This window comes from Exiguobacterium sp. s133 (assembly GCF_018618595.1).
Classification (GTDB): Bacteria; Bacillota; Bacilli; order Exiguobacteriales; family Exiguobacteriaceae; genus Exiguobacterium_A; species Exiguobacterium_A oxidotolerans.
In genome coordinates this window covers 1-57,671 of sequence record NZ_JACSMK010000001.1, presented here as the reverse complement: position 1 = coordinate 57,671, position 57,671 = coordinate 1, and the positions used below count along the sequence as shown (strand labels likewise).

Annotated in this window: 53 protein-coding genes and 1 tRNA gene (1 of these 54 running past the window's edge); 38 read left to right on the top strand and 16 right to left on the bottom strand. The window is 43.7% G+C overall.

All coding sequences use genetic code 11. From position 1 onward, the window contains the following. Together gpsB and KNP96_RS00265 are read left to right on the top strand one after the other, a co-directional pair. Nucleotides 1–90 carry the 3' portion of a cell division regulator GpsB gene (gpsB, locus tag KNP96_RS00270; RefSeq protein ID WP_088837303.1) on the top strand. 219 nt of this gene lie to the left of the window's left edge, so the window shows 90 of its 309 coding nt (coding positions 220–309); the start codon falls outside the window, past its left edge; the stop codon is at nucleotides 88–90. Nucleotides 91–224: 134 nt separating this feature from the next. Further along, on the top strand, nucleotides 225–782 hold the full coding sequence (locus KNP96_RS00265; protein WP_214768559.1) for a nuclease-related domain-containing protein: 558 nt from the start codon (nucleotides 225–227) through the stop codon (nucleotides 780–782). Between the two features lie 35 nt (nucleotides 783–817). Here KNP96_RS00265 and KNP96_RS00260 read toward each other — a convergent pair whose 3' ends face one another. Next, the gene (locus KNP96_RS00260) at nucleotides 818–1,138 is read right to left on the bottom strand and encodes a hypothetical protein (protein ID WP_088837301.1); all 321 of its coding nucleotides are present in this window, start codon (nucleotides 1,136–1,138) and stop codon (nucleotides 818–820) included. 32 nt (nucleotides 1,139–1,170) lie between these two features. Next, on the bottom strand, nucleotides 1,171–2,745 hold the full coding sequence (locus tag KNP96_RS00255; RefSeq protein WP_088837300.1) for an FAD-dependent monooxygenase: 1,575 nt from the start codon (nucleotides 2,743–2,745) through the stop codon (nucleotides 1,171–1,173). Between the two features lie 90 nt (nucleotides 2,746–2,835). Here KNP96_RS00255 and yvfG point away from each other — a divergent pair, with 90 nt between their 5' ends. The 11 genes from yvfG to KNP96_RS00200 all read left to right on the top strand — a co-directional run bounded on the left by yvfG (nucleotide 2,836) and on the right by KNP96_RS00200 (nucleotide 12,977). Continuing rightward, nucleotides 2,836–3,057 (top strand): protein YvfG, encoded by a 222-nt coding sequence (gene yvfG / locus KNP96_RS00250; protein ID WP_029330575.1) that lies wholly within the window; start codon nucleotides 2,836–2,838, stop codon nucleotides 3,055–3,057. Continuing rightward, a complete protein-coding gene (locus tag KNP96_RS00245) occupies nucleotides 3,054–3,665 on the top strand; it encodes an NUDIX hydrolase (protein WP_214768558.1) in 612 nt (203 codons plus the stop codon). The genes yvfG and KNP96_RS00245 overlap by 4 nt, the downstream gene beginning before the upstream one ends. Nucleotides 3,666–3,725: 60 nt before the next feature. Continuing rightward, nucleotides 3,726–3,935 (top strand): hypothetical protein, encoded by a 210-nt coding sequence (locus KNP96_RS00240; RefSeq protein ID WP_029330566.1) that lies wholly within the window; start codon nucleotides 3,726–3,728, stop codon nucleotides 3,933–3,935. Between the two features lie 562 nt (nucleotides 3,936–4,497). Then, nucleotides 4,498–5,226 carry a 3D domain-containing protein gene (locus KNP96_RS00235; RefSeq protein WP_088837298.1) on the top strand — a complete coding sequence of 243 codons (729 nt, stop codon included), beginning with the start codon at nucleotides 4,498–4,500 and terminating at the stop codon, nucleotides 5,224–5,226. 143 nt (nucleotides 5,227–5,369) lie between these two features. Beyond that, nucleotides 5,370–6,098, top strand: a complete 729-nt coding sequence (locus KNP96_RS00230) for an ABC transporter ATP-binding protein (RefSeq protein WP_088837297.1) — start codon at nucleotides 5,370–5,372, stop codon at nucleotides 6,096–6,098. Further along, entirely contained in the window at nucleotides 6,098–7,615 is a 1,518-nt protein-coding gene (locus KNP96_RS00225; RefSeq protein WP_029330560.1) for an ABC transporter permease/substrate-binding protein, read from the top strand. The genes KNP96_RS00230 and KNP96_RS00225 overlap by 1 nt, the downstream gene beginning before the upstream one ends. Then, complete coding sequence (locus tag KNP96_RS00220) at nucleotides 7,612–8,502, top strand: diacylglycerol/lipid kinase family protein (RefSeq protein ID WP_214765096.1); 891 nt, start codon at nucleotides 7,612–7,614, stop codon at nucleotides 8,500–8,502. Before KNP96_RS00225 ends, KNP96_RS00220 begins: the two co-directional genes overlap by 4 nt. Nucleotides 8,503–8,706: 204 nt before the next feature. Continuing rightward, the gene (locus KNP96_RS00215; protein WP_088837295.1) at nucleotides 8,707–10,053 is read left to right on the top strand and encodes a sodium-dependent transporter; all 1,347 of its coding nucleotides are present in this window, start codon (nucleotides 8,707–8,709) and stop codon (nucleotides 10,051–10,053) included. Between the two features lie 342 nt (nucleotides 10,054–10,395). Beyond that, nucleotides 10,396–11,142: a 5-bromo-4-chloroindolyl phosphate hydrolysis family protein gene (locus tag KNP96_RS00210; RefSeq protein ID WP_088837294.1), complete on the top strand. Its 747-nt coding sequence runs from the start codon at nucleotides 10,396–10,398 to the stop codon at nucleotides 11,140–11,142. Beyond that, entirely contained in the window at nucleotides 11,129–12,355 is a 1,227-nt protein-coding gene (locus KNP96_RS00205) for a toxic anion resistance protein (RefSeq protein WP_051667285.1), read from the top strand. Before KNP96_RS00210 ends, KNP96_RS00205 begins: the two co-directional genes overlap by 14 nt. A gap of 46 nt (nucleotides 12,356–12,401) precedes the next feature. After that, on the top strand, nucleotides 12,402–12,977 hold the full coding sequence (locus tag KNP96_RS00200; protein WP_214768557.1) for a deoxycytidylate deaminase: 576 nt from the start codon (nucleotides 12,402–12,404) through the stop codon (nucleotides 12,975–12,977). A 250-nt stretch (nucleotides 12,978–13,227) separates the two neighbouring features. On the opposite strand, the gene KNP96_RS00195 is transcribed toward KNP96_RS00200, so the two are convergent. Then, a complete protein-coding gene (locus KNP96_RS00195) occupies nucleotides 13,228–13,713 on the bottom strand; it encodes a hypothetical protein (protein WP_088837292.1) in 486 nt (161 codons plus the stop codon). Nucleotides 13,714–13,857: 144 nt separating this feature from the next. Here KNP96_RS00195 and KNP96_RS00190 point away from each other — a divergent pair, with 144 nt between their 5' ends. From KNP96_RS00190 to KNP96_RS00180, 3 genes are read left to right on the top strand one after another with little or no spacing between them, the layout of a single operon-like run. Beyond that, nucleotides 13,858–15,048, top strand: coding sequence for an HD domain-containing protein (locus KNP96_RS00190; RefSeq protein ID WP_214765095.1), 1,191 nt, complete (start codon nucleotides 13,858–13,860; stop codon nucleotides 15,046–15,048). 12 nt (nucleotides 15,049–15,060) lie between these two features. Next, entirely contained in the window at nucleotides 15,061–16,020 is a 960-nt protein-coding gene (locus KNP96_RS00185) for a CobW family GTP-binding protein (RefSeq protein ID WP_214768555.1), read from the top strand. After that, the gene (locus KNP96_RS00180) at nucleotides 16,013–16,408 is read left to right on the top strand and encodes a ribonuclease HI family protein (protein ID WP_029330538.1); all 396 of its coding nucleotides are present in this window, start codon (nucleotides 16,013–16,015) and stop codon (nucleotides 16,406–16,408) included. The genes KNP96_RS00185 and KNP96_RS00180 overlap by 8 nt, the downstream gene beginning before the upstream one ends. A 57-nt stretch (nucleotides 16,409–16,465) precedes the next feature. Here KNP96_RS00180 and KNP96_RS00175 read toward each other — a convergent pair whose 3' ends face one another. Beyond that, on the bottom strand, nucleotides 16,466–17,758 hold the full coding sequence (locus KNP96_RS00175; protein ID WP_214765092.1) for a hemolysin family protein: 1,293 nt from the start codon (nucleotides 17,756–17,758) through the stop codon (nucleotides 16,466–16,468). A 119-nt stretch (nucleotides 17,759–17,877) separates the two neighbouring features. Between KNP96_RS00175 and fumC the strand changes: the two genes are divergently transcribed. The 3 genes from fumC to KNP96_RS00160 all read left to right on the top strand — a co-directional run bounded on the left by fumC (nucleotide 17,878) and on the right by KNP96_RS00160 (nucleotide 21,392). Beyond that, nucleotides 17,878–19,272 (top strand): class II fumarate hydratase, encoded by a 1,395-nt coding sequence (gene fumC, locus KNP96_RS00170; RefSeq protein ID WP_088837288.1) that lies wholly within the window; start codon nucleotides 17,878–17,880, stop codon nucleotides 19,270–19,272. An 83-nt stretch (nucleotides 19,273–19,355) separates the two neighbouring features. Then, nucleotides 19,356–20,876: a GGDEF domain-containing protein gene (locus KNP96_RS00165; protein WP_088837287.1), complete on the top strand. Its 1,521-nt coding sequence runs from the start codon at nucleotides 19,356–19,358 to the stop codon at nucleotides 20,874–20,876. A 297-nt stretch (nucleotides 20,877–21,173) separates the two neighbouring features. Beyond that, entirely contained in the window at nucleotides 21,174–21,392 is a 219-nt protein-coding gene (locus KNP96_RS00160; RefSeq protein WP_088837286.1) for a hypothetical protein, read from the top strand. 68 nt (nucleotides 21,393–21,460) lie between these two features. On the opposite strand, the gene KNP96_RS00155 is transcribed toward KNP96_RS00160, so the two are convergent. Beyond that, nucleotides 21,461–22,324, bottom strand: coding sequence for an AraC family transcriptional regulator (locus tag KNP96_RS00155; protein WP_214765090.1), 864 nt, complete (start codon nucleotides 22,322–22,324; stop codon nucleotides 21,461–21,463). A 270-nt stretch (nucleotides 22,325–22,594) separates the two neighbouring features. Between KNP96_RS00155 and KNP96_RS00150 the strand changes: the two genes are divergently transcribed. Beyond that, entirely contained in the window at nucleotides 22,595–23,794 is a 1,200-nt protein-coding gene (locus tag KNP96_RS00150; RefSeq protein WP_088837284.1) for an MFS transporter, read from the top strand. A gap of 21 nt (nucleotides 23,795–23,815) precedes the next feature. Then, nucleotides 23,816–26,092: an alpha-galactosidase gene (locus tag KNP96_RS00145; RefSeq protein ID WP_214768554.1), complete on the top strand. Its 2,277-nt coding sequence runs from the start codon at nucleotides 23,816–23,818 to the stop codon at nucleotides 26,090–26,092. A gap of 170 nt (nucleotides 26,093–26,262) precedes the next feature. On the opposite strand, the gene KNP96_RS00140 is transcribed toward KNP96_RS00145, so the two are convergent. From KNP96_RS00140 to KNP96_RS00130, 3 genes are read right to left on the bottom strand one after another with little or no spacing between them, the layout of a single operon-like run. After that, the gene (locus tag KNP96_RS00140) at nucleotides 26,263–26,739 is read right to left on the bottom strand and encodes a dihydrofolate reductase (protein WP_088837282.1); all 477 of its coding nucleotides are present in this window, start codon (nucleotides 26,737–26,739) and stop codon (nucleotides 26,263–26,265) included. Then, nucleotides 26,736–27,530 carry a thymidylate synthase gene (locus KNP96_RS00135; RefSeq protein ID WP_088837281.1) on the bottom strand — a complete coding sequence of 265 codons (795 nt, stop codon included), beginning with the start codon at nucleotides 27,528–27,530 and terminating at the stop codon, nucleotides 26,736–26,738. The genes KNP96_RS00140 and KNP96_RS00135 overlap by 4 nt, the downstream gene beginning before the upstream one ends. Before the next feature lie 47 nt (nucleotides 27,531–27,577). Continuing rightward, nucleotides 27,578–28,192 (bottom strand): hypothetical protein, encoded by a 615-nt coding sequence (locus tag KNP96_RS00130; protein WP_088837280.1) that lies wholly within the window; start codon nucleotides 28,190–28,192, stop codon nucleotides 27,578–27,580. A 217-nt stretch (nucleotides 28,193–28,409) separates the two neighbouring features. Between KNP96_RS00130 and KNP96_RS00125 the strand changes: the two genes are divergently transcribed. After that, nucleotides 28,410–30,077: a glycoside hydrolase family 13 protein gene (locus tag KNP96_RS00125; RefSeq protein ID WP_214768553.1), complete on the top strand. Its 1,668-nt coding sequence runs from the start codon at nucleotides 28,410–28,412 to the stop codon at nucleotides 30,075–30,077. A 45-nt stretch (nucleotides 30,078–30,122) separates the two neighbouring features. On the opposite strand, the gene KNP96_RS00120 is transcribed toward KNP96_RS00125, so the two are convergent. From KNP96_RS00120 to KNP96_RS00110, 3 genes are all read right to left on the bottom strand, one after another. Then, a complete protein-coding gene (locus KNP96_RS00120) occupies nucleotides 30,123–30,479 on the bottom strand; it encodes a PilZ domain-containing protein (protein ID WP_088837278.1) in 357 nt (118 codons plus the stop codon). An 89-nt stretch (nucleotides 30,480–30,568) separates the two neighbouring features. Then, complete coding sequence (locus KNP96_RS00115) at nucleotides 30,569–31,267, bottom strand: queuosine precursor transporter (RefSeq protein WP_088837277.1); 699 nt, start codon at nucleotides 31,265–31,267, stop codon at nucleotides 30,569–30,571. Between the two features lie 92 nt (nucleotides 31,268–31,359). Next, a complete protein-coding gene (locus KNP96_RS00110; protein ID WP_088837276.1) occupies nucleotides 31,360–31,842 on the bottom strand; it encodes a GNAT family N-acetyltransferase in 483 nt (160 codons plus the stop codon). A 212-nt stretch (nucleotides 31,843–32,054) separates the two neighbouring features. Between KNP96_RS00110 and KNP96_RS00105 the strand changes: the two genes are divergently transcribed. The 3 genes from KNP96_RS00105 (at nucleotide 32,055) to KNP96_RS00095 (ending at nucleotide 34,571) form a co-directional block, all read left to right on the top strand. Next, on the top strand, nucleotides 32,055–32,369 hold the full coding sequence (locus KNP96_RS00105) for a hypothetical protein (RefSeq protein WP_029330516.1): 315 nt from the start codon (nucleotides 32,055–32,057) through the stop codon (nucleotides 32,367–32,369). Nucleotides 32,370–32,512: 143 nt separating this feature from the next. Then, complete coding sequence (tnpB, locus tag KNP96_RS00100) at nucleotides 32,513–33,685, top strand: IS200/IS605 family element RNA-guided endonuclease TnpB (RefSeq protein WP_214768552.1); 1,173 nt, start codon at nucleotides 32,513–32,515, stop codon at nucleotides 33,683–33,685. 88 nt (nucleotides 33,686–33,773) lie between these two features. Further along, on the top strand, nucleotides 33,774–34,571 hold the full coding sequence (locus tag KNP96_RS00095) for a class I SAM-dependent methyltransferase (RefSeq protein WP_353048307.1): 798 nt from the start codon (nucleotides 33,774–33,776) through the stop codon (nucleotides 34,569–34,571). 69 nt (nucleotides 34,572–34,640) lie between these two features. Here KNP96_RS00095 and putP read toward each other — a convergent pair whose 3' ends face one another. Together putP and KNP96_RS00085 are read right to left on the bottom strand one after the other, a co-directional pair. Continuing rightward, nucleotides 34,641–36,113, bottom strand: coding sequence for a sodium/proline symporter PutP (putP, locus tag KNP96_RS00090; protein WP_088837273.1), 1,473 nt, complete (start codon nucleotides 36,111–36,113; stop codon nucleotides 34,641–34,643). Nucleotides 36,114–36,445: 332 nt separating this feature from the next. Then, nucleotides 36,446–37,615 carry a MalY/PatB family protein gene (locus KNP96_RS00085; RefSeq protein ID WP_214768551.1) on the bottom strand — a complete coding sequence of 390 codons (1,170 nt, stop codon included), beginning with the start codon at nucleotides 37,613–37,615 and terminating at the stop codon, nucleotides 36,446–36,448. Between the two features lie 147 nt (nucleotides 37,616–37,762). On the opposite strand from KNP96_RS00085, the gene KNP96_RS00080 reads away from it, so the two are divergent. From KNP96_RS00080 to KNP96_RS00065, 4 genes are all read left to right on the top strand, one after another. Then, on the top strand, nucleotides 37,763–37,960 hold the full coding sequence (locus KNP96_RS00080) for a hypothetical protein (protein WP_029330508.1): 198 nt from the start codon (nucleotides 37,763–37,765) through the stop codon (nucleotides 37,958–37,960). A 99-nt stretch (nucleotides 37,961–38,059) separates the two neighbouring features. Then, nucleotides 38,060–38,130 (top strand) — tRNA-Thr (locus KNP96_RS00075). Between the two features lie 94 nt (nucleotides 38,131–38,224). Beyond that, nucleotides 38,225–39,103: a helix-turn-helix domain-containing protein gene (locus KNP96_RS00070; RefSeq protein ID WP_214768549.1), complete on the top strand. Its 879-nt coding sequence runs from the start codon at nucleotides 38,225–38,227 to the stop codon at nucleotides 39,101–39,103. An 87-nt stretch (nucleotides 39,104–39,190) separates the two neighbouring features. Beyond that, entirely contained in the window at nucleotides 39,191–40,060 is an 870-nt protein-coding gene (locus KNP96_RS00065) for a helix-turn-helix domain-containing protein (protein WP_214765080.1), read from the top strand. Here KNP96_RS00065 and KNP96_RS00060 read toward each other — a convergent pair. Then, complete coding sequence (locus tag KNP96_RS00060) at nucleotides 40,057–40,686, bottom strand: FMN-dependent NADH-azoreductase (RefSeq protein WP_088837269.1); 630 nt, start codon at nucleotides 40,684–40,686, stop codon at nucleotides 40,057–40,059. The two genes, KNP96_RS00065 and KNP96_RS00060, sit on opposite strands and share 4 nt — an antisense overlap. 167 nt (nucleotides 40,687–40,853) lie before the next feature. On the opposite strand from KNP96_RS00060, the gene KNP96_RS00055 reads away from it, so the two are divergent. Beyond that, nucleotides 40,854–42,698, top strand: a complete 1,845-nt coding sequence (locus tag KNP96_RS00055) for a putative bifunctional diguanylate cyclase/phosphodiesterase (protein WP_214768548.1) — start codon at nucleotides 40,854–40,856, stop codon at nucleotides 42,696–42,698. A gap of 60 nt (nucleotides 42,699–42,758) precedes the next feature. On the opposite strand, the gene KNP96_RS00050 is transcribed toward KNP96_RS00055, so the two are convergent. Together KNP96_RS00050 and KNP96_RS00045 are read right to left on the bottom strand one after the other, a co-directional pair. Then, the gene (locus KNP96_RS00050; protein WP_088837267.1) at nucleotides 42,759–43,436 is read right to left on the bottom strand and encodes an amino acid ABC transporter permease; all 678 of its coding nucleotides are present in this window, start codon (nucleotides 43,434–43,436) and stop codon (nucleotides 42,759–42,761) included. Then, nucleotides 43,433–44,275 carry a transporter substrate-binding domain-containing protein gene (locus tag KNP96_RS00045; RefSeq protein ID WP_088837266.1) on the bottom strand — a complete coding sequence of 281 codons (843 nt, stop codon included), beginning with the start codon at nucleotides 44,273–44,275 and terminating at the stop codon, nucleotides 43,433–43,435. The genes KNP96_RS00050 and KNP96_RS00045 overlap by 4 nt, the downstream gene beginning before the upstream one ends. 291 nt (nucleotides 44,276–44,566) lie before the next feature. Between KNP96_RS00045 and gltB the strand changes: the two genes are divergently transcribed. From gltB to KNP96_RS00005, 8 genes are all read left to right on the top strand, one after another. Further along, nucleotides 44,567–49,042 (top strand): glutamate synthase large subunit, encoded by a 4,476-nt coding sequence (gltB, locus tag KNP96_RS00040; RefSeq protein ID WP_214768547.1) that lies wholly within the window; start codon nucleotides 44,567–44,569, stop codon nucleotides 49,040–49,042. Beyond that, nucleotides 49,042–50,508: a glutamate synthase subunit beta gene (locus KNP96_RS00035; RefSeq protein ID WP_214768546.1), complete on the top strand. Its 1,467-nt coding sequence runs from the start codon at nucleotides 49,042–49,044 to the stop codon at nucleotides 50,506–50,508. The genes gltB and KNP96_RS00035 overlap by 1 nt, the downstream gene beginning before the upstream one ends. A gap of 146 nt (nucleotides 50,509–50,654) precedes the next feature. Beyond that, entirely contained in the window at nucleotides 50,655–50,948 is a 294-nt protein-coding gene (locus tag KNP96_RS00030) for a PTS sugar transporter subunit IIB (RefSeq protein ID WP_214765075.1), read from the top strand. Continuing rightward, entirely contained in the window at nucleotides 50,941–52,959 is a 2,019-nt protein-coding gene (locus tag KNP96_RS00025; RefSeq protein WP_088837262.1) for a BglG family transcription antiterminator, read from the top strand. The genes KNP96_RS00030 and KNP96_RS00025 overlap by 8 nt, the downstream gene beginning before the upstream one ends. Before the next feature lie 211 nt (nucleotides 52,960–53,170). Next, nucleotides 53,171–54,604 (top strand): PTS mannitol transporter subunit IIBC, encoded by a 1,434-nt coding sequence (locus KNP96_RS00020; RefSeq protein ID WP_088837261.1) that lies wholly within the window; start codon nucleotides 53,171–53,173, stop codon nucleotides 54,602–54,604. Nucleotides 54,605–54,624: 20 nt separating this feature from the next. Beyond that, the gene (locus KNP96_RS00015) at nucleotides 54,625–55,062 is read left to right on the top strand and encodes a PTS mannitol transporter subunit IIA (RefSeq protein ID WP_214768545.1); all 438 of its coding nucleotides are present in this window, start codon (nucleotides 54,625–54,627) and stop codon (nucleotides 55,060–55,062) included. A 2-nt stretch (nucleotides 55,063–55,064) separates the two neighbouring features. Further along, nucleotides 55,065–56,210 (top strand): mannitol-1-phosphate 5-dehydrogenase, encoded by a 1,146-nt coding sequence (locus KNP96_RS00010; protein WP_214768544.1) that lies wholly within the window; start codon nucleotides 55,065–55,067, stop codon nucleotides 56,208–56,210. Between the two features lie 211 nt (nucleotides 56,211–56,421). Continuing rightward, on the top strand, nucleotides 56,422–57,219 hold the full coding sequence (locus tag KNP96_RS00005) for a hypothetical protein (RefSeq protein WP_088837258.1): 798 nt from the start codon (nucleotides 56,422–56,424) through the stop codon (nucleotides 57,217–57,219). Nucleotides 57,220–57,671 lie beyond the last annotated feature (452 nt).

The following is a 57,671-nucleotide window of genomic DNA, read 5'->3' as shown; positions in this document are numbered from 1 at the left end:
GTGTCTAATCCATCGAATTATGACATGCTACGCCGGATTTCAAATCTTGAAAAAGCTGTTTTTGGACGTCCTCACCAAGAAAATCAATAAACGTCAAGACATCTACTTAAAAAGAAGTGGATGTCTTTTTTTGTTACGAAATTCCCCTGATTTTGAAAGCGCACACCGCTTGTGCAAAAGGATGGTAAACTAACTAATAATACATAGACGTAAGGGGAGACAATATGTTACAGGTGATGGCAAAAAAAATGACACCTCTAGAAGACCGGCGTTTCTTTTCCTTTAAACGTTCAGTTCCAAGTAAGGTGAACGACTTAGAACTCGTCTGTGATCAAGTGCGACATATTTGTCGGTACGATTGGATGTTATTTGAAAACGTCGAGCTCGACCGCCGCATGAAGATTGAATTTGCCTTAATCGGGCCAAAAGGATTGTTTTTAGTCCTTGTCAATCAAGAGGCTGCTGTATTGCTAAGTGATCAAACCTATCACGTCGAAGACGAGCAACGTGTTCAACGGGTTGAACAACGGCACCCAGTAATAGAGGCACAACGCCTCACGAAACATGTCAGATCACTTTTAAAGGCGGAAGGCGTGTCGATTCCTGTTCACACGATGATAGTATTCAAACAAGCGCCAAAGTTGCGTATGACGCGGGTTAAGTTTCCGATTGGCCAGTCCTTTGCCGCCATCAAGCCATGGATCGCAAGACGACAAGGAACTCCTGTCACGGAGAAAGATCGTAAACAGGTTGCTTTTATACTGGCAAACCATCAAAAATAAGCAACCTCTCAACTTACGGAGAGGCTGCTTATTTTTTAACGTCTTTTTTTAGGTTGAGTGAGAAAACGTTCGACACGGTCGATATCTTCTTTAAGTGCATAAATTGCAACACGATCGGCTAAATCTTTACTGAACCTTCGGAAAAAGATAGAGGTTTTAACACCTCGTTCGAGCCGGACTTCAAAACCGGCATCCGCTAGTAGCTCGTAATCTCGATGAAGCTGTTCGCCTTTTTCTCCAAATTCTTCACCGACGAGGACCCAACGCAAAGACTCTTTTGTGCGACGGGCGACGATGATGATGAACAGAACAACTAGAACGATGATCAAAAAGTATCGTATATTCATAAACTCCATGGATCTTATCACCTCATACCTATCATACGTGCTTACCGGGCATAAAGTAAACGTTCAAGGTAGCGAGAGAAAGGTTTAATCTTCAAGCCTTGCTGACGATAAGCGATGTAGCCGTCTGGACGAATCAAATACAGACCACATTGCTTAATCCCGAACTTCCGTGCGAGTTCTCCCCCCTGGTCGACGACCCCGTCTTCTTTTAGCTCTTGATGAATCGAGACGGTCTCAAACAGGTCCGGATAGGAGTAGGCGAGTTCTTTATAAGGGGTCAGTTCTGATTCATCGGACTGACGCGGTAAAAAGAGCAGCAATAAGAAATTTCGATCAGCGCGACGTAGCAGTAACTCATTTTTTTTCGTCCGCGGATTTACAACTTCGCTGTACGGCATCGGTTCACCCGGTTTCGGTGCAAGTAAGCCAAATCTCCCTTGCGTGACAAACGTATCGGATGGATGATAGTTACTATTCAATTGAGCAATCCGGTTCGTCACGTAATGATGAAGCGGTGTGATTTTTAAACTGTTCCGAATGACTTTTTCTTGCAGAGGTAGTAAAAATGGCACATTGATTTGCAACAATTCAGTCGCAAGGTTCGTCGAACGTAAAATTCCACGTGCCGCTTCCCGCCGTTCCGTACTATAAGAGTCGAGCAACGGGAAACTTGCTTTAAACTCATGAACACACCAAAGCTTCCAGGCTAGATTCATCGCGTCTGCGATTCCCGTATTCATCCCTTGTCCGCCGACAGGCGAGTTAATATGCGCTGCATCACCGATTAAGTAAATCCGGTGGTGACCAAACTTTTCGATGATTCGATTGTGGACACGGAACATGGAATACCAATGGACTTTTTTAAGTTTAAAGGGTACTTTCGCCCGATTTTTAAGAAAGTCTTCAATCGCCGCATGATCTGTCGGTACGACACCGTCCGTTAAATTGCCCGTAATTCGAAATAAGTTTGATTGTAATGGGAACGACTCGATTACTCCATGATCGGAAAAGAAAATATGGACTTCTTCTGACGAAAGCGGCCAGTCGACTTCAATATCAGCAAGCGCCCAAGATTCCTTGAACGACTTGCCACTGAAGGGAAGTCCTAGTTCACGCCGGACGAAGCTGTTCGCACCGTCTGCGCCGACTACGAACGAGGCATCGACTGTCTCGACGACATTGTTTTTTCGAATCGATGCCGTGACGAATGTTGGAAATTGAGCGAAGCCGGTCAACTCGGTATCCCGTTCGACACGATGTCCGTAATCAAGTAGGCGTTGTTCAAGAATCCGTTCCGTTTCACTTTGAGGTAAGAGTGTTACAAATGGGAAAGGTGTATTCAAATCCGTAAAATCAAGTTTTGCTTGCCAAGCTCCATTCACATAGAGATTTCCTTGATTAATCTTAATCGCTTCTGCCATCAGTTCCTCGGCAACACCGAGACGGGCAAACAATTCAAGTGAGCGTGCTTGAATACCGATTGCCTTTGAGACGACAGATGGTCCGCTCGCTCGCTCGATGATCCGGAATGTTAAGCCATACCGTGAGAGCGCGAGTGCAAGTGTCAATCCGGTCGGTCCGGCCCCGATAATCAATACATCTATGTTTTTCTTCACGAATAAGCCCCCCTTATTTTACTTCTTAGCCAAAAGTAGCTACCATTAAACTATACACCTAGCGGCTAACCGCAAGAGAGGATGAGTCGGTTGAACGAACAGTTATTTACAGCAGACCGTTTAGTAGCGAATTTCAAAGAGTATATTCGACAAAATGAGGCATATATGACAAAGACACAAGCATTGAATGCGTATTATAAAGTCGTTTCGGGCTCGATTCTTGCAGACCGAATCGCGAAGAACGCCGATTTGATTGTTCGGATGCGTCACTTAGAGGAAGCGTATCAGAGAGTTTCGCAGGAAGGACGATGAATAATCCCGTATTCGATCAAATCAAAGATGTATTCAAATCGACAAGGGACAGCCTTCCGCGGCAAGCAGCAGCAGTTCTTGTCCCGTTAGTCGAACGCGACGGGGAAATCTGCCTCCTCTTTCAAGTGCGGGCAAAAACGTTACGTTCGCAACCCGGAGAGATTTCTTTTCCGGGTGGACGAATCGATGTCGGAGAACAACCGAAAGAAGCGGCAATCCGGGAAACGCGAGAAGAACTCAATGTGACAGTGGAAGAAATTGAAGTCATCGGGACGTTAGAACCGCTCGTGACACCGAACCGCTCCATCATCTATCCATACGTCGGAATCATACAAGCGAATCAAATTGATCCCTCTCCGGATGAAGTCGATCATATTTTTTATGTCCCGTTAAACGCACTGTTGAACGCGCGTCCGATTGAAGGAGAGATGGAATGGCGAATTCGCCCGGGGAAAGCGGTTCCGACAAGTCGGATGGCGAATCGGGAAGCTTATCTTGATCGGACGTACAAAGTCGTCGAACATTTTTATGAGCATGAGGACTACTTGATTTGGGGATTGACGGCAAAGATTCTTCGCCAAGTGTTGAGTATGATTTCACGATACTAGCTTTTTTGTGAGTTCTTTTATATGATTAGTACTATCTGAACGTGTCAGGAGATGATTGAGATGGAAGAAACAGAAGAGTTATTTGATTATATCGTGGGCGATATGGTCAAAACGAAAGAAGGATGGGTCGCGGAAGTTACGGCTGTATTAACAAATACGGTTGTCGGTGATCTCTCGCATACAAAAAACTTTGAATCACTTGGATTCGAATTTGAAAAACAAGTTCTCCTCAAATCAGAGATTGAATTGTTAGAACGTAAAACAAAATAACACGGGACCCGACAACATATTGTCGGGTTTTTTGTTTGATTGAACCACCTCCACTTCGCTTAGAGGTGGAGGCTTCCTGAGCTATTCAATCTATCGGTCGAAAATTGATCAGGCTAACCCCGTCGTCCCGACGGTGGACCGTTTATCTTGCCCGAAGACGATTCATCTCCTATTTACACGAGGAGTTCACCCTGAACGTTTAGAAGTGGGAGATGAATCGTCTGATTTTGAATAAATATTCAAAGCGTGGATGAAAAGTTATAAACAAATCAGTCATTTGATCGCTGAATCGATTGGATGACCTCAATTTTAAGAATAAATTAACAGAATTTCATGAACAATCGTAATCATTACAAAGACGTTACAAGAATAAAAAGATGACAGAACGGTAACAATCATAGAAATGGCTTGATATCAACGATAAGAGCATATTTTGAAAGCGTGTAACCATTTCGTTACTTTTTGACAGATATATTTCAAATGACCTTTTAGGGTTTTCATCCGCAAATTCATCATGGTAAGGTGTTCGAGCCGTTAAAGGCCGGAAAGGTTGTTTTGAAAGATGAAACTAAAACAGATCGTACTTACAATCATTTTTACTTTTACAGGACTTATTCTTTTACCACATATGCATACGGAAGCCGCACAAATTGGAATCGGGACGGAAAAGAAAATCGTCCAAAATCCGCTCCAGATGAAACGAGAGGCTATTCGATTGGAAAAAGAGAAGCAAGCAGCAAAACGAGCTGAAGAACAGGCGAAACAACGTGCTGCAGAACAGGCAGCGCAACAAGAACGTGAACGCCAGGCGAAAGCCGAGCAGGAAGCAAAGCAAAAAAAGGAAACATTAGAAAAGGCAGAAGCACAGAAAAAACAACAAGCACAAGACGAAGCGAAACGTAAACAACAGGAAAATCAAAAAGAAGCGGCATCGACTGTCGAACCAAAAAAAGTAGCTGCCAAAAATGAAACTGGTGGGCGCCAAGAGACATTTGAAACGACGGCTTATACGAATGATGCAGCGCTGAATGGTTCATATGATGGAAAAGTTTTAACGGCTTCAGGCTATGATGTTACACATACGATTCATTTTGAAGGCCGACGGATTGTTGCGGTTGATCCAAACGTCATCCCCCTCGGTACGAAAGTGCATGTTGAAGGATTTGGAGATGCGATTGCTCTCGATACGGGAGGCGTCATCCATGGGAAAATCATGGATTTAATGATGGAAACGGAACAAGAAGCAATCAACTGGGGCCGACGTTCGGTCCAAGTTACGATTTACGAATAAGACTAAAAGAGTCATCTCGACCGAACGTTTCGGTCGAGATGGCTCTTTTTTAATGAAACTGCTAAAAAATCAGGTTTTGGAAACACTGATTAAGGGGAATTTTACAAAGATAATAAAACAAATAGGAAACGGAGGGATCATCTGTGATTGAATTTAAAGAAGTCGGAAAAACTTATGCCGACGGAACAAAAGCGGTCCAAAATTTGAATTTTACAGTGGAAGAAGGCGAAATCTTTTGTTTGATTGGTCCATCTGGTTGTGGAAAGACGACGACGATGAAGATGGTCAACCGATTGATTGATCATACAGCAGGTCAGATATGGATTAATGGAGAGCCGATCATGTCGATTGATGAACATGAACTTCGCCGGAAAATCGGCTATGTTCTGCAACAAATTGCACTTTTTCCCCATATGACGATTGAAGAAAATGTCGCTGTCGTTCCGCAGTTGTTAAAGTGGGACAAGAAAAAAGTTGCGAAGCGCGTCGACACATTATTCGAGTTGACGGGTCTTAATGAAAATTTAAAAAAGAAATATCCAAGTGAACTATCGGGTGGACAACAACAACGCGTCGGCGTCATGCGTGCGCTCGCTGCAGAGCAAGATGTCATTCTGATGGATGAACCATTTTCAGCCCTTGATCCGATTTCTCGAGACCAACTTCAAAATGACTTGATTCGATTGAACGGTGAACTCGGTAAAACGATTTTGTTCGTCACCCATGACATGAATGAAGCGTTGAAGCTCGGCAGTCGCATCTGCTTGATGAACGAGGGCGAAATCGTATTTATCGGAACAAAAGAGGAAGTCTTAGCGAGTGACGATCCCTTCATCAAAGAGTTCATGGGACAAGTCAGGGGGACGATATGATGAACGGTTTAGTCGAAACGTTTCAAAATCGAAAAGAAGAGTTACTGCAGGCATTAATCGAACATATTCAACTTTCGGTCATTTCGTTATTAATCGCATGTTTGATTGCCATTCCTTTAGGCGTTTACTTATCACGAAATAAAAAAATTAGTGAATGGTCGATTGGTGTGACATCCGTCATCCAAACGATTCCTTCTCTCGCACTACTCGGACTGATGATTCCGCTTGTTGGAATCGGCACACTCCCGTCTGTCATTGCACTTGTTCTATATGCTCTTTTACCAATCGTCCGTAACACGTTTACGGGATTAGCAGAAGTCGACCCTTCAATTAAAGAAGCGGCCCGTGCCTGCGGAATGACACCGACGCAAAGTTTGTTGAAGGTTGAGTTACCGCTCGCTTTACCGGTCATGATGGCTGGTGTTCGGACAGCGATGGTTCTTATCATCGGGACGGCGACGATTGCTGCTTTGATTGGGGCAGGGGGACTCGGATCGATCATCTTGCTCGGAATCGACCGAAATGATAACAATCTCTTATTATTAGGAGCTATCCCGGCAGCCTTACTCGCGTTATTGTTCGATTTTTTATTACGTCAGACGGAAGTCGCCACAAAAAAACGGCAAACGAGCCGGATGGTCGTCGCCCTGGCCTTGATTGCGACACTGATTATCACGCCGTTCGCACTCGGACGGACGGAACAACCTGACTTGGTCGTCGCCGGGAAATTAGGGGTCGAACCAGAAATCTTAATGAACATGTATAAAATCGTCATCGAGGATGAAACGGACTTAAACGTCCAAGTCAAACCGAACTTCGGAAAGACGACGTTCGTCTATAAAGCCTTGCAATCGGGTGATATCGATCTGTACCCGGAATTCACAGGGACGGTCCTTGCTAGCTTAACGAATGAAAAACCGGTCTCAAATGATGCACAAGCGGTTTACGAGCAAGCACGAGATGGATTGGTCAAACAGGACCTCGCGCTTTTACCGCCGATGGACTACAATAACACCTACGCCATCGCAGTTCCGAAAAAAATCGCGGAACGGTATGACTTAAAAACGATTTCCGACATCAAGCGGGTTGCGAGTCAATTAACGGCAGGCTTCACGTTAGAGTTTAAAGATCGTCAAGATGGTTACAAAGGGATTCAAGAAAAATATGGTGTCAATTTTAAAGAAGTCGTGACGATGGAACCGAAATTACGATACAAGGCAATCGAATCAGGAGACATCGAAGTCATCGATGCCTATTCGACCGATCCGGAAATCGCGAAATATGACATGGTCGTCTTGAAAGACGATCAACAACTGTTCCCTCCGTATGAAGGGGCACCTCTGTTGCGCCAAGAGACGCTTGATGAGTACCCGGAAGTCGGGCAAGCATTAAAGAAATTAGATGGAAAAATCACGGATGAAGAAATGTCTAAAATGAATGAAGAAGTCGCCTATGGTGGTAAAACTGCCAACGAAGTGGCAAATAATTATTTGAAGAAAGAAGGAATCATTCAATGAAACTATTGATGATTAGTAACCCTTCCGCCGGGACGAACCGGAGTGGTCTTCTAGAAGATGTTATTAGTCCACTTGCGGAACAATTCAATGAAATCGTCATTAAGCAAACGAGTCGGGCAGGAGATGCACAGGAGTTTGCAGAAGAAGCGGGAGACTTCGATGCCCTTGTCGTCCTCGGTGGTGATGGAACCGTATTTGAAGTCATTAATGGATTAGCCAAACTGGAGACGCGTCCGATTCTTGGCATCGTGCCAGGGGGAACGTGTAACGATTTTGCACGGACACTCGGTTTACCGATGGTACCGCGTCTTGCTGCAGAGATGATTGCGACCCAACAAATCGTCGAAGTCGATCTTGGACAAGTCAACGATACGTACTTCCTTAACTTTTTGGGTCTCGGATTAATTGCTGAAGCATCAATTGGCATTGATACAGAAGAAAAAGTCCGACTTGGGAAAATGGGGTATTATCTGTCAACCATCCGCTCAAGCTTGGATGCAAAACCGTTTGCCTACGAACTTGAATTAAATGAAGGGCAAAAAATGACAGGAGAAGCCGTTTTGATTTTAGCAGCGAATGGCGAGTCGCTTGGGGGGATTGAAACGAATCTTTCGAACGGTGCATACAATGATGGGAAACTGGATTTAGTGATTGTCGATGAAGTCAACTTAGCGACAATCCGTGACGTGATCCTTCAAAAAATCGGACTGGCAAACGACCCATCTTTCACGCACATCTTAACGAGTGGTTTTACCTTAAAAACGGATTCTCCAAAAGTCATCGATACGGATGGTGAGAAGGCGCTGAACTCGCCTGTCGAGGTGAAGGTCTTACCGGAATTCTTAAAAATGTACGCTGGACAAAATCGTAAACTGAATCGAGCTTAACAAGATAATATCAGGAGAGACAAAAAAGATTCGAAGAAGAATCCATGTCTCTCCTTTTTTAGTGTATAAGCTTTTTGTTTTAATACAAACATGCGAATATGCGGTTATGCTTTGATGCTTTAAAGAAAATGTTTGATAAAGGATGACTTCTTGATTTAACTTTTGTACAATAAGGAAGTATTTTTGAAAAGGAGGTGGAGTACCATGAAAAGCAATGCATGGGCTTCAAAAGTTGGGTTTATCTTAGCAGCAGCAGGATCAGCGATTGGACTCGGTGCGATATGGAAGTTTCCATATACGACAGGAACGAATGGTGGAGGCGCTTTTTTACTACTATTTTTAGTGTTCACCTTGCTCCTCGGTCTCCCGGTATTGATTGCAGAATTTTTAATCGGTCGAACGAGTGGAAAAACGGCGTTGCGCGCTTTCGAAGAGTTGGGGCATAAGAAATTCACCTTTATTGGCGTGTTAGGTGTCATCACCTGTTTCTTACTCTTATCCTTTTACAGCGTCATCGGGGGATGGGTATTAATTTATACGGTTCTTGGTTTTTCCGGAAATTTGACTTCCATGAGTGGGGATCAGTTAGGAGAACTCTTCGGAACGATATCCGCCTCTCCACTCTATGCGATTTTAGGCCAAGTCGTATTCCTCATCATTACGGGATTAATCGTCTTGCGAGGTGTTCAGTCGGGAATTGAAAAAATGAGTAAAATCTTGATGCCATTATTATTCCTTTGTTTCATTATATTAGTGAGTCGGTCATTGACCCTTGAAGGTGCAAGTGAAGGGGTTCGTTTCTTCATCGAACCGGATTTCTCAGCACTGAACCGGACATCGGTCCTGAGTGCGCTCGGACAAGCCTTCTTTTCATTATCGCTCGGCGTCTCCGCAATGTTGACGTATGCCTCGTATATGAAAGAGCGTGGTCAAATCAATCGGTCAGCAGGATGGATCGTCTCTTTAAACATCGTCGTGTCATTACTAGCCGGATTCGCGATCTTCCCAGCGGTCTTCGCTTCAGGTCTTGATCCTGCTGAAGGTCCTTCACTCTTATTCATCGTGTTACCAACAGTATTCAGCCAAGTCCAATTTGGAACAGTCTTCTTAACGTTGTTTTTCTTACTCTTTGCTTTCGCGTCGATCACTTCTTCAATCGCGATGCTAGAAGTTGTGGTTTCATCGATTACTGATCGAAAAGAAGATGCGACCGTCCAAAATAAGAAACGTAATACGATTATTACGACAATCCTTGTCGCAATAGTAGGTGTTCCATCAGCACTCTCCTTTGGAGTCGCGAGCGACATCATGTGGTTCGATAAGACAATTTTTGATTGGATGGATTTCCTCGTATCGAATATTTTGATGCCAATCGGTGCACTCTTGATTTCAATATTTGCTGGATTTAAACTTGATCGGGCGATTGTCGAACGTGAGCTAGCGACAGGTCCCCTGTTAAAACGAATGATTCCATTTTGGCGCTTTAGTGTATGCTACTTGAGTCCGCTCGCCATTTTAATCATTCTGATTTGGCCACTCGTATTCTCTTGAATGTTTGATTGAATCAGAATATGATCACGAGCACTAGCTTTCGTTTTGATTAACGGAAGCTAGTTTTTTTGATGAAAGTGATTTTTGAATAATCGAAAAATCTTATGCGTATATGTTACTTGAGAAAAGTAAAAAGAAAAAAGTAGATGCAATCCATTCAGCATCGTACATCTAGAGACGGATGCGGCCGGTGAAAGATTATGGTGAAATAAAGAGTAGAGAGGACTAACATTTATCGAAAACGGGAAACTTTTTGTTAAGACATCCGTAATGGTAAGATATAAGAAACAGTAGATTCATTCATGACACAAATAGATGGAGTCAATAGAAAGAGGGGATGACATGAAATCTTCTACATGGTGGATTTTCGGATCGATTGGTTTGATGTTCGTATTTCTTCAGATAGCAGATACGTTAAACTTTTCCGGAATCTTCGTAGCGCTCGGTTTATGGTTCATTTGGAGCGGTTACCGGGCGAAACCCGGGAAGCGGTACCGGACAGAACGAAAATCAACAGAGATAAAACGACAAAATGTCAAAAAGAAATTGTTACTCGATGATGATGATCAATTTGTCGGAAGCGTCATCTTAAAGCCTGAACAAGCGACGCGCAGATTTGATGAAACGGATGATTTGGAGTTGCAAGTCTTGCAACGGACCGTCGAAGAAGGTTTCGTAAAGTTACAGGCATTCGATGGCATTATCCCATCGATCCGAGACAGCGAAGTACGTTCAGATATGCGAATCGTCTCGCGCGAAGCACATGTGTTATTTGAAGAATTATTTAATGCACCACGTGAAGTAAAAAAAGTACGCGACTTCTTCACGTTTTATCTCGATTCCTTATTATCGATTTCAGAAAAATTCGCAGATTTAGAACGACGTGGGGCTCAAGTGCAATTTGATACACGCGAACAATTGCAAGCGAACTTGAAGATGATTGCTCAAAAATTAAAACAACACCAATCCTTGTTGTTAGAAGGAGATACGGTCGACTTAGAGCGTGAACTTTTAACGATTGAAAAAGTTTTGGCACAAGAATCGGAACAAAGAAAACAGGAGGAGAGTTATAAACATGACCCATTCTGATAACAATTCATGGCAAGAGTGGCCGGACGAATCCAAAACAGAGGAACAGGCACAACCAACGATTTCTGATCCATCAGTTGACCTGAATCTTGCGGAAACACCAAAACACCGGACGCCAGTTCGTCCGGTTGAAGAAATGATTCCAAGTGACGTTCCAGCTGAACAGCGTCAAAAAATCGAACGTTTACTTCAAGTGATTGATTTGAATAAATCCGATGCCGTCATGCAATTCGGAGCACCGGTTCAACGGGAACTCTCGCAATTTTCAGATCAAGTGTTAAGCGAAGTCAAAATGAAAGATGGTGGCGACGCCGGAAAACTGTTGTCGGATTTAATGCAACGTGTCCGTCAAATGGACCCGGATTCGTTACAAGAAAAGAAAAGCTTTTGGTCAAACGTTCCCGTCATCGGACGGGCGAAGAAAAAAGCGGAGACCTACTTCTTACAATATGAAAAGATGAGTGCTTATTTAGAAGAGGTCGTTCATAATTTAGATCGTTCGAAGTTTGGCTTAATGAAAGACATTACGTTACTTGATCAAATGTATCAAAAAAATCGACGTTACTTCGAGGAACTAAATCTTTACATCGCAGCGGGTGAGACGAAGATTGCACACGTCAGAGAAAATGAGATCGAACCGCTTCGGACAGAAGTCGAGGTTTCACGTGACCAGACGAAACTACAAGAATTAAATGATTTGATTCAATTGACGGACCGGTTCGAGAAAAAAATTCACGACTTAAAGTTATCACGTACGATCAGTCTTCAAATGGCACCGCAAATCCGTGTCATTCAGCAGAATAACCAGATTCTTGCTGAAAAAATTGAATCTGCAGTCGTCAATACGATTCCACTTTGGAAAAACCAAGTCGTCCTCTCACTCAGTCTGTCTAGGCAAAAGAGTGCTTTGCAGATGCAAAAGGATGTTACAAATACGACGAATCAATTGCTCGAACAAAATTCACGTCTCTTAAAAGATTCATCGATTGAAATCGCAGAAGAGAATGAAAAAGGAATCGTATCGGTCGAATCGTTAAAAGTTGCGCATCAAAATTTAATCGAGACGCTTGATGAGACACTGCGGATTCAACAAGATGGGAAGCAGAAACGTCGCGATGCAGAGCATGAGTTAGAGCGGATGGAAAATGAATTAAAACAAAAAGTCATTGAAGTTGCTTCGAAAAGTCGCGAATTACCAAATCAACGATACTAAGGGACACGTTTACGTGTTCCTTAGTATTGTTTAAGGAGTGAACGTTATGGATCCGAAACAAGAGAAATGGGATACGACCTGGTTACTGTTTGCCCAGATGATGGCAGAACGTCATTCGAAATGTGCGTCGAAGTCTGTCGCATGCGTCATCGTCAAGGATGAAAAGCCAATTTCGATTGGAATCAATGGAACACCGAGTCAGCATGTGAACTGCAACGAAATTTTTTTAAAGCAACACGGGGTTTTCTATAAATCAATCAATGAAAATGTGTTGGAATCTGATACTACTATACATAATGGCGAAGTTTTTTATCGTTGTAATAACCAACAAGAACATCATGAATGGTCAAAGCAACATGAAATTCATGCGGAGATTAATGCGTTAGGAAAACTTGCTGCGGATTCGACGAGTGCGCGTCATGCGACGGCTTATGTCACGCATAGTCCGTGTCACGCATGTAGTTTAGCTTTAATCGCTTCAAAAATTGATCGCGTCGTCTATACGACGGGTTATGAATACGGCGATGGATTAAACTTGATGCGCCAAAGCGGGATTGAAGTCGTACATTTGCCATTAAAAGAACAATATTTTCTTGAGAAAATTTTAGATAAAGGCTTGTAAACGCTTCCATTGCATTGTATGATGAAATCAAGCATTGCCATGGTAATTATTCACTCTTCCATTCGGGTTGATTTCTAACGAGATCAACCCACTTTTTTTGAAAATCAATTGACAGAACCTCCAATATCTGTGATGATGATTATAGAATATGACGAAGCGGAATGCCGCATTTTCATAATATACACCTTTCAAGGAGCTGGAATGCCAGGTCGTTGAAAAAAAGTCCTGACTCACTCGAGTCAGGACTTTTTTAATGAGAGTAGGTGACGCGGGTTGACTCTTGTAGTCGACGTGCCCGAATCGAACACTTTTGTGCTGCTGCACCACACAGAACACGTTGTAGCCGTTGGCAAATGATATCGACTTGTGTCTGATGGAGAAAAAGTTTTTGGATGAGACGCGCGAAGATGGCATCGTATGAAGACAATTGTCTTTTGATTGCATTTGGTGTCATACTGTTCAGTTCTGCGGTGCTAAATCCCGCATCACTACTGAAAGCGGACAAGACGAGTAACTTGACGAGGTCGGATTGAACGTCGAGTCCGGCATGCTGTACTTGAATACAACATAAGTGGAGCTCCTGTTCGATTAAAGCCTGTAAAGGTGATTCATCTTTAGCCGTTATGCCATAGGCGACGACGGCCTGCCTCAGTTGAGCACGTGTTGCTGGATCGACTGTATCTCGCGCTGTGCGCATCACGACATCATAACTTGAAGAGAGTGAGCGAAGCATCATGAAAGTCCTCCTTAATTGGAAGTATTGTACATATGCATTCATCATAGCTGATTAAGTAAACGCTTACAATCATTCTTTTGTTTTGTACAGGTGGTGAGCGACTTTGATATGATGGACAATAGAGATGAGAGGAGTGATTCGGAAATGATTCGCTTATTTAAAGCAATTCCAGAGCAACAGATGCCACCTTACCTTGGGGATGAATTTGTGGTTGACGTATCAAATGCGTCAGGCGGCTTTTTGATTGAACGTCACGTTCCGGGAGAACAAATCGAAGAGACACTTTTAGTCGCTTCTGCGGAAATCAGAACGAGTCAGACAGGGCGTGAATGGTTACAGTTTACATTCAATTCATCGAGTGGTTCTTGTAAAGGAAAACAATGGTTGAATCAAGGAACGGCGGAAGAGGCGATGCGTCCTTATCTAGAGACGCGGATCGTCCACGTTACTGCCAAGGTCGAGGAATATCCCGTCGACTCAGGCAATAAGTCGTTGACTGTTCAACGCGTCAAGGCCGTCCATGATGTCGCTGGAACGACATTGTTACCTCAGATGCCGATGGAAGAGTCTGCGAGCGATTACCGGGATCAATTGATTGGCCTAGTCGAGCAAATGCAACAACCTTACCGCCAGATTGCCCTGCGTTGTCTAAACTTGTATTGGGATGATTTTTCGACGAGACCAGCGGCATTGTTCCATCACCATGCCTATATTGGTGGGTTGATGAAGCACACTGCTTGTATGATGACGATCGCGGCAGGAATCTGTCAATCGGAGCGACCTTATTTGACGTTACTCAAGTGTATTCAAGAAGCAGAAGCTGATCATAAAAACGATTTATTTCAAGCTCCTGAGCGAGCGACACGTCAATTTGCCTGGGACGACAGCTTCGATTCTCTTTATCAGGCGGCACGGTCGATTACGCTTCTCGATCAAGAACCGAATCAGGATGAACTCTTGTTAGGTGTCTTGTTGCATGACATCGGAAAGATTTGGGAGTATAATCATCTCGGCGCAACACCAAGTCGCTTCACGGACTTACTGCAAGTCGATGCGGCAGAGGAAACGTTATCCGGTATTGCGATTGATCCGCTTGGAAGTCTAGTCGGACATATGCCATACGGCTGTTTTGTGTTCGAACGCGCGTTGCGTGACGAGGCACTCCGGATTCCGTTAGACATGCATCATCGGATGATGCATCTCATCTTATCGCATCATGGAAAAAAAGAATGGGGTTCAAGTGTCACACCACAAACAACGGAATCCTGGTATTTGCATGCGATTGATTTACTGGACGCACGAAAAGAGAAATGGCGAACGGCACAACTGCTGTAAGGAGTGAAAGTTATGCAAGAACGAATTAAAACGACATTGATTACGGGTTTTTTAGGAGCGGGAAAAACGACACTGTTGAATCATATTGTCTCCCATCCGACCGAAAAGGTGGCGCTGCTCGTCAATGAGGTAGGATCAGTCCATATCGATGAAGCTTTGATTGAACGAAGTGACGAAGAGATGATTGAATTGACGAATGGATGCATCTGCTGTTCGATTCGTGGCGATTTACGAGAGGCGTTATTACGGATTGCTAAAAAACGACGCTCAGGTGAGATGGTATTCAATCGTTTATTGATTGAAACGACAGGAATTGCTGATCCGGGCCCAATCCTCCAAACATTCTACTTTGAACCGGCAATTGAACAACAATATCAACTCTCGAGCGTCATCACGGTCGTCGACGCGTACCATCTCGAACGAGAATTGACGTTTGAAGAGAATGTCAGACAAATTGGCTTTGCCGATGTTTTGTTACTGAATAAAGTGGATTTGGTACCGGATGCTGCACGAACCGACATCATCGCCCGGCTCGAAGTCTTGAATCCGACGGCACATATCATTCCGACAGTCGAGTCACGTGTCGAGGTAGCAAATTTATTTGAAACGTTCCATTTTCCAAAAGCGGAAGAAGAACGTTTATTACAACAAGATGATCGCTTCGAACGAGCGGCAGATTCGTTCACGGCATTGACGATTACGGAAGTGCAGCCGTTGAATCGGAATCGTTTCGGTGCCGTTTTGCGTGAAGTACTCGAAGCCTATTCGGAAGATTTATACCGCTATAAAGGAATCATTCATTTCGCGGATACGGATCAAAAGACGATTCTTCAAGGCACCGGAATGATTTACGGAACAGCAGTACGTGGAATGTTCGAGCAAGAGAAACAAACGACGCTAGTTTTCATCGGAAAAAATTTAGATGAACAAGCAATCCGAAAAGGTGTAAAGGCGGCGATTGAACATGGTTGAAATGTATTTTGATGGGGCTGTTCGGCCATCGAATGATGACGCGACGGTAGGAATCTTCTGTAAGAATTCCGCAGGAGAAGTCATCGAACGAACGTTTCGGATTACCGCGGTCAACAATCATGAAGCGGAATTCCAGGCGTTTGCACGAGCGGTCGAATTAGCGGAAGAGTTATTGAACGCAGGAGAAAGTGTCTTTTCGTTCCGGACGGACTCGGAAGCAGTTTCGTTAGCGGTCGAACGCGAGTTTGCCAAGAACAAGCGCATTCAAGTTTATTTTGATCCGGCATTCGAACGGTATTCACAATTACCACTGGCATTCGTCAAGTGGATTCCGCGGTCTGAAAATAAAGCGGACCGTGTGGCACGTGAAGCATTAAATGAGTTTTAATTTAAAAACGACCTGTTTGTCCGAGTAACTCGGTGCAATCAGGTCGTTTTTCTGATATTACAAATCAGGAGCGGCTTTTTCGATTAAGACTTGATCGATGCGACGTCCATCCAAATCAACGACTTCAAAACGATAATCGGCGATCATGACGTGACTGCCACGCTGTGGAAATTCGCCGAGTGTATATAAAATCAGTCCAGCTACCGTATGATACGCATTCTGGACTTCACCCGGGAGTGGTGTCGTCAAACCGAGCGTTCGTTTCAAATCATCGATATGCAACAATCCGTCTGCTAAATAGGAGCCATCACTTCGCATGATCAGCTCTGGTTCTTCCTCGATCGTTGAAATTTCTCCGACGAAGGCTTCCAATATATCAAATAATGTTATCATTCCTAAAAAACCACCGTATTCATCGAGGACAAAGGCAATCGAGACGGTTTCTTTCCGCATCCGCTCGAGTAAGTCTGTTGCTTTAAGCTGTCGAGGGACAATAAGCGGTGTCTGGATGTAGCGTTCAATCGTCAAGGCGGGAGTATCGGATGCTAAGACTTCTTTCGCATCGATATAGCCCACAAAATGATCCAAATCATCGTGTCCGACGGGCAAATTCCGGTGCTTCGCCCGACGTAAATCATTTAAGATTTGTTCAGGTGAATCGTTTAAATCAATCCACTCCGTGACGGTCCGGGGTTCCATTAATTCATAGGCGTATTGATCGTGGAACGCAAAGACACGAGAGACTTGTTCGGCTTCCGAATCTGCAAAGATTCCTTCCTGAGCACCACGAATCAACAACTGTTTCACTTCATCTTCTGTCTCATCTTCGCTTTCGAGACGATCGAGGCCAATCAATCGGAAAATGCCACTCGTCGACTTACTCAAAATGTAGATGAACGGACGAAGGAGTGTTGAAAAAAAACGCATCGGTTGGGCGAGCCACATCGTGACACGTTCCGGACTGACGAGAGCAATCCGTTTCGGGACTAATTCACCGATGACAAGTGAAATATACGTGATGATTGTGACGACGAAAATATATCCGAGCGTACTGGCATAGGCTTCAAGCCAAGAAAATTGACCGAGCCAACGGATGACAGGTTGCGATAAAGCGGCGCCGCCGAACGCGCCGTTGACGATTCCAATCAAAGTGATGCCGACTTGGACCGTCGATAGTAAATCCGTCGGACGATCTAAAAAATCAAGTGCGATTTGGGCTGATTTTTTTCCTTCATCCGCATACTGTTGCAGTTTCTGGCGTTTTGAAGACAACAGCGCAAGTTCGGTCATTGCAAAAATCCCGTTTGCGACGATTAAAAGTAAGACAATCGTCAGATTGATAAACCACATACTGCATTCACTCCTTTTCGATTAACAAACTATTCCCCAAACAACGCTCTATCATTCCCATTCAACGTTTTTTCCGTTAAACTGATAAGGTGTAAGATGAAAAAAAGGGGGAAACAACAATGGAATATCGTTTAGAGCGAGACACGATGGGGGAAATTCGTGTTTTGGATTCAAAGGAATGGGGCGCACAAACACAACGGAGTTTAGAGAACTTTAAAATCGGTACAGAAAAGATGCCAATCGAAATTATTCGTGCCTTTGCCGTCTTAAAAAAAGGCGCAGCGTTAGCCAATCGAGACCTCGGTGTACTCGACCGGGAAAAGGCAGACGTGATTGCAGAAGTTTGTGACGAGATCATCGCGGGGCAATTCGATGAGGAGTTTCCACTGGTCGTGTGGCAGACGGGGTCCGGCACACAATCGAACATGAACGTCAACGAAGTGATTGCACGCGTTGGGACACGTAAGTTACAAGAACGTGGCAGCGACTTGACGATTCATCCGAATGATGACGTCAATAAATCACAAAGTTCAAATGATACATATCCGACGGCCATGCACATCGCAGCCAAAACGGTCGTCATTGATGACTTGTTCCCGGCGATTGAAGCCATTCATGCGACGCTTGACGAAAAAGCGAAGGCATTTTCTGACATCGTCAAGATTGGACGGACACATTTACAAGACGCGACACCGATTACACTCGGTCAGGAAATCAGCGGCTGGGTCCGAATGCTCGATTTATCGAAAAAAATGATTACGTTGACGCTTGATCCATTGACGGAACTCGCGATTGGAGGAACGGCTGTCGGGACAGGGATCAATGCGCACCCAGAGTTCGGGGACCGGGCTGCTGAAAAAATGAGTCAAGAGACAGGAAAAGCATTCGTCAGCGCTGAGAACAAATTTCATGCCTTGACGAGCCATGATCAGCTTGTCTTCGCGCATGGTGCCATTAAAGCGCTTGCAATGGACGCGATGAAAATCGCCAATGATGTCCGCTGGCTCGCGTCAGGTCCACGAGCAGGAATTGGTGAAATCACGATTCCTGAAAATGAGCCGGGTAGTTCAATCATGCCAGGGAAAGTCAATCCGACACAGAGTGAAGCATTGACGATGGTCGCGGCACAAGTGCTTGGAAATGATGCGACGATTGGATTTGCTGCGAGCCAGGGAAACTTTGAGCTGAATGTCTTCAAACCGGTCATTATGTATAATTTCATTCAGTCCGTTCGTCTGTTGACGGACGCGCTCCATTCATTCAACGACCACTGCGCAGTTGGTATCGAGCCGGAGCGAGCAGTCATCGATGAAAATGTAGAGCGCTCGCTCATGCTCGTCACAGCCTTAAATCCACACATCGGGTATGAAAATGCAGCGAAGATTGCAAAAGCTGCACATAAGAATGGAACGACGTTAAAAGAAGCGGCATTGGCGACAGGATTATTGACAGAAGAACAATATGACTCCTGGATTGTTCCAGCCGATATGATTAGTCCGAATTTAAAGGCTTAATTTGAAAGTGAGGGTGCCTCCCTCGCTTTCTCTTCACTCGAAGCAACACTGCTTCGGTTGTAGAGAAAGAGGGGGAGGATGTTTTGAGAAATAAACAAATGCAGTTGGAGAAACAAATCAATCAGACGATTCTGATGGTAGAACGTTTATTGCGGATGGAATCCGTCCCGACAGCGGAATTACTAGTGTTCGCCAGTTGGCTTGAGCGGCTCGGTCAACAAGAAAGCATGGAGTTCTTTGCGCGACAAGCGACGCGGCTTGAACAAGAACTTCCTTCAGAAGAAAAGACGATTGGTCATGAGGTGGTAAAACTTCAATTACGACCTGTCATCGACTATTTATCTGCATATGGTCGTAAAAAAATGGTCCGAAAAGAATTAATCGTCTCAATCACGAAACGGTTTCTTGATAATGTCCAGTGGAAAAAGGCGTTAGAAAACGAACGTTACATGACCCGTTTTTTTGGATCAGTCGAAGATATGCTTGAGGTCGGTTACGATTTACCGACGGATGCATTGTTGATTGACTATGAACTTGTCCGGGCTTCAAAAAAGGTACAGCTAGATAAGTTAATCAAAAAATTAGAGGCGACGTTCACCCCTTTGATTATTATCGGAGAGGAAAATCAACAGACGCGTCAATATTGTTACCAGCTCGGAGCAGATGATTACTGGGATGAAACGGTGACGCTCATCGAACGACAAATCCGGTTGAAACGGCTACTACATAAGCTGCGAATTGTCTCATCTACGATTCTTGTTGATGAACTGACCGGGGCGTTCAATCGTAAATACTTACAGAATGCTTTTCAACGGCGTGTGTCACGCCTTGCGCGTGACGGTCAATTATTTGCACTGGCAATCTTTGATCTCGATCATTTTAAGCGGATTAACGATTTACACGGACATCCGACAGGGGATCTCGTGCTATCTGAGCTTGCATCTTTAACGAAACAAGCAATTCGCCAAGAGGATGAAATGATTCGATTTGGTGGAGAGGAATTCATGTTGCTCTTTAGTACAGAGCATGTGGAAGCTGCCTGTGTAACGATGGGGAAAGTTCGGGAACGAATCGAACGGCATACATTTCCTAACGGTCTAAAGGTCACCGTTTCAATCGGTGTAACGCTTGTCTCTCAACCATCGTTCGACCTTGAAGAGATGACATCCGAAGCAGATGAAGCACTTTATCAAGCTAAACGAAAAGGACGGAACCGTGTCGTGGCGTACTCGGTCGCAACGGAAAAAGAAAAGATTGAAGGCTTGATAAAAATTGACGGAATGCCTTTGCAGAACTTGAGTCAGCTTGACGTACCGGAGCATCCAAAATATCATTTCCGTGTGTTACCATACGAGGATCCGGCAGAGGCTGTAATGCAACTTAACTTTGTTCCGTTATCGATGATTGCGGAAGCGGATTTCCGTCTGCTCGATCAATGGAAACACGAACGCGAACATACGATTGAAACGATTGTTACTGTCATGGAGGAAAGTACGCTGCTTGGAGAAGCATTACAACGGGGGGTCGTCGATTACTGTCTACTTCCCCTCGAATCGAATCAAATCGAAGAACAGATTCGGCAATGGGTGCTTCGGTTATCATGATTCTTTCGATGTGATGGTTTGCGCACTATAAGTTGATGATTACGATATTTCCCGGAAGTCTTGCATATCCTCGAATGCTTCATAGCACTTGATTGGAGAAGATATCTATTTCAGTACGGACTAAGTAAATTATAATAAATCAATGTTATCCTATTCGTTATTTTCCGATTCAATTAAGCATAGATATGATATGTTAAATTTAGCTGGTCAGGGTGAAATTTTAAGGCCGACTCAAGTCATCGACTTATCATAGCACCATCACTGTTGCGACAGGCAGACGGTTTAGGGAGGTTCATAATGACACAATTTAAAGCAGTTGCTGAAGATATGTATCAAACGCTTCTTACGAAGGAACATCAATTGATAGAATTGATTAAAGCTCAGAATAAACCGGACGATGAATTGGAACGGACTTTATTTGCGATTCGCGTTGCAAAGGATATTCTTGAAAATCGAGTTGTTTTTGGAAAAACAGTAACCATTACATATCCGCAAGGACAGTTAATCTTACGGTAAATGTATTAAAAAATAAGGAAATTCCTTTTAGAGTACGTCTAAAAGGAATTTCCTTATTTGCAGTGTGGCTAAAAAGATAATTGTGCTTTCTTTTTACGAAATTCACTTGGTGAATAACTACTTTCTTTTCGGAATACTTTATTGAAGTAATTTGAATTTGGATAACCTATTTCTTTAGCGATTTGATCAATTGTTTTAGACGTCTCTGTTAAGAGGGCAGCAGCTCGTTCGACACGAAGCCGAGTAATGTAATGGTTTGGCGTCATACCGACAGTCTTTTTGAACAAGCGCGAGAAATGGTGACGTGATAACCGAGCGACCGTCGCTAAGTCCTCAATACCCAACGAATCTGCATAATGTTCATGGGCGTAAACTAAAGAACGAGCGATAGAGGGCGGTGTGTCGGTTAGCATGTCGGTTGGATTAGCAAGAAATGTTTCGAGTGCCATCAAAAAAGTATAACCAAGAGCCGAAGCTTGAAATCCATCTGAAATCGTATCACTTGCTGCTGCATCATAAATAGTGGTTAATCGTTTAATCGGTTCAGATTCCGGATGAAAGCGGACGACAGGACCGAATCGTTTTCGTAGCTTAGTGAAGCAAAGGTTAGCAATTTCACCTTGTAATGTAATATAGATGAACGTCCAATCAGGCTCTCCCTCAATGACACCATATTCAAAATCACTTGGAACAGAAACAATGAAGCCATGTCCGGGGTCAAGTCTATAATTTTTTCCATCTATACGTAATTGACCTGTGCCGGAAAGTGTATATTGAAAAATCAGACTTCCTTTATCGCGACGCTCTAATCCATTCCACTGATAGAGAGAGGATGTTTGATGATCTTTTCCAACCGACCAGATTTGAACAATATCATTTACGAATTCCGGAAAACGAAAAGCATAAGAACCATATTCAATCTCATTTGTCATATCATTTCTCCTGATAGCATAAATTAGCTAATTAAAAAGCATAAAATGATTAAATAAAACTAAAAATATTTAAAAATAATCATTTCAAATATTTATTTCGTAAATATAGCATAAAATAACATAGAAAACGCTCTAAATTTAAAAAAAGAGCACAATAAGACGTAAAATGAAGAAGAAATAGCTTCTTGTGATAACGCTTACAAAAAAATAAACTAATTATAACGAATTCAGTACTTCATACATCATTTAAAGGAAACGGGGTCTATTGTAATGGAATGGAAACAACACTTTGACACACCTAAAAAGGTAGCTGCGCTGATCATTATGTTCTTTGTTATGTTTACGCTTGGAGCAATTAATTATTCAAAAGGAGTAATACTCCCGCGTGCCCAAGAGGATTTAGGGTTTGGTTATAACGACATTGGAATAATGATGGGAATTTACTATACGGGATTTTTCTTATCAAGTTTATTTGGAGGATACATATCAGATAAACGCGGTATCCGGTTCATGATGGCAGGTGGAACGATCATTATGATAATCGGTTTGACTGGTACAGGATTTTCAAACAATTTTGCAATATTTGCTTTGTTTTATGCGATCGTCGGGATAGGGCTTGGAACGATGACGATTGGTTCAAATGCAATTGTTCCACCCATTTTTCCACAAAAACAAGGCTTAATGTTTAACGTCATGATGGGAGTATACGGAATTGGTGCATTCATTGCTCCGCTCCTTTTGAACTATCTATTTGGCGTTGCTGTATCTTGGCGTACAATCTATATCGTACTCGGGGTTACTTTAATCCTCTTTGCATTCTATACACTGAAGGCGCCAATGCCTAAGCAAACTGTTGAAAAGGAAGCCCTTGATTTAAAACAATTTTTTGGGATGTTAAAAAATCGTCAGTTCGTTTTATTGATGTTGTTACTAACACTATACGTTGGGGCGGAAGCGGGATTTGCCAGTTGGCTTCCAGCCTATCTTGAAGGAATTCAACTGGAAGAAGCCCGTTCAAAAGGTGCGTTGTATCTTTCAATTTTCTTCGCTGTTTTTACAATAGGACGTTTACTGGGGGGAATCATCGTCGATCGATACGGTGAAAAACGAGTGATTTTCGTTTTTGCATCTCTTGCTATTTTGACATTTAGCTTCGCTAAATTCGGTCCAGATTCGATTGCCATATTATATGGTGTGTCAGGTGCATTTTTTTCAGTCATTTTCCCGACGGCAATTGCGCTCGCTACATCGCTATTTAAAAATGCGGGGTCAGCACTTGGGTTTTTATATACGGCAGCAGGTCTAGGTGCGATGTTTTCAACTTGGCTCGTTGGATATATGATGGAATTTGTCGGTGTTCGTGCTGGTTTTAACTTACCGCTGTTCTTCTTGATAGGGGTTGTACTCTGTACATTCTTCATCAAGGATCAAGTCAAAGAAGTGAAACGTAATCAGGAAGAAGCTTCTTAAAAGAGAAAGGAGGAATTTTCTATGGCGATTTATTACAATAGTTCACCTACACCACAATTTCATATTCAAGGTAAGGATTTTAGCTATATTCTTCACGTTTTACCGAATGGTCAGCTTGGTCATTTATATTATGGAAGAAAAATCAGGCATCAAAAGAATTTTTCACATCTTATGCGCCAAGTACCACGAGCAACCCTTTCATGTGTCACAGAGGGTGACCTTGCTTTTTCGTTAGAAACGACACAACAGGAATTTCCGAGTTACGGTACGACGGATTATCGCGAACCTGCATTCCAAGTCGTACATGAAACAGGGCATCGAATAAGTGAGTTAATATACGTATCACATGATCTTTTTAAAGGGAAATCGAAACTTGATGGTCTTCCTGCTACTTATGTAGAAGATGAAACAGAGGCAACAACCTTAAAAATAACGTTACGTGATGAACAATCCGGTCTTGAGACTATTTTGTCATACAGTGTTTTTGAACAGACAAATGCATTATCCCGTCAAGTTAAGTATTGTAATACGGGACAGGGACGACTTGAATTAACACGTGCACTCAGCATGTCAGTTGATTTAGACGATGCCGATTATGAACTGCTACAGCTATCAGGTGCGTGGGCGCGTGAACGACATTTAGAGCAACATCATTTACGTCCTGGGATACAGAGTATCTCAAGTACGCGAGGAACAAGTAGCAGTCAACACAATCCATTTTTGGCCTTGAAACGTCCCGGTACGACAGAGCATTCTGGTGAAGTATTCGGATTCAGCCTAATCTATAGTGGAAATTTCTTAGGGCAAATCGAAGTTGATCATTTTAATACGACCCGTGTCCAGCTTGGGATTCATCCATTTGATTTTAAATGGATACTTGATGCCACGGAACAATTCGAAACGCCGGAAGTCATTTTAGTATACTCGAATCAAGGTATCAACGAGATGAGTGAAACTTACCATCGTTTATACCGGACGCGATTAGCGAGAGGTGTTTGGCGTGATCGTGAACGACCAACCTTGATTAATAATTGGGAAGCAACTTATTTTGACTTTGATGAAGATAAAATTGTTACGATTGCACAAACTGCACAGAAACTAGGTGTTGAATTGTTTGTTCTCGATGACGGATGGTTCGGTCAAAGAGAAGATGACACAACATCTCTTGGTGATTGGTATATCAATGAAAAGAAACTTCCAAATGGAATGCCACACCTTGTCAACCGGATCAGACAGACTGGACTGTCATTTGGTTTATGGTTTGAACCGGAAATGGTGTCAAAAAAAAGCCGACTATTCCAGGAACATCCGGACTGGATTATCGAAGTACCTGGCTATCATCATTCACATGGGCGTCATCAATATGTACTTGATTTTTCCCGCGAAGAGGTTGTAGATCATCTCTTTGAACAAATGACTACTATATTAGGAAGTGCCGACATATCTTACGTCAAATGGGATATGAACCGGTATATGACTGAAATTGGTTCTGCTACGTTACCGTATGAACGACAGCAGGAAGTCGCACACCGATATATTTTAGGGGTTTATGCACTTTACGAACGATTAATCGAAGCGTTTCCAGCTATTTTATTTGAATCGTGTGCAAGCGGGGGGGCCAGATTTGATCCTGGTATGTTGTATTATGCACCACAAGCTTGGGCCAGTGATGATACGGATGCAGTCGAACGATTAAAAATTCAATATGGAACGTCAATTGTTTATCCGCTCAGTTCTATAGGAGCACATGTATCGGCTGTACCGAATCATCAAGTCCACCGTCATACGAGTCTTGCCACTCGTGCAAACGTAGCGTTCTTTGGTACATTCGGATATGAATTGGACATCACTAGACTGTCCTTCGAAGAGCAGGAAGAAATCAAGCAACAAATTCATTTTTTTAAGAAGCATCGTAAGTTATTGCACACGGGCATCTTTAAAAGATTAGTCAGTCCTTTTGACGGAGATGGCAACGAGACAGCATGGTCCGTCATCTCTGGAAATAAAGAAGAGGCCCTTATTGCTCACTATCAGGTATTAGCGCGTCCTAATCCACGTTTGAAACGGTTAAAGTTGAGCGGGCTTGATCCAGAGAAAAATTACAGGGTGAATGGAAACGTATATTCTGGTGATGAGCTTATGTACATCGGTCTGAGCTTACCAGAACCTTACACGGGAGCTGACTTGCAGCAAAAAAGCAAGCAAGGAGACTTTAGTTCAATTCTGTATCACTTGGTTGCTGTGCGAATCGAACAAAACTATCTGGAAAAGACGAGTTTTACAAAAGTGGTAAATTAATAAATAAAGTAAAGGAAGACTCTCAGTCGACATCGAAGGATTAATCAAAAATCTCTTGAACGAGGGACCTTTGATTTCGTGCTTCCCTTCCAATTTCATATGTGGAAGCGTTCTTAAACGATACAAAAAGATGACCCCTGCTATGTAGTAAAAGGGGTCATCTTTTAATGTTATTGTTCAAAGCATTTTATCGAGAATGCAAATGTATTTTCTTTGTTAGCCGGATAAAATGCTTCTTCTAATAAAGTGAAGTGCGAAGGGATGGAGGGATAAAAAACATCCCCGTCGATCTCGGCTTCAATTTCGGTCACGTAGAGACGTTTTGCAACTGGCAAGGTTTGGCGGAACAGTTCGCCGCCCCCGATCAAAAAGACTTCTTCTTCTGAATTAATTATGGCAGAGAGTGAATCGAGATTGTACCAAATCGTGACACCGTCTGCTTGAAACTGTTCATCTCGCGTAACGACGATATTTTGTCGCCCGGGTAACGGACGTCCGATTGATTCAAAAGTCTTTCGCCCCATGATGATCGGTTTGCCAAGTGTCACGCGTTTAAAATGAGCGAGGTCAGCTGGAAGATGCCAAGGCATCTCATTATCACGACCGATGACACGATTTTTCGTATAGGCGACGATATGTGAAATCATACGGCGACGACTCCTTTAATGTGTGGATCAGGATCATACCCTTCGATGATGATATCTTCGAAACGGAAGTCCTCTATACGAGTCACTTCGCGGGCGAAACGGAGCCGTGGGAGTGGTTTGGGCGTCCGACTCAATTGAAGATTAACTTGATCCATGTGATTGGAGTAGATATGTGCATCTCCTAACGTATGGACAAAATCCCCGACTTCGAGTTTACAGACATGTGCGACCATATGTGTCAATAAGGCGTATGAGGCGATATTAAACGGTACTCCCAAAAAGACGTCTGCCGAACGCTGGTAGAGCTGACAAGAAAGTTTGCCGTCGGCGACGTAGAATTGAAACAAGAGGTGGCACGGCGGTAATGCCATCTCGTCTACTTGTCCCGGATTCCAGGCACTGACGATGAGGCGGCGAGAATCTGGATTTGTTTTGATTTGCTCGATGACATTTGCGAGTTGATCAACTGTCGTTCCGTCTGGCTTAGGAAAGGAACGCCATTGTGCTCCGTAAACCGGACCTAGATTCCCGTCTTCGTCTGCCCACTCATTCCAAATTCGAACTCCGTTTTCTTGTAGGTAAGCAATGTTCGTGTTCCCAGAAATGAACCAAATCAATTCATGGATGATTGATTTCATATGTAATTTCTTCGTCGTGACCATCGGAAATCCGTCCTTAAGCGGGAACCGCATTTGATGACCGAAGATGCTCGTCGTCCCGGTTCCCGTCCGATCTTCTTTTTTTGTCCCGTTCGTCAGAATTTCATGGCATAGGTCGTGATATTGTTTCATTTGCAAAACTCCCCCTCTAACTCTCTGTTCCCTTATTGTATCTGAAATCAGGAAGATGAGCTAGAGACATGACGGCGAAAGAGATAGCTGAATAGTCCGAATAGCGGGAGGAAATCGCGCCACATCAACTTTTTTTCATCGCGTGAGCGAATGCGGTATAACATAAAAATTTGTAAAATATAAAACATCACGAGGTCGACGGCCATCGTTCGGACGAACTGATTCGTCATGAAGTAAAGCAAGAAAATCGACCAATCGGAACGGGCTAACGCAATCCAGATGATGCACGCTGAAAGGACAGCTAACAGAGGAACGGCAATCAATATCCAAGTGCGCCGACGAAACGGAAGAAATGTCTGTCGCGGAATGGCGAGTGCGAGGTAAGGCATCAAAACGAACGATCCGAGGACGAAGGCGCCGATACTTGCTAACATCGGTGAAGGTTTTAAAAATCGTTTTTCGTCTAAGAACATCATAAAGAATGCAAGCGGATAAATGCCTAGCAGTGTAAACAGGCTCAGGGCTGACGTGTCAAATTGACTTTGATCAAACCGAAGAAAAGAAAATAAAAAACCGTCCGGAAAAACACGATTGTTTCCGAAGGATAAAATAAAGACGATGGCAACAATCCAAATTAAAAATAAAAAATAGCGACGATACACGATGAAACGCCTCCCTTCTCAAATTATTTTCCTCAATCAGTATACTTTAAACATCAAAAGTCTATGGAAACGGATGTAAAGGTACTGTTTAAAATATTGGAATTCACTTGTTTTAAGTCAAAATGACATGGTACGATGGCGATGAAGTCGTTGGAAGCGCTTAACCGAAATGTGCAAGCGTTTGCCTAAAGCAATCATGGAGGAGTGATGACAAAGTATGGAACAAAAATGGTGGCATGATAGTGTTGTCTATCAAATTTATCCGCGTAGCTTTAATGATTCGAATGGGGATGGAATCGGGGACCTCGTCGGAATCATTGAAAAACTGGATTACTTAAAATTACTCGGGATTGACGTCATCTGGTTGAGCCCGGTCTATGATTCGCCGAATGATGACAATGGATATGATATTCGGGATTATGAAGCGATCATGAATGAGTTCGGGACGATGAATGATTTTGATCAATTGCTTGATCAAGCGCACGCACGGGGAATTAAAATCGTCATGGATTTAGTCGTCAATCATTCTTCAGATGAGCACGCTTGGTTCGCAGAATCACGAAAAAGTAAAGACAATCCGTATCGGGACTATTATATTTGGCGGGCAGCGAATGACGATGGTACATTGCCGAACAATTGGGGCTCAATCTTCTCCGGCCCAGCGTGGGAGTTAGATGAAGCGACGAATGAATATTACTTACACCTCTTCTCGAAGAAACAACCGGATCTGAACTGGGAAAATGAACAATTGCGTCATGAAATTTATGCGATGATTACGCGCTGGTTAGACCGTGGAATCGATGGGTTCCGAATGGATGTCATCAACTTGATTTCGAAAACTCCAGGCCTGCCGGATGCGGATGTTGCACCGGGGGCATTATATGGCGACGGGGGACAACACTACATCAATGGTCCGCGGATTCATGAATACTTAAAAGAGATGAACGATGCGTCGTTCGGGAACTATGATGTCCTGACCGTCGGGGAAATGCCAGGGGCGACGACGGAAGATGCGATTTTATATACGGATCCAGCGCGTGACGAGGTCAACATGGTCTTTACGTTTGAACACATGGATTTAGATTCAGGTCCAGGTGGAAAGTGGGACGTCTTACCGTTCGACTTACAAAAATTAAAGGACAATTTCACGAAATGGCAAGTCGCGTTACACGACAAAGGCTGGAACTCACTCTATTGGAACAATCATGATCAACCGCGTGTCGTCAGTCGCTTCGGAAATGATACGACGTACCGGGTCGAGTCGGCGAAGATGCTCGCGACGTTGTTACACTTGTTAAAAGGAACACCGTACATCTATCAAGGAGAAGAAATCGGGATGACCAATGTCGCCTTCGAGACAATTGAAGAGTATGAAGACATCGAGATTCGGAACATGTGGAAGGAACGGATGGCCCAAGGAGCAAATCCTGAAGCATTACTGCAGGCAGTCCATCGAAAAGGACGCGATAATGCACGGACACCAATCCAGTGGAATGCAGAGCAGCATGGAGGCTTTACGACAGGAACACCGTGGTTGAAAGTCAATCCAAATTATCGTGAAATTAATATCGAACGGGCGTTAGAAGATCCGAATTCGATTTTTTATTACTATAAGAAGCTGATTCAATTGCGTCATGAACACGATTTGGTCGTCTACGGGAAGTATGCGTTGCTCGAAACGGCTAATGATATCTATGCGTATTCGCGGACTTATGAAGGAGAAACGTGGTACGTGTACTGTTCGTTTGCAGAAGAGGAGACAACAGTCGAGGTCGAACACGATACCACGGATATCATAATTGGAAACTATGCCACTGCCCCGACGAATACAGATCAAGAAGTCGTTTTGCGTCCATATGAAGCGGTTGTCTATCGAACGGAATAAAAAAACAGCCCTTTTCTCATTGAGAAAGGGGCTGTTTCATCACACTTAACGTTCATTTTTAGCGATATGTTTGACGGCTTGAACAATCGATTCACGGTCTTGTTTAGTCGTGTGTAGATGTAGTCCGTATAACCGCTCCGTTCCAATCCACTTTTCGTGTAACAGTTGCCCTTCAATTTTTAAAGGTTCCGTGTTGGCAAGCAACGAAAACTCGACGATGATTGTTGTCGTTTTCTGTAAAGGTAACTTGAGTGGGGTCGTGATGGCGATACCACTTGGAGAAATATTATGGATGTGCATCAATCCAGCTGGTGTGCGGCGTCCGTCTTTAACGAGGTAAAACTCACCTGTGATCGGTTCTTTAAAGGTATAGCGAAAAGGTTCATTCCGTTTGATTTTCAATCATCCCACCTCCCACTTCCCATTATCCGTTAATTCAATGAAATCTTCCATCCTCGATTTGATGAATGAAGTCATTGGATTTTTTGATGTCAGGCTGCGAGATCCGTCGAATCAGCAGGCGGGTTCATCCGTTTCGCGATATACATAAATGGTGTCGCGAGCCATGCGATGACGAACTTCGCAACATACGTCGTCAAAAAGATTTGCCACCAAATATCAAACGGGAGACTGTGAAAAGCAATCGCGCAAAACGTTAACGTATCGAGCAATTGGCTGATGACTGTTGAACCAGTTGTTCGGAGCCATAAATTTTTTTCACCCGTCTTTTGACGAATCTTCGAATACATGAAGACATCAAATAGTTGTGAGACCAAATAAGCAGAAAGACTACCGAGTGCAATCCAAGGTAATAAACCGAATAATAAGTTCATCGATGAAGACATGTCCTTCGCGAAAGCATCATTTAGAGGTGAGTAAAGGAGACTGTATTGCATGAGGATGGTCGTAGCAATCAAAGAGAAGAATCCTAAGAAAACACCTTGACGCGCAACTTTTTTTCCGTATTTTTCATTCAAGATGTCCGTGGCAAGATAACAACTTCCATACACGACATTTCCTAATGTGAAAATGTACGAGTAGATATCGACTTGTTGTGTTACTTGGATATTGGCGATGATTGTCGCGATCGCAATCCAGACCATCAATCCCGTTCTACCAAAAAAACGATAACTAAGTAATAACAATCCCATCGTTAAGATAATCGAGGGGAACCATAACCATTCATTCATAAATAATGTGCTCCTTTCTAGGTCATACAGAGCAAAATTTTACGCGTAATTTTAAAATATGTCAAAAAAAAGACGCTCGAGAGCGTCGGTGGTCAATCGGGACGTTGAAGCGAATAACGTTTTCGACGGCCTTTGACGAAGTACCCGTCTGATTCCTGAAAGTCATTGGAAAGGAAAATTTTCCGTGCAATCTGTTCATGAGGTGATGTCGGTAAGACGCGAGCACGTACTTCGTATACTTCAAGGACGTTCGATGTATGCAAAGCGGACTGAACAGCCTTTGTTCCATAACCTTTCCCGCTGTATGAATCAAAAATCATCAAATCGAGCTGGAAGTAATGACCCATTTTTAATAACAAGACACGACCGACGACTTGGTCTTCGACGATAATGTCAAAATAGAAATCCTCTGGGTAACTGTGTTCGAGTGAATCAAAGGCACGAGTGGTCCCGAGTTCCTGATCGTAGCCTCGAATCTCTTGTTTCGTCAGTCCGTAGGCCGGCTCGCCATATTTTACGAAATGTTCGAATTCCACTTGGTCTACATGTCGTAGTGTTCGACGTTTTAAATCCATGACGTTATCCTCCTCTGATAGCAATTACCTGTGCATGTTCATTATAGCGAGTAAAAGAACGAAAAAGCAAAAGATAGCCGATGGGAAGGGAGGAGGGGCATCTTTAAAAAAGTATTCGGAAGCACCTGTAAACGGAATGTCGTTGTATCATTTGACGTCGAATATGGTAAAGTAATGATGTAGACATATATGTATTGGAAGGAGATGGAAAAATGTTCACTGAACGAGATGGTATTAAATTACGCCTCGAGCAAATCGAACGATTGTATGCTGATTTGAATCGTGAGGCAAAACAATTGACAGAACGCTTACGTCAGTTGGATGAGCAAGGTGATGATGTACGACATGATGTTGCGTTAAATAAAGAAGATCGGGATCATTTGAAATCAAGTATCGATGAGACGTTGCAGGCATTATTGCAACGGACGACAGTCGACGCAAAAGTCGAGCAAGAAAAACAGGAAGATTTGATTTCTAAAAAAGCACTCATCGAAGATATCGAAGGGTTATTGAAGAAAAAAAAATAAGCTGGCCTGGGCTAGCTTATTTTTTTTCTAAATTAGGCGAGAATACGCCCACTTCTAAACGATCAGGGTGAAGATCGAGTGAAGGTGGGAGATGAATCGCCACCCTCTCTTTCAGGTATATCCGTTGTAGGGAGGTGAACGTCATGTTGACTCACAAGGCCTACACATTCAGAATCTACCCGACAAAAGAGCAGAAAATCCTGATTGCGAAGACGATCGGTTGTTCGCGCTTCGTCTTCAACCACTTCTTAGCGAAGTCGGATGAGACGTATAAAGCGACAGGGAAGGAACTGTCCTACGGTTCTTGTTCGAAAGAACTCCCGTCGTTGAAGCATGCGTTCGACTGGCTGAAGGAAGTCGATAGCACGTCTGTGCAAACGAGCGTCAAACATCTTGCTGATGCCTTTGACCGCTTCTTCAAGAAACAGAACGAACGACCTCGCTTCAAGTCAAAGCGTAACCCCGTTCAATCGTACAAGACGAACATTCAAGGCAAGTCTCAACTTCCAAAAGTCTCGATCGTTGGCGCAAAAATCAAAATTCCAAAGCTGAAGTGGGTGCGCTTCGCTAACTCGAGGCAGGTCGTCGGACGCATCTTGAACGCGACCATCCGGCGGAACGCTTCAGGAAAATACTTCGTCTCCCTGCTCGTCGAGCAGGAGAGCAACGAAATGCCGAAGACGGGCTCATCCGTCGGCGTCGATGTCGGGTTGAAGCACTTCGCCATCTTGTCGGACGGCACGGTGTACAAGAGTGACCGTTACTTCCACTCGCTTGAGAAGAAGCTAGCGCGCGAGCAACGCAAGCTCTCTCGTCGTCAACGGTTGGCCTTGGAGAAGAAAGTGAAACTTTCCGAGGCGAAGAACTATCAGAAGCAGAAGCGGAAGGTCGCCCGCATCCACGAAAATATCGCGAACAAGCGAACCGATTTCCTGCACAAGGTATCGACCGAGATCGTCAAAAACCACGACGTCATCGGCATCGAGACCTTGCAGGTGAAGAACATGCAGAAGAATCGCAAGTTGAGCAAGTCCATCTCTGAGGTCAGTTGGTCGGAGTTCTTCCGCATGCTCGGATACAAGGCGGCATGGTACGGAAAGACCGTCGTGAAAGTCGGCAAGACCTTCGCCTCTAGTCAACTGTGTTCCAGTTGCGGACATCGACACAAAGACGTGAAACATCTTGGCTTACGTGAATGGACATGCCCAAGTTGCGGCATCCATCACAACCGCGATGTGAACGCAGGACTGAACCTCAAACAAGAAGCTGAACGCATTTTAGCTTCTTCAACCGTCGGGACGACGGGGTTAGCCTGATCAATTTTCGACCGTTAGGTCGGGTAACTCAGGAATCCTACACCTCTAAGCGAAGCGTAGGTGGAGGTAGTTCAAGGGAGTGAATCAAGTGAAGAAAGAACAGGTGTTGTTGACAACATGTTTAAGACCGACCGCTGCCGTCGAAACACGCTTACATCAGTTGATGCAAGAGGGCGCGCTGGATTTTCATCTTGTCGAACGGAAAAAAATGAGCATCTATATGTTGCAGCAAACCTACCAGTTACCGGTGCTCGTCGTGGACAAACAACGACTTGAGTATTATGCGTTAGAGGAAAAAACGTCATTTTTCTTTCACCCGTCCAGTGCAGTCTTTCGGATCAAGCAGTTTGACACGATAGGTTATGACCCACTGATTGCGATTGCGTGCTTAGAAGAGGGCATGACGGTCCTTGACTGTACATTAGGCCTAGGATCAGATGCAATCGTCATGAGTCATGCTGTCGGCTCGAGTGGTCAAGTCGTAGCGTTAGAGAGTAAAGCAGAAACGGCACTCATCGTTCGTGAAGGACTGATTGCTTGGCAAGAAGGCTATGAGCCGATCAATGATGCCATGCGCCGGATCGAGGTGCTGAACGAACAACACATCCGTTATTTAAAGACCTTGCCCTCGGATTCATTTGATGTCATCTATTTTGATCCAATGTTTGAAAAGACAGTGACGGAGTCGACGCATTTGAACGGCCTGCGCACCCTTGCTGACTATGAAGTATTATCGATTGAGGCAATCGAGGAAGCAAAACGAGTCGCAAAGAGACGAATCGTCTTAAAAGCCCATTTTGAGAGTGAGTTGTTTAATCAATTTGCTTTTGAGCGTATTAAACGGAAATCATCGAAACTTCATTACGGTGTGATTGAATTGACGTAATCTAGTACGACGAAAAAATCTCCACCCTCATCAGTCGACGACTGAACAGGATGGAGATTTTTTTAGTGTTTATTGTGTGACTTCTTTTAATTCTTCTTCCATATCATCAAACTTGTCTTGTACAGAGTCAACAGGTTGTTTCGTAAGAAGGCTGACGACGACTGTAAAGAGAAGACTTGTAAAGAATCCTGGAACCATCTCATAAAGCGTATCGCTAAAGTTGAGTTGGACCCATAGAATAACTGTGACGGCACCAGAGATAATTCCGGCAAGTGCCCCTTGTTTCGTCATCCGTTTCCAGTAAAGTGAAAGCAAGATGATTGGTCCGAATGCAGAACCGAAACCAGCCCATGCGTAACCGACAAGTGAAAGAATCGTCGCTGAAGGGTTCCAGGCAAGGAATGTTCCGATCACTGCGATGGCTAAAACTGCACCACGACCGATTAAAACAAGTTGTTTGTCTGACGCTTCTTTATGCAAGAACGTCTTATAGAAGTCTTCCGTCAGCGCACTTGATGTAACGAGCAGCTGAGAAGAAATTGTCGACATGATTGCTGCCAAGATGGCTGCCATCAAGAAGCCAGTGATATACGGGTGGAACAAGACATCAGCGAAACGAATAAAGACCGTTTCTGGGTCACCGAGTGCATTACCTTGTCCTTCAAAGTAGGCAATCCCGACAAGACCTGTCAACATCGCACCTAAAATTGAGAAGAACATCCAACCAATCCCGATACGACGGGCTTTTTTCAAGTCCTTAACAGAACGAATTGCCATAAAGCGGACGATGATGTGGGGTTGACCGAAGTAACCAAGTCCCCAAGCGAGGAATCCGATGATTCCGAGGACAGTCGTTCCTTTGAACGGATCAAATAGTGTAGGATCTAAGTTGTCCGCATAGTTGAATGCGCCGTCGACACCACCAACATCCGTCAATGCGACGATTGGTACGAGAATGAGGGCGACGAACATGATACAACCCTGGACGAAGTCGGTCCAACTGACTGCGAGAAAACCGCCAAAGAGTGTATAGGCGACAACGACCGCAATCGTCAAGAGCATACCATAATGATAATCAAAGCCAAATGAACTTTCGAACAATTTACCACCCGATACAATACCGGCTGAAGTATAGAACGTAAAGAAGACGATGATGACGATCGCAGAGACCGTCCGTAAGATACGTGATGTATCTTTAAAACGATTCTCCAAGAAGTCTGGAATCGTAATTGAATCGTTTGCCATTTCCGTATAGAGACGAAAGCGTGGAGCGAGGACGATATAGTTGATGTAACAACCAATCAGTAATCCTAATGCAAGCCAAAGTGCTGAAACGCCGGTAGCATACATGGCACCAGGAAGTCCCATCAACATCCAACCACTCATGTCAGAAGCACCAGCAGATAGTGCTGTTACGCCCGGTCCTAAGTTACGACCGCCTAACATGTAGTCTTCCGTGTTTGTCGTTCGTTTATACGCGATGTAACCGATGGCAAGCATCATAAATAGATACAGGCCAATTGAAATCCATTCTTGCGACATAAAAATAAATCCTCCCATGCATGTAGTTGTCGTCGTCTGTTCGGGATAAAAAAGTTAAAAAGTGAACATCGATGACTTATTTGTTCCCAACCTTACAGGTGACAAAACTACATTGCAAGTCCTTGCAAACAGGCGGAAAATGGCTTCAAGCCTAGTCTATCAAGGGGTTGGGACACTTTTCGTCCCTGCTAAAGTTCTAATTTTCTGATTTTCGTCACTTTATTGTAATGGTTAAATCAGATGAACGTATTTCAGTATTTGTGAAATTAGTGTAAAATGTGAAAAATTAAAAAACAGACTAGCATGTGCTAATCTGTTTAGAGAAAAATCATTTACATCAAGCTGAGGTATGCGTCATGCAGCCGGTCGAGTGCTTCGTCTAGTTGGCGCCGCGGGCATCCGAAGTTTAAACGTTCGAATGTCACGCCGTTCGTTCCGAATGCTTTTCCATGGGTTAAGGCGAGGGATGCTCGTTCAACGAGCCAAGTCGCACGATCGTCTTCGGTCAATCCGAGGCGCTCAAAATCAATCCAAAGTAAAAAGGTTGCATCAGGTTTGACGACAGATAGTAACGGCATCTCCGTTTCGATTCGTCTGAGAGCATGGTCACGATTCTGCTCTAAATATAAGAGAAGTTGGTCAAGCCATTGTTCGCTCGCTTTATCCTCATAGGCAGCGATGATTGCCGTTGAGGCAAACGCGTTCGGATGAACAAAGTTTGCTTGCTGGACACGTTCGATTTCCAAACGAATGGTTTCGTTCGGAACAACTAGATAAGAAGCATAAAGTCCTGGAATGTTGAATGTTTTTGAAGGTGCACTGACGAGAATTGCCTTCTCATATGAAAATGCTGAAATCGGATGGTGTTTGTTACCGGAAAAAATCAAATCAGCATGGATTTCATCGGACAGAAGATAAACGTCATATTTCTTGGCCAACTCAACAATTGTTTCAAGTTCACTCCGATTAAACACCCGACCAGTTGGATTATGGGGACTGCATAAAATCATCATTTTCGCAGTTTTCATCTGTGCTTCAAGACTCAAGAAATCAATTTCATAACGTCCTGCAATCAAGCGGAGCGGATTTTCAATGAGCGTTCGATTGTTCGATTGAATGATTTGGTGAAACGGGGGATAAACAGGAGTTTGAATGATGACCTCATCATGCTCATCGGTCAGTGCCAAGAGACTGTGTGCTAGAGCAGGGACGACGCCACTCGAATAAAGGAGCGATGATTGTTCAATCTGTTGATCATAACGTTTCAAAAACCAGTTTTGAATGGCTTGTTTGGCTCGATCTTCGAATAGGGAATAGCCGAAATGACCGTGTGCAATCCGTTTTGTTAATGCCCCGACGATTGAATCCGCTGGTCGGATATCCATATCGGCGACCCACATCGGAATTAATTCTTCTGCTCCATATAAATCTTTTAAGCCGTCCCATTTGACCGAACCCGTCATTTTTTTATCAATGATTTCATCAAACATGTAATCTTTCATATGCCTCGGCTCCTTCGTAAAATATGATTCATGTCTTCACCTTAGCGAACGGATTGAAATTCAGCAAGTTGAAAAATTGTAGGTTTTAGAGTGTACGCTTTTGGGAAAAACCATAATCGTACACAAAAAATAGACGGGGTGAATAAGATGTTGCATTCAAAAGTATTGGTAGGACGTACGCCTGAGGAGTTAGAAGAACGAATGAATCATTTCTTCGAAGAAAACGGAGTCGGTTCAAATTCAATCATTACACTTAAGTTTTCTACATTCGTTGCATCAAAAGCAGACGAACATTACTCAGTTCTTATCGTGTTCGATAATTCGCTAACAAAAACCGTATTATAAGTAAATAACTCTTCTAAATTGGCAGACTTGGCAACGTCTGTCAGTTTTTTTATTGAAGAAATATTTCATCTAAGCTATACTGATATCAGAAATATGTACGCTTCCGTAGGTTAATGGCAGACCTCAGCAATGGTAATGCTGCAGTGCGAGTTCGATTCTCGCCGGAAGCATCGAATAAATAAGTCTTCCGTAACAAGTAAAATTAACTTGGACGGGGGACTTTTTTTACTCTATTTGCTCGTTTTATATTAAAGGAGAAAAAGAATGACTTCTGTACAACGAACAATTGGTACGCGCTTAAAGAAATTACGTCAAAAGAAAAAAATTACTCAACAAGAATTGAGCCGAAATATTTGTAGTCAAGCTGAAATTAGCAAAATAGAAAATGGGAAAAATTCACCGACGATTGAACTACTTCAAGATGTAGCGAAAAAGCTACGTGTTCCGGTCTCTTTCTTTTTTATGGAGGAAGAAGAGATAGAAGAATTTCACCGAATTGATCATCAAATAACACAATTGATGCGTGCTCAAAAACATGCAGAGATTCTTAAAATCATCCCACAGAAACTAAAAAATACGACTGCAGAAGGCACGAGAATTTTATTGAGATATTATCAATTGATTAATGAAGTGGAAATGAAAAAAATTGATTATCGTACGTGTATTTCTCAGTTATTGAAGTTGGTAAATGATAAATTAATCCTTGAAGAGTACTTTTTAATTTATGTCAGGATTCAGATGGCTGTTGCCGTCCTGTATACTAATAATAAAGAATACATGCATGCTCACAATATTTACAAAGAGACTTTGAAATTAGATTATGTGACCGATGATTATAAAAAATTAATGCTAAAAGTAAAATACAATTATATTAGAAATTTGATTAAACTGAAAAAATTTTCACTTGTGATTGCAGAGTCCACCGAGGGCATTAATGAAAGCAACAAAATGCAAGACATGAGTTATCTGGGGCACTTTTTTTATCAGCAAGGATATGCGCTTGAACAAGTGTGTGCGTCGTCAGAAAAAATTAAAGAAGCATATACGCAGGCTTACGTAGTATTTATTGCTACTGAAAATAAGGCGTATAAAGAAATACTAGATGAATACCTATTCAAGTTAATGTATTTTACGATCGATTAGCGTTCTGCTTATATTGATCGTATTCTAATTGAATTGGTCCTAAAAAAAGTTATCAGCTTACTTTCAGTATGAAGGAAGGAAAGAAGAATGAATTCATTACCACTTTCCATTGGAAACGAAATCAAACGAATTCGAAAAGAAAAAAAATTGACACAAAAACAATTGTGTGATGGGATTTGCAGTCAAGCAGAAATCAGTAAAATTGAGAATGGACGAAATTCTCCAACAATCGATTTATTACAACAAATTGCGAAGCGGCTCCGTGTACCCATATCATTATTATTTCAGGATCGATTAGAAAGTGAACAATATCGTAAATATGATATGCATTTTTCTCAATTACTTCGAGAAAAAAAGTTTGGACAATTAGAGGAGGAAATATCTAAAAAAATTGTGAATCAAACGAAAGAAATGACGTTATTAAAGTCTTATTTTGAGATTTTATTAAAATTTAAAATAGCTCATATTGATTATCGCACGGCCTCTTCATTGTTATCTCATCTGACAAAGAAAGAAGACATTTGGTATGAGTCTCCTCAAGTGTTCATTCGAATCAAAATGGCAATTTCTAATTTGTATGCTGAAAATGACCAATTTCATTTATCAGAAAAAGTATATTTAGAATTAGAATCTTTATCATATGATACGTTGGAATTAAAGAAACAGTTATTAAAAATTTATTATAACCATTCGCAACTGCTGACATTTCAAAAAAAATATGATGAAGGAATGGCGTTAACGGAGAAAGCATTAGTAGAAAGTCTCGCTTTGAATGATTCTTCCTTTATCGCTCATTTTTATTATCAACGTGGATACTATAACGAAGTATTAGGAAACATTGAATCGACGAAGCGAGACTATACGGTTGCTTACACGTTATTTCGTACTTTTCATTTAAAGACTTATGAAAAAATTGTACTTAACGGAAAAAAGGACTTTTTATTATTCACATTCTAAAAATCCATCCCAGCCTTCTCACATGCAAAGAGGGCTTTTTGAATCCGTTCTTCGGCTTGATTCGGATACTGTTGGTGCCCTTCGAGAATGATGGATTTGACATCCGTGATTCCGAAAAATTGCAGAATGTCCTGCATATACCGTACGGCATGGTCGGATTCGATTTTATCAGGCGTTGAATAGTCACCTCCACGAGAATGTAAGAGTAGTACACGTTTACCAGTCACAAGTCCGACGGATCCTTCAGCAGTGTAATGAAACGTTTGCCCGGATTGCGCGAGATAATCCATATAGTTATGCAAGGGAGCAGGAACACTTAAATTCCACATCGGAAAAGAAAAAACGATTTTTTCTGATTCTAAGAAACGATTTAAATATTCTTGTAACCGTTCCGCCTGTTCGGCTTCCTCTTGATCGAGCGTTTCCCCTCGAAATAGTTTCGCGGCAGATTTAGCGAGACGTAAATCAAAAAAAGGAAGGCGTTCTTCAAATAAGTTTAGGATGGTAATCTCATCTTCTGGATGTTCCTTGCGATAGGAAGCAAGGAATGCGTTATTCATCTGTGAACTAAGACTTTTCGATTGATGTGTACTATCATTGGCTTCGATAAACAGCAGATGGCTCATCGTTAAGCTCCTTTCTTAGCATATAATTAACACTTCTTTTAATGAATACCCGTTTCTCTTTTCATTTAGACGTTTCCAACTAAATCATTATTTTAGGAAAAATTAGGTTTTATAAGTATGATCTAAAGGAAAAAGACAATTGGATAGAACAGAAAAGAGGGATTCCTATGAAAAATCAGCAGCGACCTTCTTCCGCCAGTCTTCAGTATAATCGAGAAGCAAAAGCGAACTATCAATTGTTTGGCTCCATCATTTTAGTTCTGACGAGCTTGGGTGCGATTTTGTATGTGCTTACTAGTTTACTCAGTACATCCGGCTCGAACAGGTATGACCTTTTACGTGCTGGACTTATTTTTCTCGTAGGCATTTGTCAATTTCTGCTTGGGAAAAGTAATATGCCGGATCGTCTTAAACCCCACGTGATGTCGAGTGTTTTTTTACTAATTCCTTTCATCTATTATCCCTTCCTCGAAAGTGGTGCTCAGACCGTTTGGGCAGCTGCGATTCTTTTTTTACTGAGTTCTCTTGTCGTCATTAATCGAACGATGCTCGTCTATGCGACGGGGACGACGATCATTTCTCTCTTATACATTTGGTTTAATGCACCGAACGTCACGTCCGTTACTAATACAGCAGATTATATCGCACGAATCGGCTTAGTCATCATTGCTGCGCTGATCAGTTTATTGATTCATCGTCAGTACGTGACACGATTAGAACGTAATATCGAGTATCTTTCACGCTTACAAGAGCAAGCCTTTCTTGATCCGGTAACAAAACTCGCTAATCGGTCTTATTTCGTTCTTGAAGTCGAAAAAATTTCAAGCGAAGGAGATGCAATTTGTTTAATTGATTTAGATGACTTCAAAACGGTCAATGATGCCTTCGGTTACCGGACGGGAGATCGCACGTTGCATATGATTGGGAGTAGACTCATGAATCGTTTTCCCGATTGTTTAGTTGCCAAAGCTAGCGGAAGTGCGTTTTTACTTCATGCGAAAGGTCATGCTGGTATTGAACTGTTATGCGAGGAGGTTTTAACATGTGTCGCTGAACGCGTACAAATTGATTTCAAACAAATCAATGTCACAGCGAGCATCGGTGTTTCTTTTATTTATGACGAATCCATTGATCATGTCATCAATGATGCAGAAATTGCATTGTTCACAGCTAAATCGAACCGAAAAAACACGTATGCGATTACGGATGCAGAGACTCAAAATCAGCGTAAGCGAGCGCTTCAGCTGACACGCGATTTGTACGATGCAGAACTCGATCGAGATTTTTTCGTACTGTTTCAACCGCAAGTAGAAGCAGACAGTCACAAAATTACTGGAGCGGAAGCGCTTGTGCGTTGGAATCATCCCAAGTATGGAATGATTTCCCCTTTAGAGTTCATTCCGATTGCGGAGCGGACGCGTTTTATTGAAACGCTAGGAGGATGGGTGATGCGCCGCGCTTGCGCGCAAGGAAAGACGTGGTTGGATCAAGGACATGGAGCGATTACGATTGCGGTCAATGTCTCCCCGTGGCAATTAAGGCAACCCGATTTTACAGAAAGAGTACTGACGATTCTTGAAGAGACACATTTTCCGGCATACTTGCTTGAAATCGAAATGACAGAACATATTTTTATCGAAGGAACGAATCAGATTATCGAGACCTTAAACGAACTTCACCTTCATGGGATTCGAATTGCACTCGATGATTTCGGGACAGGTTTTTCTTCAATGCAAACACTCGTAGAATTACCGTTCGACCAGTTAAAGATTCCTAAAGAAATCGTTCAAGAAGCAATCCGTTCAGATGAGAAGCGTGCAATCGTCGAGATGATTATTCAGTTAGGAAGACGGTTAAACATGACGATTGTTGCTGAAGGGGTCGAGTTAGTCGAAGAAGCAAGGTTATTAAATCAGTTAGGGTGCCATACGTTGCAAGGTTATTTGTTCCATAAACCTCTTCAAGCTATACAAATTGAACTCTTTTTAGCTAAGAACTATAGACAAGGCTAAAGCACCGCCCGCTTGACGAGTCGACTTTCCTCGTCAAGCGGGCGGTGCTTTTTATGTCGGTTAAAGATAACGAGCAAAATGACGCTCTAGAACTTCTTGTACAGCTGCAATCAATGCGCAAATTCCCCAATAGATGAAGGCGATTACGAAATAAACCGTCATGTAATCGAATTCGCGTCCACCGACGATTTTTGCACGTTGAAAGATTTCTGGGACGGTAATCATCGCAGCTAAAGAAGACGCTTTGACTAAATCGAGTAAAACGTTCGATAAAGGTGGGATTGCCAAACGAATCGCTTGCGGGAGAATGATTCCGACTAGGACGCGATAAGGAGAGAGGCCGAGAGACTGGGCAGCCTCTCTTTGTCCTTTGTCGACAGACACAATGGCGGAGCGAATGATTTCTGCCATGTACGCAGCACTGTTGAGACTGAAGCCCGTTATCGCTGCTGTTAGCGCATCGAGTTCGATATTGATCACAGGTAAGCCGAAGTACAGCATGAAAAGAATCACGAGGATCGGTACACCGCGCATGAATGAAATATAGAGCGTCGCAGTCAGGCGTAAAAAACGAGACGCTGATAAACGAGCAAGTGCAAGCAACAAGCCGAATATCAGACCTAATCCCATGCTTGCGAATGCAATCCATAATGTATGTCCAAGTCCTCCTAAGATATAGGGAAACGCATCAACCGCTAACTCAGGATTAAACACGGAGCGCCAGTCGACATTGCTCAATTCACATCCACAATCGTCGTTTTGACGTCAGGCATTTTTGAAACATCTTTGTTGGCGTAATATTGCTTTGATAATTTTGCGAGCGTACCGTCTTTTTTCATCGCCTCGATTTGAGCGTTAATGTTTGATTGGAGCTCTTTATTATCAAGATCCATGATGAGACCGACTTGACTCGGATTATAGGCGATGTCCGGGTGGATCGTGATGTCGAAGTCTTTGAAGAAATCGACAGCAAGGCTTTGAAGATAATAGTCGTTCAAGATGACATCCGTTCGACCATTCGAGACGTCGCGGAGATATTGATCGTTCGTTGCATTATCATATGTGACTTCTTTTGCACCATATTTTTTAGCGATTTGCATGTAAGTCGTCGTTGCCTCGCCAGCTGCTTTTTTACCTTTTAAATCCTCAAGAGATTGTATGTCAGATAAATCACTTTTACGAACGATGGCCGTTCCGTACGTATACTTGTAAGGTTTTGAAAATGCGAATTTTGCTTTCCGTTCTTCTGTGATTGTAATATCGTTTGCGGCAAGATCGACTTGTCCAGTATTGACGCTCGTCAACATACCATCGAATGACATCTCTTTGAAGTTTACTTTTAGATCGAGTCGTTTTGCGACTTCTTTAACGACTTCGACGTCAAAGCCAGTCAACTTGTTGCTCTCTTCATCATGAAACGACGTTGGATAAAGTGTTCCGGCAGTAGCTACTGTCAACGTCCCCTCCTTAACGATTTTGTCATATGCTGTCGTCTTCTCTTCTTCCTGACCACAAGCGCTAAGGAAAAGGGTAGTTCCTGCAATCAAGAGCCCTGTCCACTTTACTGAATTTTTCATAACGTACTTCCTCTCTAATCAAAATAATAGATTTCTCTTTATTAAAAATACCACGCTTGAAACACTCGTTGCAAAAAATAAAATTTAAACGAGAATAATTCTTCTGAAAAAATAATTAGAATGATTATTCATCTTTATGTAAGCGTTAACATTGTCTAGCCTTAGGGAATCATAAGTGATTTGGATATAATAGTTTCATTTATACATAGTGGCGAATAATCATAAAAGAGTGTAAAGTATATTTTAACTGAATATACAGAAAATTTAGAACGTGTTAAGGAGAGTGAAATTATGTCATTTCATCAATTGCCTGAACGGCAAGGTTTATATGATCCGAAGCAAGAACATGATGCGTGTGGAATCGGAGTCTATGCGCACCGAACCGGGAGACCGAGCCATGAAATCGTCGAAAATGCACTCGCGATGCTCTGTCAGATGGAGCATCGAGGCGGACAGGGGAGCGATGCGAAAACAGGGGATGGTGCCGGTGTCTTAACTCAAATTCCCGACCGTCTCTTTCGGGAGACATTTCGGAATGTAACATTACCGAAAAAAGGAGATTATGGTGTCATGATGATGTTCCTGCCTCGGGAGGAACGGTCGAGACAGCGACTCGAACGCGCTTTAGAATCAATTATTTTATCAGAAGGACAACGGGTGATCGAGTGGAGAACGGTACCAGTCTCGAATACAGTGATTGGTGAAAAAGCACGTCAAACAGAACCGGTCATTCGCCAATGCTTCATTGAAGCGAAGGACATTGAAGGGTTGGCCTTCGAACGAACGTTATTCATGATTCGTCGTTCTTTTGAACGAGAAGCAAATCGTCTCAGGATCGAACAGTACGTGCTCAGTAGTTCGAGTGAGACTATCGTCTATAAAGGACTTGTCACTACAGATCAGCTCGGTCAGTATTTTGATGATTTACGTGATGAACGGTACCAATCAGGGTTTGCGATTGTTCACTCACGTTTTAGCACGAACACCTTCCCGAGTTGGAAACGAGCTCACCCGAACCGCTATTTGATTCATAATGGAGAAATCAATACGTTACAAGGCAATATTCAAGCGATGCGTGGACGCGAAAAAAGTCTTGCGAAAACGACGTATGGTCGCCGTGCAGATGATGTGCTCCCAATCCTCGATGAATCAGGAAGTGACTCGTCGATGCTCGATAATGCGTTTGAATTTTTATACTTGTCTGGTTTGACGTTAGCGGAAACAGCTTTAATGCTGGTTCCAGAGCCATTCGAGCATGCGGAAGTACGGCCGGCGAAACGTGCTTATTACGAGTATCACAGCAGTATGATGGAGCCATGGGACGGTCCGTCTGCCATCGTATTTACGAATGGGAAACAAATTGGCGCGACACTTGACCGAAATGGACTCAGACCTGCCCGTTATATCATGATGCGCGATGGTCACTTTATGTTGTCCTCAGAATCAGGTGTCCTCCCGATTCCAGAAAAAGAGATTTTGTATAAGAAACGTTTGATTCCTGGTGAGCTTTTATTGCTTGATTTTGCTTCCGGTCAGCTGATTTCTGACGAAGAAGTGAAACGGGATCTTGCGATGCGCCATCCTTATGCCGAATGGTTATCAGAAGAACAGATTCAATTACCGACGTTAATGCACTCAGAAACGATTGAGGAATTAGGTACGACGCAACGTCTGTTTGGATACACGCGAGAAGATATCGAGCAATACTTGATTCCTCTCGTCGAGGAAAAAAAAGATCCGCTTGGTGCGATGGGAACGGACATCCCACTCGCTGTATTAAGTGAGCGACCACAATCGTTGTTCCGTTACTTCAAACAATTGTTTGCCCAAGTCACCAATCCACCAATCGATGCGTTACGTGAACAAATCGTCACGTCAACGATGACCTGGCTCGGGCGTCAAGGTGAACTATTGACCCCGAACCGGAAAAACTGTCGTCGGGTCCGCTTGAACTCACCGGTGCTAGTTCCGGCTGAAGCGCATGCGCTCAATCAAACAAAGTTGAAACAAAAAACGTTATCAACATTGTTTACGAATCAAATGGAAGAAACACTTGAAACGCTCCTCGAAGAAGCGGTTCATGCCGTCGAATCGGGTTGTGAGTTGTTGATTCTTTCTGACCGGAACATTCGACCTGGAGCCATACCGATGCCAATCCTGCTCGTGACGAGTGCCGTGCATCACCATTTAATCCGTAAAGGGCTTCGGACAAACGTCAGTTTAATCATCGAAGGGGGAGAAGTCCGGGAGGTGCATCACTTCGCGGCGCTGCTCGGTTACGGAGCTGACGCAATCTACCCGTACCTTGTATATGCGACACTCGATGAAGCGATTGGTGAAAAACACGCGGACAATGCTGTTCGTTATCGTAACGCCGTGACGGAGGGGGTCGTCAAAGTCATGTCGAAGATGGGGATTTCGACCGTCTTCAGTTATCGGGGGGCGCAGATTTTCGAAGTCGTCGGGATTTCGACGGACGTCATCGATCGCTACTTTACGGGAACAGTCTCTCAACTCAGTGGTCTGTCGCTCGCTTTGATTGAAAAGGAAGCGAAACGTCAACATGAGGAAGGGACGAAACGGACGTTCTTGGAATCAGGTAGTGTCTTCCGGTACCGTAATGACGGAGAACATCATGCGTTCAATCCGGCGACGATCCATTTGTTACAACATGCTTGCCGAACTGGGGACTATCAGTTATTCAAACGGTACTCAAATCAAATTGCAGAAGAACCCGCAACCTTCCTGCGCCATTTGTTGACGTTCAAGGAAACGACACCGATTCCGCTCGAGGAAGTCGAACCCGCGAGTGAAATCGTCAAATTCTTTAAGACCGGTGCGATGTCGTACGGTTCACTATCGAAGGAAGCTCATGAAACACTAGCGATTGCGATGAACCGTCTAGGTGGTAAGAGTAACAGTGGTGAAGGTGGCGAAGAAGAGGAACGGTATCAACTCGACGAAAATGGTGACTCACGGATGAGTCGGATTAAACAGATTGCATCAGGTCGGTTCGGCGTGACGAGTCATTATTTGATCCATGCGGATGAACTCCAGATTAAAGTCGCACAAGGCGCGAAGCCAGGCGAAGGGGGACAACTCCCAGGCGAAAAAGTGTATCCGTGGATTGCGCGGGTCCGTGCTTCGACACCGGGTGTCGGTCTGATTTCACCACCACCACATCATGACATTTATTCAATCGAAGACTTGGCTCAATTGATTCACGATCTAAAGCGGGCAAATGACGAGGCGCGGATCAGTGTTAAGCTTGTCGCAAAAGGAGGCGTCGGAACGATTGCTGCCGGTGTCGCCAAAGGACTTGCCGATGTCATCGTCATCAGTGGGCATGATGGAGGAACGGGGGCTTCCCCGAAGACGAGTATCCAACATACGGGCTTACCGTGGGAACTGGGACTCGCTGAGACGCATCAAACGCTAGCCTTGAATGGTCTGCGGGAACGGGTCAGCTTAGAAACGGACGGTAAGTTACTAACTGGACGCGATGTCGTCATCGCAGCGATGCTCGGGGCGAATGAATATGGATTTGCGACAGCACCATTGATTGCCGTCGGTTGCATCATGATGCGTGCCTGTCATCTAGATACGTGTCCGGTCGGTGTCGCGACACAGGATCCGAAGTTGCGTGAAAAATTCACCGGATCTGCCGATCACGTCGTCCATTTCATGACGTTCGTTGCGGAAGAAGTTCGTGAATATTTAGCTCAACTCGGCGTCCGTAGTCTAGCGGAACTCGTCGGACGGACGGATCTTTTAATGACATCGGATCGTTTGACGAATCACTGGAAAGCAGCCAGTCTCGACTTTTCTCGACTACTTGTTCAACCAACATATGATTCGACGTCGACACAAGCGCAAGATCATGCTGTCGCGAAGTCGTTTGACCACCGTGAAATCGCTCCGTTGCTTGATCATGATGCATTTACGGAAAAACAAACATTTGCGCTTGCGATTACGAATACAGACCGGGCAATCGGTACGAATACCGGATCACGTCTGACACGGATGTTCGGAGAAATGGGCTTACCTTCCGATCGCCTAACATTGAACCTGACAGGATCAGCCGGACAAAGCTTAGGTGCATACGTGCCTCGCGGAATGACGTTGAACGTCGTCGGGGATGCTAATGATTACGTTGGAAAGGGATTATCTGGAGGAATTCTTTCGGTTCGTCCTGATATGAAGACGAGTTTTGTTTCTTCAGAGCAAGTCATCATCGGTAACGTCGCGCTTTATGGTGCGACGAGTGGGGAACTGTACGTCAATGGACAGGCAGGCGAACGGTTCGCCGTTCGAAACAGTGGTGCGACGGCAGTCGTCGAAGGAATCGGGAATCATGGCTTGGAATATATGACGGGCGGGAGTGTCGTCATTCTCGGTGACGTCGGAAAGAACTTCGCTGCCGGTATGTCAGGTGGTGTCGCCTACGTCTTACCGAAAGACATCGCGTTGTTCCGCTCGCGCGTCAATCTCGAGCTCGTCACGATGGGCGCAGTAACAGACACGGAAGAAGCGGCACGCTTAAAAACATTTATCGAACGTCATGTCGTACGGACGAACAGTGAACAAGGACATGCGATTCTTTCAAACTGGGATCATGTTTTGAGTTCGTTTATTCGTGTCATTCCGACGACCTATCAAGTCGTCACGACATTGATGGCCGATTATGCGAAAAAAGGACATAATACGGAAGAAGCGATGTTGTTAGCGTTTGAGACACACCTCGGACGCGGAACGGGAGGTCAATAATGAAAAGACGCGATAAATTCATGAGTGTTCCTCGCCAGTCCGGACGAGAGCGCGCCAGTACAGAACGGATTCAAGACTTTAATGAATATAAAGAAGCATTTTCTGAAAGTGAGGCGTCGGAACAAGCCAGCCGGTGTATGGATTGCGGAACCCCGTTTTGTCATGTCGGCGAGACCTATGGACATGTCAAAATTGGTTGTCCGGTCTACAATTTGATTCCCGAGTGGAATCTCCTCGTCGAAGAAGGAGACTTTAAAGGAGCGCTCGAGCGCCTGCATCAAACGAACAACTTCCCGGAGTTCACGGGACGTGTTTGTCCCGCACCGTGCGAAGGTTCATGTACGTTATCGATTAATGAACCGGCCGTCGCGATTAAACAGATTGAGCGTACAATCATCGATATCGGCTTTGAAAAAGGATGGGTCGTTCCGCGGGTGCCATTGAACCGGACGTCCCATCATGTGGCAGTCGTCGGTTCTGGTCCGGCAGGGCTTGCCGCGGCCGATCAATTGAATCAAGCAGGGCACCAAGTCACCGTTTTTGAACGGGAAGATCGTATCGGAGGTCTGTTGACGTACGGGATTCCGGCGATGAAGTTATCAAAAGATATCGTCGAGCGTCGTGTCGATCTGCTCAAAGCAGAAGGCATTCTCTTTAAGACCGGCGTAACGATCGGTCTTGATGTGACGCTGGACGAGCTTGAACAAGCGTTTGATGCCGTCATTCTTTGTGTCGGTGCAACGGAACCAAGAACGTTACCAAATCTTCCGACGAGCGGTGTCGGTTACGCGATGGACTATTTAACAAGCGTGACGCGCCATCTGTTGTCGAATCAATCCCTGCTTGAGCAACACGATACGCGAGGTAAAGATGTTCTCGTCATCGGTGGCGGAGATACGGGAGCGGACTGTGTCGCGACGGCACTCAGACAGGGTTGCCGTTCTGTCGTCCAGTTCGGGAAGCATGAAATGCCAGGTCAGGTCCGGGCGAACGACAACATGTGGCCGGATACACCGAACCTCTTTACACTTGACTACGGTTATGCAGAAGCATTCGATCAATTCGGACATGATCCTCGCGAATATTTGATCGCGATCACACGTTACACGACAAGTGATTCCGGTCGCTTGACAGGGGTTTGGACGATTCATAATGAAAAAGTAAAGCAAGCAGATGGGTCAATTGAATTCCGAGCAATTGAAGGAACAGAAAAATACTATACGGTCGACTTGATGCTGATTGCAATCGGCTTCAGCGGAGTCGAGCAGACGGTCTTGAATCAACTCATCGTTGAATCAGAGCGAGGGAAAATCAAGACGAAGGGATATGCAACAAATCGGAAGGGTGTCTTCGCTGCAGGGGACGCACGGCGCGGACAGTCCTTGATTGTCTGGGCGATCCGCGAAGGGCGGGAAGTGGCAGAAGCAGTCGAACGACATCTGTCACTGATGACTCAAACGGGCTAATTCATTTAACGTCATGTATGGGAACAGTTAAGTTTCCACACATGGCGTTTTTGTTGTTCCTTAAAAAAAGTCTGAAAAATGTCTGTAGAAATTAACATTTTTAATGACACATCCGCTAGGATTAAAGAAAAGAGGTGGGTGATGACGTGAAACGTCTTAAAATCGGATTCGTCTGTGATTCTGGGTTAGTAGGGAGCGTCCTAGGAGCGAACGTGCTACGAAAGCGCCTGCGACAGGAGCAGTTGCAAGTCGATGTTCAGAGTTATCGTCTGAAGGAGGTCCCTACTGAAATACATCTGATTGTCGGACCTGAGAAGATTGTCCGCCAAGTGACGGGGGTGACGGATTATCGCGTATGCATCGTCAATCATCTGTTGTCTGAAGCGGCTTACGATGAAGTGATCACTGTATTAAGAAAAGAGTTGATTAAGGTTGATTGAGTTTTCTACACGAGAACGTGAAGTCTTATTTTATTTGTTGACAAAAACAGAGCCTGTTCAAGTCCAAGAAATTGCAGAAACGCTTGGAACGTCCGAACGGACCATTCAGCGTGAACGAGAACCGATTGCTCAAACAATTGCTTCTTTTCAGTTAGAACTGGATTATATTCGAGGAAGAGGATTAGTGCTCGTTGGGGATGAAAGTGACAAACGGAAGCTCCGAGAGGCATTGTTATTATCACATAAAGCATTACCTTCGACGGATGACCGGCAAGTTGAGCTCACTTATCGTCTCTTACAAGAACCGGGCATGATTAAATTACAGGCACTTGCGCATGCGATGTACATCGCACCGAGTACGATCAGTCAAGATTTAGAGCGGATTGATGAATGGTTTCAACAATATGATTTAGAGTTGCGGCGGAAGAAGGGGATCGGAGCTGAAGTCATCGGCGAAGAAATCAATAAGCGTCGTTTATTGCTTTCGCTTATTTTCACGCAATGGGATGTATTGTCCTTTTACCGGTTGCTCCAAGGGGATCTTAATCAATTACCCGATCTTTTGCATCCGGCGCGTAATCAGTGGGTCGAAGCAATCAATCAATCCTATGCAGTAATCGCTCCCGTAATAAAGCAACAGGAACTGAGCGACCGGTCAATTATGCGAGCCACACTTAGTTTGGCGCTCCAAGCGATTCGGATGGAAATATTTCCAATGCGCTATGAATTGAAAACGTACCCGGTCGAAGTGCTTCAACGGGTAGACATCATCGGACGACGTCTACCCTATGCGTTGACAGTTGCGGAGCGTCAATGGATTTCAGAAGAACTACGCAATTTTCAACAAGATCAACTAGACAGTTCTGAAGAATTGGTCATTCGATTGCGCGTCAAGCGATTGATTGAGGAAGTCTCTCTTTTGTATGGAGAGCAGTTTACAGAAGACAGTGCCCTTGAGCGGGGACTCGTTTCCCATATCATGTCCTATACGCGACAAAACGTCATCAATCCGTCTTATGTCATCAAGCAGATTGAAAGGGAGTATCCACGGCTGTTCGATTCGGTTAAACAGGTGGCGCAAACCGTCTTTTCGGATCAAGCGTTTGCTGATCATGATTTAGCATTTTGGGTGATGCATTTTGGAGCGGTATTAAGTAGACCTGTCGTAAAAGTTCCGTATCGCGTTCTGGTCGTTTGTTCAGCAGGACTTGGCTCTTCCAAATTATTAATGAACCGGTTGCGACAAGAGTTTTTAGAACTTGATCAAATCGAAAATTCTTCCTTGTTCGGGATTGATCGTTTGAATTTAACTGATTACGACTTTGTATTATCGACGGTTCCGTTGCCGGATATCAGTCAACCACATTTACTCGTCAACCCCTTACTTCCGCAAGATGAAGTCGATCGCGTCAGAAAACTGCTTGTCTCGCTTCCGAAATCATTTAAACAACCCGCCCGAAAAGAGGTAAAGGGGTGGTTAGATTTAAAACGATTAGAACAACTTGTGAAAACGGCACGTGAATTGACAGAATTTTTTTCGATTGAGTCGATTGCTTCACAGTCAGAAGGCCTAGAAGAGCTGCTTCTTGAAGTAAGTAATGTGATGGTTATGAAAGATATCGCGCATTCAGCGGTCCAGCTGTCGACACAATTGTTGCGGCGGCATGAAATGTCAGGTCTTGGAATTCCAGGAACACGGCTCGCATTATTCCATGGACGTGACAGTTCAATCAAACAGGGTGCCTTTTTAATTTTCGAGCTGAATCAAGCTATCGATTTGCTCGGAATGGATCAAGTCATCCATCCAGTTGAGCGGATTTTAGTACTTGTCGCGCCCGAACAAGCACCGGATGAACTTCTTCAATTGCTGAGTTCAATCAGTGGTGCAATCATTGAAAGTGAAGAACGGACGACTCAGTTTGAATATGGCGATGAACAACAATTGGACACCGTCCTCAATGAAACATTCCGCAAAGTCATTGAACGGGAGTTGAATGTTACGGAAGTTTGATGTGATGAATGAATCGAATAGACAATGAAAAATGGAATTCGTCTCGTGACGAATTCCATTTTTCATTGTCCGCTGTACTATCTTTTTCACTTGTCCAACTACCTTGCCAAAACGCGAACTAGGAAAGATTGAGTAAGCGTTTGCAAGCAGTATACAATAAACATGTAGCAAAGAACGACTAACTGAATTTAATGAAATGGAGGCTATAGAGATGGCAACTGCAACTAAAGGAATCCGTGGATTACGGGTACAAGTACAACGATTTGGGAGTTTTTTAAGTGGGATGGTCATGCCGAATATCGGTGCATTCATCGCTTGGGGAATCATTACAGCACTATTCATTCCAACCGGTTGGGCTCCAAACGCAAGTTTAGCGGAGTTGGTAGGTCCGACAATCACGTATCTCTTACCGCTCTTAATTGGTTTTACTGGTGGTAAATTAATGCATGACGTTCGAGGGGGTGTCGTCGGGGCGCTCGCAACGATGGGTGTCATCGTCGGGACGGAAATTCCGATGTTCCTTGGAGCAATGATCATGGGGCCTCTCGGTGGATTCGTCATCAAGAAATTTGATCATTTCATCGAAGGAAAAGTGAAACCAGGTTTAGAAATGCTCGTTAACAACTTCTCTGTCGGCATCATCGGTGGTTTGTTGATGATTGGAGGATTTGAAATCTTCGGTCCGATCATGACTGGGTTGGATGATGTCATGGCGGCGGCAGTTGGTGCAATCGTCAGCGCACAATTATTACCACTTGCGAGTCTCTTCATCGAACCCGCAAAAATCTTATTTTTAAATAACGCCATTAACCACGGAATTTTAAGTCCACTTGGTCTCGATCAAGTCAGTGAAGCAGGAAAATCCGTTTTGTTCTTACTTGAAGCGAATCCGGGTCCAGGGCTTGGATTATTACTCGCATACTCAGTCTTTGGTTCAGGTGCAGCGAAAAAAACAGCGCCAGGTGCTGCATTCATCCAGTTCATCGGTGGGATTCATGAAATTTACTTCCCGTACGTACTAATGAAGCCAGTTCTTCTTCTCGGTATGATCGCGGGTGGAATGAGTGGGATTTTGACATTTGTTATATTTGATGTCGGTCTTGTCGCTCCGGCTTCACCAGGTAGTATCATCGCTGTTCTTGCGATGGCAGCACGTGGATCATATGTCGGCTTGATTGCGGGTGTTCTCATCTCTGCAACGGTAACGTTCGTAATTTCTGCTGTCTTACTCAAAACGAGCAAAGCGAAGGAAACGTCACTTGAAGAAGCAACGGCGAATGTCGGTGCAATGAAAGGTAAGAGTTCAATCACGTCATCACTTGTCGCAGCAGATTCTAAAAAATCACTCGCTGAAGTCGAACACATTATCTTTGCGTGTGATGCTGGAATGGGTTCGAGTGCGATGGGAGCTTCCGTTCTCCGGAATAAGATCAACAAGGCTGGCTTGCCGATTAAGGTGACGAACACGTCAATCAGTAACCTGCCAGCAGACGCAGAGTTCGTCATTACGCACCAAGATTTGACGGAACGTGCAGTCGAACAAGTTCCAGATGCAGAACATCGCTCGGTCGAAAACTTCTTGAATGCTGCATATTACGATCAGCTCGTTCAAGAAATTGAAAAGGCACGCAATAAAATTTCTTAAAAATTAGAGGGGGATTTACAATGGCAACAGCAATGAAACTAACAGAAGATATGATTTTACTCGATCAGCAATTCGATTCAGAAGAAGCGGCAATTCGTGCGGCGGGGAAACTCCTCGTCGATCACGGTTTTGTCCGCCCGGCCTATGTGGACTCGATGTTAGCTCGAAACGAAATGTCGAGTGTATATATTGGAAATCATGTTGCGATTCCACACGGTACGGAAGAAGCAAAAAGTGAAGTCGAAAAATCAGGATTATCGATTCTTCAAGTCCCGGGCGGTGTAACGTTCGGTACTGAACCAGCAAAATTAATCATTGGGATTGCTGGTGTTGGTGAGGAACATTTGGAGATTTTATCAAATATCGCAGTGATTTGCTCAGATGAAGACAATGTCGAGCAGTTGATTCAAGCGAAAACGAAGCAAGAAATCATCGAACTGTTATCGATGGAGGTGTAAAAATGAAAGCCGTTCATTTTGGAGCAGGTAATATTGGACGTGGCTTCATCGGATTACAACTTGTGAAGTCAAACTACGAAGTTTGTTTTGTTGACGTCAACACGACCGTAGTAGACGAATTAAAGTCTCGAGGCACATATGAAGTCGGCTATGCAGCTGAAGGAATGGCAAATCAGACCGTAACTGGTGTTACGGCACTCAATAGTATGACGGAAGCAAACGATGTCATCGCAGCAATTGCAGACGCAGAAATTGTTACGACGGCTGTCGGACCAGCACTGCTTTCGAAAATTGCACCCCTGATTGCTAAAGGGTTGGAAAAACGAACAAAAAATCAACCCATTTATGTCGTCGCTTGTGAAAACATGATTGGTGGATCGACACACTTACAAACAGAAGTGGCACGTCATACGACGTTAACTGAAGCTGCAAGTTATTTTCCAAATGCAGCGGTCGATCGTATTGTACCGCTTCAGCGTCATGAAGATCCGTTGTACGTTGAAGTCGAACCATTTTTTGAATGGGTGATTGAAACGAAACGATTGCCGGCAGATTATCCAGTTTTAGAAGGCGTAACATATGTCGAGGAAATTACACCATTCATCGAACGAAAGCTGTTCACTGTCAATACAGGTCATGCACTCACATCGTATCTAGGTGCATTATTCGAAAATGAAACGATTGCCCAAAGCCTGCAAGATCATCGTGTCCGACGCGGGGTCCAGACGGCTCTTTACGAAACAGGATGGTTGTTACTAGAAAAATACGGGTTTGACGCGAAAGAGCATAGTGCTTATATCCAAAAGAATATTCAACGGTTCGAAAATCCGCGGATTCATGACGAAATCGTTCGTGTTGCCCGTTCGCCAATCCGTAAACTCAGTCCGAATGATCGCCTTGTCAAACCAGCGCGTGAATTGATGGAGCGTGGCATCGAAGCGAATGGACTAGCACTCGGAATCGCAGCGGCGTTAACGTATTCTGACCCGAATGATTCGGAATCTGTTGAATTGAAAACATTTATCGAAACAAAGGGGATCGAAGAGACTTTAGTGACGTATCTAGGCCTTCAGCCGAATGAGCGTCTCGGTCAATTAATCATCAGCCAATATAATCAAATCAATGATTCAATCAATTCGCTTGCTTAAGTAGTTAGGGAAGGGTAAAGAAATCGGGCGTGCGTCCTCAGTGATGCACGCCCGATTTCTTTTTAACGATGTCTATTCTTAACATAAATGAACAAGAATTTGTATACGAGATTTGGAATATTCGAAAACGAATATTATTTCCGTCAAATAGATTGTACGCTATAGAAACGGAACCTGTCTGTTTCGATTTTTTCTATAAGAAGGTGGAAACATGCTGAATTATAAAGTGAACGTCTATATGATCAATGGTTCTCGACCAAAGAATGGGAAATCGGGTAGTTTCAAAAATTTGATTTATACGAGTCAGTTTCTTTCCTACACACCTGTCGACTTAGTGCATCAATTGATTTTAAATCGATTGATGATTGAACAAGATAAAAATACAGGATTGATGTATACACTTGAAGTCAATACCGTGATTGATCAATATGTCGTCGATGTCCGTGTTTATGCAGAAAAGACGGTTGATCCGCAAATCGAGCGTGATTTGATTGAAATCATTGAACGTGAAGAAGTCAGACACATCCCATCCCTTGAAATCGGAAAACCAGACTTTGCGGAATTCGCGCATCTCGTTCTTCATGTTAAAGAGTCAAGTTTACGGTTTACCCAAGACCGTGTACAAAGCATCTTCGACGAGTCTGGCGTTCGTGGAAGAATCATTCTTCAAAAGGAACGGATCGATAGCCATGAACCTTCGCATTCAATCCAATTGTTGATCGGTGGTTCGGAAAAAAGTTTATATAGTTTATCGCAGTACCAACTCGATCCGTTGTTCCGGAAATATGGTCTCGTGATTCAATCATTGAATTTATTGCCATTTGACTTATTTTCGATTCGGGAAAAAGTAGCGATGTTATCTTCAGCAGACGAATCACGACTATGGATTGATGATATCACGACTTCTAAGAATGGCAGAAGCCATCAAATTTGTTTTCATGATGGGCAGGAATGCATGACCGTCATCTGTGATTATCGTGGGTCGATTCGTTCGTACAAATGTTCTTGAACTACCTCCACCTACGCTACGCTAAGAGGTGGAAGGTTCCTGAGTGATCCGACCTATCGGTCGAAACTTTATCAGGCTAACCCCGTCGTTCCGACGGTTGAGAGTTAATCTTGTCAGTTTCTTTTGCACGGATGCCTACTTTGCTTGGTTTTCGCTACTTCGGTCATTCGCAAGGTGAACGTTGAAGATTTTACGTGACAGACGAACTCCCTGTCACAACCCTATATCTTCAGTTTTTAAAGAACATGACATTGATTTTATTCCTGATTTTGAGTGTTTTTGAACCAAGAATGTCGTGCAATTGACGTGTCTCAAGACACGTCGCATACATAAGACAAACCTTCATTTCCAAGTGGAAATGAAGGTTTGTCTTATGTATGCGTAAAAAATATGACACTCCATTAGGATTCCGACTGGAATCCCATGACCAATTGGCCAATTTTTTGAGGTTC

Bases quoted from the DNA above. Each gene is read 5' to 3' on its own strand.
- KNP96_RS00265 (WP_214768559.1), top strand. From the start codon at position 225: ATGTTACAGGTGATGGCAAAAAAAATGACACCTCTAGAAGACCGGCGT.
- KNP96_RS00260 (WP_088837301.1), bottom strand. From the start codon at position 1,138: ATGGAGTTTATGAATATACGATACTTTTTGATCATCGTTCTAGTTGTT.
- KNP96_RS00245 (WP_214768558.1), top strand. From the start codon at position 3,054: ATGAATAATCCCGTATTCGATCAAATCAAAGATGTATTCAAATCGACA.
- KNP96_RS00240 (WP_029330566.1), top strand. From the start codon at position 3,726: ATGGAAGAAACAGAAGAGTTATTTGATTATATCGTGGGCGATATGGTC.
- KNP96_RS00235 (WP_088837298.1), top strand. From the start codon at position 4,498: ATGAAACTAAAACAGATCGTACTTACAATCATTTTTACTTTTACAGGA.
- KNP96_RS00225 (WP_029330560.1), top strand. From the start codon at position 6,098: ATGAACGGTTTAGTCGAAACGTTTCAAAATCGAAAAGAAGAGTTACTG.
- KNP96_RS00220 (WP_214765096.1), top strand. From the start codon at position 7,612: ATGAAACTATTGATGATTAGTAACCCTTCCGCCGGGACGAACCGGAGT.
- KNP96_RS00215 (WP_088837295.1), top strand. From the start codon at position 8,707: ATGAAAAGCAATGCATGGGCTTCAAAAGTTGGGTTTATCTTAGCAGCA.
- KNP96_RS00210 (WP_088837294.1), top strand. From the start codon at position 10,396: ATGAAATCTTCTACATGGTGGATTTTCGGATCGATTGGTTTGATGTTC.
- KNP96_RS00205 (WP_051667285.1), top strand. From the start codon at position 11,129: ATGACCCATTCTGATAACAATTCATGGCAAGAGTGGCCGGACGAATCC.
- KNP96_RS00200 (WP_214768557.1), top strand. From the start codon at position 12,402: ATGGATCCGAAACAAGAGAAATGGGATACGACCTGGTTACTGTTTGCC.
- KNP96_RS00195 (WP_088837292.1), bottom strand. From the start codon at position 13,713: ATGATGCTTCGCTCACTCTCTTCAAGTTATGATGTCGTGATGCGCACA.
- KNP96_RS00190 (WP_214765095.1), top strand. From the start codon at position 13,858: ATGATTCGCTTATTTAAAGCAATTCCAGAGCAACAGATGCCACCTTAC.
- KNP96_RS00185 (WP_214768555.1), top strand. From the start codon at position 15,061: ATGCAAGAACGAATTAAAACGACATTGATTACGGGTTTTTTAGGAGCG.
- KNP96_RS00180 (WP_029330538.1), top strand. From the start codon at position 16,013: ATGGTTGAAATGTATTTTGATGGGGCTGTTCGGCCATCGAATGATGAC.
- KNP96_RS00175 (WP_214765092.1), bottom strand. From the start codon at position 17,758: ATGTGGTTTATCAATCTGACGATTGTCTTACTTTTAATCGTCGCAAAC.
- fumC (WP_088837288.1), top strand. From the start codon at position 17,878: ATGGAATATCGTTTAGAGCGAGACACGATGGGGGAAATTCGTGTTTTG.
- KNP96_RS00160 (WP_088837286.1), top strand. From the start codon at position 21,174: ATGACACAATTTAAAGCAGTTGCTGAAGATATGTATCAAACGCTTCTT.
- KNP96_RS00155 (WP_214765090.1), bottom strand. From the start codon at position 22,324: ATGACAAATGAGATTGAATATGGTTCTTATGCTTTTCGTTTTCCGGAA.
- KNP96_RS00150 (WP_088837284.1), top strand. From the start codon at position 22,595: ATGGAATGGAAACAACACTTTGACACACCTAAAAAGGTAGCTGCGCTG.
- KNP96_RS00145 (WP_214768554.1), top strand. From the start codon at position 23,816: ATGGCGATTTATTACAATAGTTCACCTACACCACAATTTCATATTCAA.
- KNP96_RS00140 (WP_088837282.1), bottom strand. From the start codon at position 26,739: ATGATTTCACATATCGTCGCCTATACGAAAAATCGTGTCATCGGTCGT.
- KNP96_RS00135 (WP_088837281.1), bottom strand. From the start codon at position 27,530: ATGAAACAATATCACGACCTATGCCATGAAATTCTGACGAACGGGACA.
- KNP96_RS00125 (WP_214768553.1), top strand. From the start codon at position 28,410: ATGGAACAAAAATGGTGGCATGATAGTGTTGTCTATCAAATTTATCCG.
- KNP96_RS00115 (WP_088837277.1), bottom strand. From the start codon at position 31,267: ATGAATGAATGGTTATGGTTCCCCTCGATTATCTTAACGATGGGATTG.
- KNP96_RS00110 (WP_088837276.1), bottom strand. From the start codon at position 31,842: ATGGATTTAAAACGTCGAACACTACGACATGTAGACCAAGTGGAATTC.
- KNP96_RS00105 (WP_029330516.1), top strand. From the start codon at position 32,055: ATGTTCACTGAACGAGATGGTATTAAATTACGCCTCGAGCAAATCGAA.
- tnpB (WP_214768552.1), top strand. From the start codon at position 32,513: ATGTTGACTCACAAGGCCTACACATTCAGAATCTACCCGACAAAAGAG.
- putP (WP_088837273.1), bottom strand. From the start codon at position 36,113: ATGTCGCAAGAATGGATTTCAATTGGCCTGTATCTATTTATGATGCTT.
- KNP96_RS00085 (WP_214768551.1), bottom strand. From the start codon at position 37,615: ATGAAAGATTACATGTTTGATGAAATCATTGATAAAAAAATGACGGGT.
- KNP96_RS00080 (WP_029330508.1), top strand. From the start codon at position 37,763: ATGTTGCATTCAAAAGTATTGGTAGGACGTACGCCTGAGGAGTTAGAA.
- KNP96_RS00070 (WP_214768549.1), top strand. From the start codon at position 38,225: ATGACTTCTGTACAACGAACAATTGGTACGCGCTTAAAGAAATTACGT.
- KNP96_RS00065 (WP_214765080.1), top strand. From the start codon at position 39,191: ATGAATTCATTACCACTTTCCATTGGAAACGAAATCAAACGAATTCGA.
- KNP96_RS00060 (WP_088837269.1), bottom strand. From the start codon at position 40,686: ATGAGCCATCTGCTGTTTATCGAAGCCAATGATAGTACACATCAATCG.
- KNP96_RS00055 (WP_214768548.1), top strand. From the start codon at position 40,854: ATGAAAAATCAGCAGCGACCTTCTTCCGCCAGTCTTCAGTATAATCGA.
- KNP96_RS00045 (WP_088837266.1), bottom strand. From the start codon at position 44,275: ATGAAAAATTCAGTAAAGTGGACAGGGCTCTTGATTGCAGGAACTACC.
- gltB (WP_214768547.1), top strand. From the start codon at position 44,567: ATGTCATTTCATCAATTGCCTGAACGGCAAGGTTTATATGATCCGAAG.
- KNP96_RS00035 (WP_214768546.1), top strand. From the start codon at position 49,042: ATGAAAAGACGCGATAAATTCATGAGTGTTCCTCGCCAGTCCGGACGA.
- KNP96_RS00020 (WP_088837261.1), top strand. From the start codon at position 53,171: ATGGCAACTGCAACTAAAGGAATCCGTGGATTACGGGTACAAGTACAA.
- KNP96_RS00015 (WP_214768545.1), top strand. From the start codon at position 54,625: ATGGCAACAGCAATGAAACTAACAGAAGATATGATTTTACTCGATCAG.
- KNP96_RS00010 (WP_214768544.1), top strand. From the start codon at position 55,065: ATGAAAGCCGTTCATTTTGGAGCAGGTAATATTGGACGTGGCTTCATC.
- KNP96_RS00005 (WP_088837258.1), top strand. From the start codon at position 56,422: ATGCTGAATTATAAAGTGAACGTCTATATGATCAATGGTTCTCGACCA.